The sequence below is a fragment of the Candidatus Methylacidiphilales bacterium genome (assembly GCA_028713655.1).
Lineage (GTDB): Bacteria > Verrucomicrobiota > Verrucomicrobiia > Methylacidiphilales > JAAUTS01 > JAQTNW01.
On the sequence record JAQTNW010000006.1, the window covers coordinates 1 to 57,671 of the forward strand.

At 54.8% G+C, this 57,671-nt stretch carries 47 protein-coding genes; 21 read left to right on the forward strand and 26 right to left on the reverse strand.

Annotation, left to right across the window (positions count from 1 at the left end; all coding sequences use genetic code 11):
* A partial coding sequence (locus PHD76_03110) for a rod shape-determining protein (protein MDD5260816.1) occupies window positions 1–109 on the reverse strand: 109 nt, incomplete at its 3' end.
* Between the two features lie 101 nt (window positions 110–210).
* On the opposite strand from PHD76_03110, the gene PHD76_03115 reads away from it, so the two are divergent.
* From PHD76_03115 to PHD76_03145, 7 genes are all read left to right on the forward strand, one after another.
* On the forward strand, window positions 211–822 hold the full coding sequence (locus tag PHD76_03115; protein MDD5260817.1) for an LON peptidase substrate-binding domain-containing protein: 612 nt from the start codon (window positions 211–213) through the stop codon (window positions 820–822).
* Window positions 823–903: 81 nt separating this feature from the next.
* Window positions 904–2,337: a DUF1266 domain-containing protein gene (locus PHD76_03120; protein ID MDD5260818.1), complete on the forward strand. Its 1,434-nt coding sequence runs from the start codon at window positions 904–906 to the stop codon at window positions 2,335–2,337.
* Between the two features lie 73 nt (window positions 2,338–2,410).
* Window positions 2,411–4,495, forward strand: a complete 2,085-nt coding sequence (ftsH, locus tag PHD76_03125) for an ATP-dependent zinc metalloprotease FtsH (protein ID MDD5260819.1) — start codon at window positions 2,411–2,413, stop codon at window positions 4,493–4,495.
* Between the two features lie 209 nt (window positions 4,496–4,704).
* The gene (gene folP, locus PHD76_03130) at window positions 4,705–5,547 is read left to right on the forward strand and encodes a dihydropteroate synthase (GenBank protein ID MDD5260820.1); all 843 of its coding nucleotides are present in this window, start codon (window positions 4,705–4,707) and stop codon (window positions 5,545–5,547) included.
* 261 nt (window positions 5,548–5,808) lie between these two features.
* Window positions 5,809–6,606 carry a diadenylate cyclase CdaA gene (cdaA, locus tag PHD76_03135; protein ID MDD5260821.1) on the forward strand — a complete coding sequence of 266 codons (798 nt, stop codon included), beginning with the start codon at window positions 5,809–5,811 and terminating at the stop codon, window positions 6,604–6,606.
* The gene (gene glmM, locus PHD76_03140) at window positions 6,603–7,958 is read left to right on the forward strand and encodes a phosphoglucosamine mutase (GenBank protein ID MDD5260822.1); all 1,356 of its coding nucleotides are present in this window, start codon (window positions 6,603–6,605) and stop codon (window positions 7,956–7,958) included. The genes cdaA and glmM overlap by 4 nt, the downstream gene beginning before the upstream one ends.
* A gap of 12 nt (window positions 7,959–7,970) precedes the next feature.
* Window positions 7,971–8,720 carry a glycosyltransferase gene (locus tag PHD76_03145; protein ID MDD5260823.1) on the forward strand — a complete coding sequence of 250 codons (750 nt, stop codon included), beginning with the start codon at window positions 7,971–7,973 and terminating at the stop codon, window positions 8,718–8,720.
* A gap of 92 nt (window positions 8,721–8,812) precedes the next feature.
* Here the strand turns inward: PHD76_03145 and PHD76_03150 are convergent, their stop codons facing one another.
* The 6 genes from PHD76_03150 to PHD76_03175 all read right to left on the reverse strand — a co-directional run bounded on the left by PHD76_03150 (window position 8,813) and on the right by PHD76_03175 (window position 16,495).
* The gene (locus tag PHD76_03150) at window positions 8,813–9,124 is read right to left on the reverse strand and encodes an SWIB/MDM2 domain-containing protein (protein MDD5260824.1); all 312 of its coding nucleotides are present in this window, start codon (window positions 9,122–9,124) and stop codon (window positions 8,813–8,815) included.
* 143 nt (window positions 9,125–9,267) lie between these two features.
* Complete coding sequence (locus tag PHD76_03155; GenBank protein MDD5260825.1) at window positions 9,268–10,014, reverse strand: NlpC/P60 family protein; 747 nt, start codon at window positions 10,012–10,014, stop codon at window positions 9,268–9,270.
* Window positions 10,015–10,058: 44 nt separating this feature from the next.
* Window positions 10,059–13,229 (reverse strand): efflux RND transporter permease subunit, encoded by a 3,171-nt coding sequence (locus PHD76_03160; protein ID MDD5260826.1) that lies wholly within the window; start codon window positions 13,227–13,229, stop codon window positions 10,059–10,061.
* A 2-nt stretch (window positions 13,230–13,231) separates the two neighbouring features.
* A complete protein-coding gene (locus tag PHD76_03165) occupies window positions 13,232–14,335 on the reverse strand; it encodes an efflux RND transporter periplasmic adaptor subunit (GenBank protein ID MDD5260827.1) in 1,104 nt (367 codons plus the stop codon).
* 31 nt (window positions 14,336–14,366) lie between these two features.
* A complete protein-coding gene (locus tag PHD76_03170) occupies window positions 14,367–15,863 on the reverse strand; it encodes a TolC family protein (protein MDD5260828.1) in 1,497 nt (498 codons plus the stop codon).
* A 5-nt stretch (window positions 15,864–15,868) separates the two neighbouring features.
* Window positions 15,869–16,495 (reverse strand): TetR/AcrR family transcriptional regulator, encoded by a 627-nt coding sequence (locus PHD76_03175; protein ID MDD5260829.1) that lies wholly within the window; start codon window positions 16,493–16,495, stop codon window positions 15,869–15,871.
* 268 nt (window positions 16,496–16,763) lie between these two features.
* Here PHD76_03175 and PHD76_03180 point away from each other — a divergent pair, with 268 nt between their 5' ends.
* Complete coding sequence (locus tag PHD76_03180) at window positions 16,764–17,438, forward strand: hypothetical protein (GenBank protein ID MDD5260830.1); 675 nt, start codon at window positions 16,764–16,766, stop codon at window positions 17,436–17,438.
* Between the two features lie 59 nt (window positions 17,439–17,497).
* Here PHD76_03180 and PHD76_03185 read toward each other — a convergent pair whose 3' ends face one another.
* The 4 genes from PHD76_03185 to PHD76_03200 all read right to left on the reverse strand — a co-directional run bounded on the left by PHD76_03185 (window position 17,498) and on the right by PHD76_03200 (window position 23,968).
* Complete coding sequence (locus tag PHD76_03185) at window positions 17,498–20,239, reverse strand: heavy metal translocating P-type ATPase (protein MDD5260831.1); 2,742 nt, start codon at window positions 20,237–20,239, stop codon at window positions 17,498–17,500.
* A gap of 2 nt (window positions 20,240–20,241) precedes the next feature.
* Window positions 20,242–21,324, reverse strand: a complete 1,083-nt coding sequence (locus PHD76_03190) for a COX15/CtaA family protein (protein MDD5260832.1) — start codon at window positions 21,322–21,324, stop codon at window positions 20,242–20,244.
* A 266-nt stretch (window positions 21,325–21,590) separates the two neighbouring features.
* Window positions 21,591–22,898 (reverse strand): UDP-N-acetylglucosamine 1-carboxyvinyltransferase, encoded by a 1,308-nt coding sequence (gene murA / locus PHD76_03195; GenBank protein MDD5260833.1) that lies wholly within the window; start codon window positions 22,896–22,898, stop codon window positions 21,591–21,593.
* A gap of 230 nt (window positions 22,899–23,128) precedes the next feature.
* Window positions 23,129–23,968, reverse strand: a complete 840-nt coding sequence (locus tag PHD76_03200) for a flagellar motor protein MotB (GenBank protein MDD5260834.1) — start codon at window positions 23,966–23,968, stop codon at window positions 23,129–23,131.
* 119 nt (window positions 23,969–24,087) lie between these two features.
* Here PHD76_03200 and PHD76_03205 point away from each other — a divergent pair, with 119 nt between their 5' ends.
* A complete protein-coding gene (locus PHD76_03205) occupies window positions 24,088–25,980 on the forward strand; it encodes a hypothetical protein (protein MDD5260835.1) in 1,893 nt (630 codons plus the stop codon).
* 23 nt (window positions 25,981–26,003) lie between these two features.
* On the opposite strand, the gene galK is transcribed toward PHD76_03205, so the two are convergent.
* From galK to PHD76_03230, 5 genes are all read right to left on the reverse strand, one after another.
* Window positions 26,004–27,086 (reverse strand): galactokinase, encoded by a 1,083-nt coding sequence (gene galK, locus PHD76_03210; GenBank protein MDD5260836.1) that lies wholly within the window; start codon window positions 27,084–27,086, stop codon window positions 26,004–26,006.
* Window positions 27,083–28,231: a radical SAM family heme chaperone HemW gene (hemW, locus tag PHD76_03215; protein ID MDD5260837.1), complete on the reverse strand. Its 1,149-nt coding sequence runs from the start codon at window positions 28,229–28,231 to the stop codon at window positions 27,083–27,085. The genes galK and hemW overlap by 4 nt, the downstream gene beginning before the upstream one ends.
* Window positions 28,232–28,248: 17 nt before the next feature.
* Window positions 28,249–28,680, reverse strand: a complete 432-nt coding sequence (locus PHD76_03220; GenBank protein ID MDD5260838.1) for an SUF system NifU family Fe-S cluster assembly protein — start codon at window positions 28,678–28,680, stop codon at window positions 28,249–28,251.
* 31 nt (window positions 28,681–28,711) lie between these two features.
* On the reverse strand, window positions 28,712–29,938 hold the full coding sequence (locus PHD76_03225) for a cysteine desulfurase (protein ID MDD5260839.1): 1,227 nt from the start codon (window positions 29,936–29,938) through the stop codon (window positions 28,712–28,714).
* An 89-nt stretch (window positions 29,939–30,027) separates the two neighbouring features.
* Window positions 30,028–30,591 carry an ORF6N domain-containing protein gene (locus PHD76_03230; protein ID MDD5260840.1) on the reverse strand — a complete coding sequence of 188 codons (564 nt, stop codon included), beginning with the start codon at window positions 30,589–30,591 and terminating at the stop codon, window positions 30,028–30,030.
* A 489-nt stretch (window positions 30,592–31,080) separates the two neighbouring features.
* On the opposite strand from PHD76_03230, the gene PHD76_03235 reads away from it, so the two are divergent.
* From PHD76_03235 to PHD76_03250, 4 genes are all read left to right on the forward strand, one after another.
* Complete coding sequence (locus PHD76_03235) at window positions 31,081–32,445, forward strand: cytochrome ubiquinol oxidase subunit I (protein ID MDD5260841.1); 1,365 nt, start codon at window positions 31,081–31,083, stop codon at window positions 32,443–32,445.
* Entirely contained in the window at window positions 32,442–33,491 is a 1,050-nt protein-coding gene (cydB, locus tag PHD76_03240) for a cytochrome d ubiquinol oxidase subunit II (GenBank protein MDD5260842.1), read from the forward strand. The genes PHD76_03235 and cydB overlap by 4 nt, the downstream gene beginning before the upstream one ends.
* Before the next feature lie 378 nt (window positions 33,492–33,869).
* Window positions 33,870–34,397 (forward strand): hypothetical protein, encoded by a 528-nt coding sequence (locus tag PHD76_03245; protein ID MDD5260843.1) that lies wholly within the window; start codon window positions 33,870–33,872, stop codon window positions 34,395–34,397.
* A 37-nt stretch (window positions 34,398–34,434) separates the two neighbouring features.
* Window positions 34,435–34,803 carry a metallopeptidase family protein gene (locus PHD76_03250; protein ID MDD5260844.1) on the forward strand — a complete coding sequence of 123 codons (369 nt, stop codon included), beginning with the start codon at window positions 34,435–34,437 and terminating at the stop codon, window positions 34,801–34,803.
* Window positions 34,804–35,767: 964 nt separating this feature from the next.
* Here PHD76_03250 and PHD76_03255 read toward each other — a convergent pair.
* The 5 genes from PHD76_03255 to PHD76_03275 form a co-directional block, all read right to left on the reverse strand.
* Window positions 35,768–36,127, reverse strand: coding sequence for a hypothetical protein (locus PHD76_03255; GenBank protein ID MDD5260845.1), 360 nt, complete (start codon window positions 36,125–36,127; stop codon window positions 35,768–35,770).
* A 280-nt stretch (window positions 36,128–36,407) separates the two neighbouring features.
* Entirely contained in the window at window positions 36,408–37,739 is a 1,332-nt protein-coding gene (gene trmFO, locus PHD76_03260) for a methylenetetrahydrofolate--tRNA-(uracil(54)-C(5))-methyltransferase (FADH(2)-oxidizing) TrmFO (protein MDD5260846.1), read from the reverse strand.
* Window positions 37,740–37,757: 18 nt separating this feature from the next.
* Window positions 37,758–38,528 carry a hypothetical protein gene (locus PHD76_03265; protein MDD5260847.1) on the reverse strand — a complete coding sequence of 257 codons (771 nt, stop codon included), beginning with the start codon at window positions 38,526–38,528 and terminating at the stop codon, window positions 37,758–37,760.
* 1 nt (window position 38,529) lies between these two features.
* On the reverse strand, window positions 38,530–39,501 hold the full coding sequence (locus PHD76_03270) for a FecR family protein (protein MDD5260848.1): 972 nt from the start codon (window positions 39,499–39,501) through the stop codon (window positions 38,530–38,532).
* A gap of 185 nt (window positions 39,502–39,686) precedes the next feature.
* On the reverse strand, window positions 39,687–42,164 hold the full coding sequence (locus PHD76_03275; protein ID MDD5260849.1) for an adenylate/guanylate cyclase domain-containing protein: 2,478 nt from the start codon (window positions 42,162–42,164) through the stop codon (window positions 39,687–39,689).
* A gap of 118 nt (window positions 42,165–42,282) precedes the next feature.
* On the opposite strand from PHD76_03275, the gene msrA reads away from it, so the two are divergent.
* The 3 genes from msrA to PHD76_03290 all read left to right on the forward strand — a co-directional run bounded on the left by msrA (window position 42,283) and on the right by PHD76_03290 (window position 45,993).
* On the forward strand, window positions 42,283–42,819 hold the full coding sequence (gene msrA, locus PHD76_03280) for a peptide-methionine (S)-S-oxide reductase MsrA (GenBank protein MDD5260850.1): 537 nt from the start codon (window positions 42,283–42,285) through the stop codon (window positions 42,817–42,819).
* Between the two features lie 402 nt (window positions 42,820–43,221).
* Complete coding sequence (locus PHD76_03285) at window positions 43,222–45,486, forward strand: response regulator (protein ID MDD5260851.1); 2,265 nt, start codon at window positions 43,222–43,224, stop codon at window positions 45,484–45,486.
* 228 nt (window positions 45,487–45,714) lie between these two features.
* Entirely contained in the window at window positions 45,715–45,993 is a 279-nt protein-coding gene (locus tag PHD76_03290) for a hypothetical protein (GenBank protein ID MDD5260852.1), read from the forward strand.
* 495 nt (window positions 45,994–46,488) lie between these two features.
* Here PHD76_03290 and PHD76_03295 read toward each other — a convergent pair whose 3' ends face one another.
* A complete protein-coding gene (locus PHD76_03295) occupies window positions 46,489–46,770 on the reverse strand; it encodes an HU family DNA-binding protein (protein ID MDD5260853.1) in 282 nt (93 codons plus the stop codon).
* A gap of 503 nt (window positions 46,771–47,273) precedes the next feature.
* Between PHD76_03295 and PHD76_03300 the strand changes: the two genes are divergently transcribed.
* The 3 genes from PHD76_03300 to PHD76_03310 all read left to right on the forward strand — a co-directional run bounded on the left by PHD76_03300 (window position 47,274) and on the right by PHD76_03310 (window position 51,259).
* A complete protein-coding gene (locus tag PHD76_03300) occupies window positions 47,274–49,484 on the forward strand; it encodes an AMP-binding protein (protein ID MDD5260854.1) in 2,211 nt (736 codons plus the stop codon).
* Between the two features lie 226 nt (window positions 49,485–49,710).
* On the forward strand, window positions 49,711–50,763 hold the full coding sequence (locus tag PHD76_03305; protein ID MDD5260855.1) for a hypothetical protein: 1,053 nt from the start codon (window positions 49,711–49,713) through the stop codon (window positions 50,761–50,763).
* Window positions 50,764–50,839: 76 nt separating this feature from the next.
* A complete protein-coding gene (locus PHD76_03310) occupies window positions 50,840–51,259 on the forward strand; it encodes a hypothetical protein (GenBank protein ID MDD5260856.1) in 420 nt (139 codons plus the stop codon).
* A gap of 1,044 nt (window positions 51,260–52,303) precedes the next feature.
* On the opposite strand, the gene PHD76_03315 is transcribed toward PHD76_03310, so the two are convergent.
* Window positions 52,304–53,323 carry a LysM peptidoglycan-binding domain-containing protein gene (locus PHD76_03315; protein ID MDD5260857.1) on the reverse strand — a complete coding sequence of 340 codons (1,020 nt, stop codon included), beginning with the start codon at window positions 53,321–53,323 and terminating at the stop codon, window positions 52,304–52,306.
* Window positions 53,324–53,377: 54 nt separating this feature from the next.
* Here PHD76_03315 and folE2 point away from each other — a divergent pair, with 54 nt between their 5' ends.
* Together folE2 and PHD76_03325 are read left to right on the forward strand one after the other, a co-directional pair.
* Window positions 53,378–54,166, forward strand: a complete 789-nt coding sequence (gene folE2, locus PHD76_03320) for a GTP cyclohydrolase FolE2 (GenBank protein ID MDD5260858.1) — start codon at window positions 53,378–53,380, stop codon at window positions 54,164–54,166.
* A 15-nt stretch (window positions 54,167–54,181) separates the two neighbouring features.
* Window positions 54,182–54,709: a GNAT family N-acetyltransferase gene (locus tag PHD76_03325; GenBank protein ID MDD5260859.1), complete on the forward strand. Its 528-nt coding sequence runs from the start codon at window positions 54,182–54,184 to the stop codon at window positions 54,707–54,709.
* Between the two features lie 150 nt (window positions 54,710–54,859).
* Here the strand turns inward: PHD76_03325 and PHD76_03330 are convergent, their stop codons facing one another.
* Genes PHD76_03330 through pstB form a run of 3 tightly spaced genes read right to left on the reverse strand, consistent with a single transcriptional unit; the run spans window position 54,860 to window position 57,616 of the window.
* The gene (locus PHD76_03330) at window positions 54,860–56,062 is read right to left on the reverse strand and encodes a DUF4861 family protein (GenBank protein MDD5260860.1); all 1,203 of its coding nucleotides are present in this window, start codon (window positions 56,060–56,062) and stop codon (window positions 54,860–54,862) included.
* A 43-nt stretch (window positions 56,063–56,105) separates the two neighbouring features.
* Complete coding sequence (gene phoU / locus PHD76_03335) at window positions 56,106–56,801, reverse strand: phosphate signaling complex protein PhoU (protein MDD5260861.1); 696 nt, start codon at window positions 56,799–56,801, stop codon at window positions 56,106–56,108.
* A 53-nt stretch (window positions 56,802–56,854) separates the two neighbouring features.
* Window positions 56,855–57,616 carry a phosphate ABC transporter ATP-binding protein PstB gene (gene pstB / locus PHD76_03340; protein MDD5260862.1) on the reverse strand — a complete coding sequence of 254 codons (762 nt, stop codon included), beginning with the start codon at window positions 57,614–57,616 and terminating at the stop codon, window positions 56,855–56,857.
* Window positions 57,617–57,671 lie beyond the last annotated feature (55 nt).

Consider the following 57,671-nt stretch of genomic DNA (forward strand, 5'->3'; position numbering starts at 1 on the left):
AGGGCTCGCGCAAAACAATCCCGCGATCCTTGACATAAATCAAAGTATTCGCCGTTCCTAAATCAATTCCGATGTCGCTGGAAAACAGTCCTAATAATCTATTAATCATGATGTTATAAAAAAATTCTATGAGCCGACCTTTGCACGCGTAAACCTTAAAGCAAAATCGGTGCCGATTGCAAGTGTCAACAAGCTGCATTAAGTTATGTCATGCAACTTCCCGATGAGGTCGGAATCATGGTCCTGCCCAGGATCGTCTTTTTTCCCCATAGCCTCATCCCCCTTCATATTTTCGAACCCCGCTACCGGGTTATGCTCCAACAGGCCCTCGCCGGCCAGCGCATGTTCGCCCTTTGCCAGGCTGTTCCTGCCGATTATGAACAAAACCGGCCCATTCCCGCCCATACAGGCGGAATTGGACTGATCCGAGCCTGCGTCCAAAACAAGGACGGCACCTCCAACTTGATCCTCCAAGGCATCCACCGCGTCCATTTCCCAACCTTTACTCGAACCCAGCCTTATTATACAGGACGCCCAATACCGGTCTGCTCCGATGGCCCTCTCAACCTGCGCCAGGCAAAGGCCCTCGCCGAACGGGTGCTGAAAACCGTCCATGATTCTCCCCAATACCGCGAAAGGCTGCCCGAGGAGCTTTTTAACTTCCTCTCCAGCCTGCAGGATTACAATACCTTGGTGGACGTCGTGGCCGGCAGCTTTATCCATTGTACCCAGCGCAAACAAAGAATCATTGAATCCAACGACGTGGAACAGCGCCTCGGCATTCTGGCCGATTCCCTGCAGGCCGAACAAAGCCGACCTTAATACTTAACCCGCCCAACTCACTTTCCGCAACGGTTCCCTCCGGTTCACCCCTCTTTCCCCATTGCCTGTTGGATTTAATTTGTGAATGATCGGGACGTTATGCGTCTTGCCTCATGGATCGCTTCAATCCTGGCCTGCATCTGCCTGTCCGGCTTGCCGCTGCGTGCGGCACAGACCGGCGTCAACGAAGAAAAGTCAAATTCCCTGAACGAAAATCTCGTGGAGTATTGCCGCAAGGGTGATTTGCCGGCTGTGGAGATGTCACTTTCCCAGGGGGCTTCCTTGACATACCGCAACAGCTATACCGAGACCGCTCTGATGAATGCGGCCGACACCGGGCAAACCGATGTCGTTCGCTTTTTGCTGGCAAAAGGGGCGGACCCTGCAGTCAGCAACAAGGACAACAGGACGGCCTTGACCTTCGCCTTGATCGGCAGGCACCAGGCAAGCGCATTGCTTTTATTGGATGCCATGCAGGATTCGAACAGCCTGAAAGCCTCAGACAAATTTGGGGACAATTACCTGACATGGGCGGCAGGATACGATGGCAGGGAGGCCGTTCGCAGGCTCATGGAACGAAAGGTTCCCGTTGATCTGCCCGGACGGGATGGGGAAACTGCGTTATCCTACGCCGCGGAAAACGATTTGCCTGAAATGATGGAAATCCTCCTTTCCTACAAAGCCAATCCCAATCTGCCCGACAAAGAGGGGAAAACGCCCTATGCCCATGCAGCCGAATGGGCGCACGTGGAACTCATGAACCGGCTCGTAAAGGCGGGTGCGATCGCGAAAAAGACCTGTTTAAAACTTCCTAACATATCTTCCAACACCAAACTCGTCACAAACCGCCACTGGTGCCTGTCGGCTGCAGCCCTGCTGACCTTTAGCAATTATGAAAGCTGCGAATGGCTTGGAGGCTATCCTCCTGGGAAAAATGTCGAAAGCAACCGGCGCAGGCTTGACTACTGGTGGGGCGTAAAGGACAGGAAAGCCGCCATCAAGGAATTAAAGTGGCTGGAAAAGGACGGGCACCGGGTGAATTACCGCAAATACCTTGAGGAAATACAAAATTCAAAGCCGGAATCCCAACCTCCGGAAGGATTGGCTCGGGCCTGGATTATTATTCAGGAATATCTGCTCAGCAGAGGGAAACGTTCCCTGCATGGCCGGTTTACTGCAGAGGAAATCGCCACGATCCGGCAGGAATCAACCCGGCACAAGGCCAAAAATTTGCTGGCCTGGGATTATTGCCGGATCATCAATTTGGCCGGCTGGTGCCATCATGCCGGTTACATTTCCGAAGAGGAGGCCTGGCAGCATATTTTCCCGGCAGCCCGCAAGCTGCAATCGACCTATTGCTCATGGAAAGAGATGTCGGATGATTATATTCTGGGCAGGGTCATTTGGCAGAAGGAACCCCAGGACAGAATGTCCTATTTGCAGGAAAGATTGCTCGATCCCTCTGAACCGGCCAGCCCCTGGGCCAAACTACCCTGGCAAACACCGCTTCAGTAGCAGGCCATTTATTGTTTGCTCCTGATGCTCTGCCGGTTGCAAAAGCAAACCTACTGTGGTAGCCTGATACATAATGTCGTCACAAAACCAGCCGCCGCGCCCGCCCAAGCTTCCCAAGGCCCCCATTCGAAAAAATGGAGACAATGGAAACGCCCCGCAACCCTCCAACTGGAGAGGGTTGGTATTGATGCTGGTTGCCTCTTCAGTCCTGCTCCTGGCCTTCTACGCACGACAGGGCAAAATGGATGGCTCCGAAAAGGAATATAATTTCCAGGAATTTTCCCAACTATTGAACGATAAAAAAATCGAAACCGTCACTTTGGTGACGGAACCTTCCTTTTCACCCACTGCCGTCTATTTAAAAGGCAAACTCAAATCCAATTCCGGCCAGCCGGTTGCCAAGGGAAGCCCCGCGCCGGAACGCTACCGCGTTTCAGTCAACCTGAACTTCCAAAAAGATCTGCTGGATGTCCTGAAAAATGCCGGCTTTGACAAGGTCCCCCAGATCAATGTCGATAACACCATCTGGCAAACCATTCTCGGCATGCTCCCCTTCGTTCTTTTCATCGTGGTGATGTATCTGCTCTTCCGGCAACAGCTCCGGATGGCGGGAAAATCAGCCTTCAATTTCGGGCGCAGCAAGGCAAAGATCCTGAACAAGGACAAAAACCGCATCACATTCAAGGACGTCGCCGGTGTGGACGAGGCCAAGGAGGAAGTGAAGGAAATTGTCGAATTTCTCAAGGACCCGAAAAAATTCCAGCGCCTCGGCGGCCGGATTCCCAAAGGCGTCCTCATGGTGGGACCTCCCGGCACGGGAAAAACCCTGCTGGCCAAAGCCATTGCGGGCGAGGCCGACGTGCCGTTCTACGGCATCAGCGGCTCCGACTTTGTGGAAATGTTCGTCGGCGTCGGCGCTTCCCGCGTGCGCGACATGTTCGAGCAGGGCCGCAAATCCGCTCCGTGCCTGGTCTTCATCGACGAAATCGACGCCGTTGGGCGCAGCCGCGGCCATGGCCTCGGCGGCGGACATGACGAACGCGAACAAACCCTTAACGCTTTGCTGGTGGAAATGGACGGCATCGACACCCAGGAGGGCGTCATCATCATCGCCGCCACCAACCGCAAGGACGTGCTCGACCCCGCTCTACTCCGCCCAGGCCGTTTCGACCGCGAGGTCAACGTAAGCCTGCCGGATGTCAAGGGACGCGAGCAAATCCTCCAGGTGCATTCGGGCAAAGTCAAAGTTTCAGACAAGGTGAACTGGGCGGTCATCGCCCGTGGAACACCCGGCTTCTCGGGAGCCGAACTGGCCAATCTGATCAACGAAGCCGCCCTGCTGGCCGCCCGACGCAATGCGGAAGCCATCGAACAACCCGATCTGGAAGAGGCCCGGGACAAGGTCCGCTGGGGCCGTGAACGCCGCAGCCTCGCCATGAGCGAAGCCGAGAAACGGAACACCGCCTATCATGAAGCCGGCCACGCCATCCTCAGCATTTTATTGGAACATACCGATCCCCTGCACAAAGTCACGATCATCCCGCGCGGCCCGTCGCTCGGCGTGACCATGTCGCTCCCCGAAGGCGATGTCTGGAGCTATTACCGCCGTAAATTGCGCGACATCATGTGCATGACCATGGGAGGCCGCGTGGCCGAGGAGGTGTTGCTGGGCGATGTGTGCAGCGGCGCCGCCATGGACATCCGCCAGGTCACCGCCATCGCGCGCAAGATGGTTTGCGAATGGGGCATGAGCGAAAAATTGGGCATGGTCGAATACGGCACACACCAGGATTATGTTTTCCTGGGCCGCGACATTTCGCGCCCGCGCGATTACAGCGAAGCCACCGCCGAGGAAATCGACCGGGAAGTTCTGAGCCTGGTTAACGAAGCCCATGACCGCGCCAAAACGATCATCACCGAAAACAAGGACAAAGTCGAAGCCATCGCCAAGGCGCTGATCGAATATGAGACGCTCGACGGCAAACAGGTCGATGACATCGTCAAGCTGGGCCGCATGCAGGAGCCGCCTCACAAAACATTGACGCCTCCCTCGCAGCCCAATCCGCAGGAACCGTTGGGGGGCGGAAAGCCCGTCAAGGACCCCAAGGACAACGACGGCCTCCTGCCCGGCCTCCAAGGCGCCCCCGCCGGCGTCTGATTCGACCATGAAAGGGGTCTGTCAACTATTCTTGACAAATTTCCTTTCGTTTGTGGGCACATTTCCCCGGGCCATGACGTGGTAGGAAGCCCCGCCATATTCAATCCGGAGTTGTCGCGCCATCGGCTTATCTTGCCATCCGCTCAGCTTCTGTCAAGAATAGTTGACAGACCCCTTCTCCTGTACGGATAAACCCGCACGTAACTTATATGATGCTTTGGCAACATGCCCACGGATCATTGGAGATCGGCAACAGACCGGTTCTGATGGGTATCCTGAATATCACGCCCGATTCCTTTTCGGACGGCGGCTCGCATTTCCGCTTGGGCGACGCACTCGCGCGGGCGGAGGAAATGGCGACTGCGGGAGCCCATATCCTGGACGTCGGGGGAGAGTCCACGCGTCCAGGCGCAACACCCGTGGAGGAAGAGGAGGAACTGCGGCGGGTGATTCCGGTCATCGAGGCAATACACAGACGCCTGCCTCACATGTTGATTTCAGTTGATACCTACAAGGCGCGGGTGGCGCTTGAAGCCCTGAAAGCCGGGGCGGCGATTGTGAACGACGTCAGCGCCGGGCGCTGGAGTCCGGGCATGTTGGAAGTGCTGAGCAACTCGCAGGCCGGTTATGTGGCCATGCACAGCCTCGACCGTCCGGATCGGATGCAACTCAACGTAAAATATGCGGATGTGGTGGCCGAGGTTTATGATTTTCTGGCCGGACTTCAAACGCGGCTCGAGTCTGCGGGAATCAATTCCGACAGGCTGGTCTTCGACGCCGGCATCGGATTTGGAAAATCTCCGGAGCATAACCTTAAGCTGATCGCCGCACACGAAACATGGGGGAAGCTTGGCAGGCCGATCCTGTGGGGCATTTCCAGAAAATCCTTTATTTCCAAGATTTTAAATGTTGAGCCAGATGATAGGCTTACAGGATCGCTTTCCCTTCACGCTCGTTTGCTGGAATCGGGCCTGCCGCAAATCTGGCGGGTACATGAAGTGGAGGAATACGCGAAATTTCTCGATATGTGGTTCCGGCTTGATCTGCACTAACCCGGATGTTTCACACGTTTTTCAAAACCTCAGCAAAGTGTCCAGCGCCAAAACGGAACAGTAACAGGAGCCAGCGACATCCGGGTTAATGGCAAAACCGTCTGAATGAGGATTTTTTAACGGAACTTCTTTATTTTGAGGCGGTTTTGCCATAGTTTGTATGTTCGTGGCACCTGCGTTCCCATCCATGGGAAGGCAGGCTAAGTTCGCGAACATCATGAAATCAAGGACAGGGCCTGACCTGCCCAATACATAAGTTCTATGGACTGGTTGCAATTATTGGCCGGCATTTCCCTCTTGGGAGCCGTATTTTTGTATTTCCGAAACGCTTCCCGCGTCACGCGGGGCGTACGGGTCTTACTGGGCTTCCTTTTCGTCCTGGGCCTTGCCCTGCTGGCTGCAGGGCTGCATGTAAACCTCATCGCTACGATTTTGAACACCTCTTATGCCATTGTGATCCTGGCTTTGGCTGTTGTTTTTCAACCGGAATTGCGCCGTTTTCTTTTTGAGGTGGCCCGGCTTTTTTCCAAAAAACATAATTCCAACCAGCAGTTGCTGATCGAAAGCGTCGTACGCTCCATCTCCGAACTTCAGGAAAAGGAGCTCGGCGCCATTATTGCCGTCGAGAGGTCGATGAGCAACACCCAGACACGCGAGAGCGGGGTGCTGATTGATGGCAAAGTATCCGAGGAATTATTGACCACCCTGTTTTTTGACAAAACCCCGTTGCACGATGGCGGCGTGATCATCAGGGGCGACAGGCTGGTTGCAGCCGGCTGTATCTTCCCTTTGACGCAGCGCCAGGATTTGGACCGCAACTTGGGACTGCGCCACCGCGCAGGACTTGGCATTACCGAGGAGAGCGATGCCGTTGCCGTCATCTTGTCCGAGGAGCGGCGTGAAATTTCAATCGCATTGAACGGAAAACTGGAACGCCGCCTGACACCGGACGAACTCAGGCAACGCCTGACGGAATTGCTGGTCGGGCAAACCTCCTCCAGGTCTTCCATCGTCAAGAAGCCCCACACGCGCAGAAAAAAGCAGGGGAAAGCGGCTTGAAACGAAAGTGGTTTGGCACCGACGGCATTCGCGGCGAGTTCGGACGCGAACCCATGACGCCGGGATTTGTTTACCGCTGCGGGCTTGCGGCAGCAAAACATTTCGGCGCCTCGCTTGCCGCGCCGTTGTTTGTCGTCGGACGCGACACACGCAAATCCGGCCCTGTATTGGAGTCTGCGTTATGTCAGGGATTGGTAGACGGCGGCGCACAAACGCGCCGGATCGGCGTCCTGCCGACAGCGGCTGTCTCGATGCTCACCGTCAAGCTTGGGGCCTCCGCAGGGGTCATGATCAGCGCCTCCCACAATCCCTATGAGGACAACGGCATCAAATTTTTCGGGCCGGACGGTTTCAAACTGCCGGACGAGGAGGAGGAAAAGCTGGAGGCCGCAATCGATGCCGCGCAGGAAGCCCCCCATTCATTCAGCAGCCCGAAACCCGATTTTGAAGCCGATCCCGCCAGCTTGCAGGCTTACCGGGAAACCCTGAAACAAAGCCTTCCCCAGTCATTTTCGCTCGCGGGTTTGCGGATTTGTGTGGATACCGCGCATGGCGCCGCCTGGAAAAGTACGCCCTGGATTTTGACCGGGCTCGGCGCGCAGGTAAGCGAATCCGCATCCCGACCCAACGGTGAAAATATCAATCTAAACTGCGGGAGCCTGCATCCGGAGGCGTTGCAATCCGATTTAAAAAAATATCCCGGCGCCATTGGCATCTGCCATGACGGTGACGCTGACCGGGTTGTAATTCTCGACGAGGATGCCGATCCCCTTGACGGCGACGAACTGTTGGCAATCGCGGGTCTTCACGCAATCTCCAGAGGCGCCTTGCGGAAAAGCACCGTTGTTGCGACTGTGATGAGCAATCTCGGGCTGGATGAGGCGCTTCGCAAAGCCGGCGGTCGTCTGGAGCGGACGGCGGTCGGCGACCGCTATGTGCTCGAAGCCATGCGTGCGGGAGGTTATGCCATTGGCGGGGAACAATCGGGGCACATGTTGTTTCTGGATTATCTGCCGACGGGCGACGGATTGCTCAGCGCGCTGCAGATTTTGAAAGTGCTGGTGGAATCCGGACGGCCCTTGAAGGAATTGCGCCGCGCCATGCGAAAATATCCACAGAAGCTTTATAATCTCAAGGTTCGTGAAAAAAAGCCACTGGAACAATTGCCCAAGGTGCGGGCGGCGATTGCCGAAGTTGAAAATGAAATGGCCGGCAAGGGCCGCGTGCTGGTACGTTATTCGGGTACTGAAAACAAAATCCGCATCCTGCTGGAAAAATCCGAAACAGAGGGAATGGAAAGCCAGGCGCGGCGGATTCTGGCGGCCCTGGAGAACTCTCCCGGCCTGCTTTAAGAAAGTAAAAATATGCCACGACCCGTTGTCAGTTTCATCATGCCGGTCTGGGAAGACAACCGGATGGCAGCCAGTTTGGTGAAAGGCTTTCCGCTTCAGCCGGATTCGGCGGAATGGATAGTTGCCGCGGTGGACCCTTCGGAGGAACTTGTTCAATTGGCGCGGCGCGGGAAAATGCGACTGGTGCGATGCGCCCATCCTTCGCGCGGCGCCCAAATGAATGCGGGAGCGGCAGTGGCCCGTGGATCGTTGCTTTGCTTTCACCATGCGGATTCGGAATTCCGCAGAAAGCATCTCAAGGCCTTGCTCGAAATCGCAGGGAATAAGGACATAACAGGCGGCGCCTTTCACAGGCATTTTGACAAGCGCCGTCCGTGGATGCGGCGTTGGGAACCTCTGCTGCGATTTTTGAATTCCGCCGCCGGACCGCTGCTGGGGGATCAATCCATTTTTGTGAAGGCCTGGATATTTCAAAAAATGGGGGGGTTCGCTGACATTCCGTTGATGGAAGATCTTGAATTTTCCGGCCGCTTGCGAAGCTTGGGGAAAGTCGTCCTCCTCGATCCCCCGTTGACTTCATCGGGTCTTCGTTTCAACGGCATGGGAAGCCGGCATGCCCTGGTGCTGAATGGGTTGTTTGCCGCCCTGTTTTATATGGGGCTCAACCCGGCGATCCTGCACCACTGGTATTACCGGGCCCGGCTGAAAGCTCCGAGCCGCCCGCGCAGGAAAAAATCCGCCAAGCGGAAGCGGCTCCATTGACCACAAAGCCGCAATAGCGGGCGACCCTTCAGCAAAAAAATGGCGGGGGCGCGCCCGTAAGACACGCCCCCGCCAGACAGGTTGAAGTCAGATTATTTTACGTGGCCGGAAACCAGCTTTGTCATTTCAAACATGCTGACCGTCTTCTTGCCGTTGAAAACTGCTTTCAGTTTGTCATCGGCATTGATGTTGGTCCGGACTTTTGCGTCCTGCAGTTTGTTTTTCTTGATGTAGTCCCAGAGCTTTTTGGTGAGCTCGGTTCTTGGCAGCGGTTTGGAGCCAACGACTGCTGCCAGAAGTGCGTCGGGCTGGACCGCTTTCATAAACGCCGCATTGGGTTTGCGGGCGGATTTTTTAGCGGTTGATTTCTTTGCTTTTACTTTGCTTTTCTTTTTGGTTGCCATCGAAAAAGTGTGCCACGGAACCGACACATGGCAAGCCATGAAGTTGATTTATGCACTGGCCCCGGAATCTCCCGGTTTCCCCGCCCCTGCCGCGCTGCAAACAGGCTTGCCAATTCCAAGACGCCGGACGCGCTCCACGACCCTTACTGCAACCCCAAAATATGGGCATAGCCGATAAACCGGGCGGCCGTGCCGGACTTTTCGGGCTTCGGAAGGTCAAAGTCAAATACTCCCACACCGGACTTCCGTTCATGGCCATACGGGCGGTTCTCGCTGGCACCAAACATCAATTTCCGCCCCGTGCCCTCCTCCTCGCCCAGGTAAAGCATGACATGCGAGACCGGCGGGTCGCGCTTGACATCATAAGTACCGGTCCAGAACAGCAGGTCGCCCGGACGCAAATGTTTCCATTCGAAGGAGTCAAATCCCGCTGCGTTGACGGCAAAAAAGAGTCCCGCCTCCCATGCCTGCCGATAAAAGCCATCGGCCTGCCGCGGCACATCCTTGAATCCCGCCTGTTGCAAAAGATAAAATATCGTGCCCGAACAATCCATGGCCCCGTTTTTTGGATCGGCTGATCCATAAACATATCCCAATTTCAGCGCATCCAATTCGAAACATTTGCGGATCAACGCCTGGATGGCCGGCGGGTTTTTTGTAAAAAATCTCAAAGCTACCGGCGGCGGGCTGTCGGGCTGAAGCTCCGGACGGGGCTCCGGCAACGTGGGCGTCAACGGGGCTGGTGTTGGGACGATTGCATCCTGCGCCTGCAAATACGGAACCAGCCAACAAAGCAATATAACAGCAGCCGTTCGCATCATATAGGATGACACAATACGCCATGTTTCAAAATACTCAATCATGACGCCTGTAATGAAAAACGGCGGCATGCCACAGAATCAAATTCTGGCGCTCTACCCCCGTATTCTCTATTTTAATTCTCCCCGCCCAAGGGAGCGGGACTGTGCGGCACCACAACACATGTCTTGCGATGGGTGCGCAGAAAGGCGAAGCGATCCAGCACATTTTCCTGGAATTCCTCAAGATACAGAAACAGCGCAGGCGTTACGAACAGCGTAATGAGTTGAGAAACCACGAGCCCCCCGGCAATGATCAATCCAAGCGGCTGGCGCGTCTTGCCGTCGGCCCCATGTCCGAACGCAAGTGGCAGCGAGCCCATGAGCGCGGCAAACGTCGTCATCATGATAGGCCGGAACCGTTCGACACAAGCCTCATGCACGGCTGCGGTACGGTCAAGCCCCTGGGCCATGCGCTGGAGGGCAAAATCAATCATCATGATACCGTTCTTTTTTACAATGCCCACGAGCAGGAACAAGCCGACATCCGCATAGAGCGAAAGCTCCTGGCCAAAGATTAGCAATGTCGCAAGACCACCGACCATTGCGACAGGCAGCGACGAGAGAACGGTGATGGGATGGACATAACTTTCGTAAAGGATACCCAGAATCACATACATGCAGAAAATGGCCAAAAGGAAGAGAATGGCCAGACTGTTGATCGTTTCCTTGAAAACCTGCGCTTCGCCCTGCAAGCTGCCTGTCACGGTCAGTGGAAGGGTTTCAGCGGCTGTTTTTTCAAGATATTTTGTCGCATCACCGATGACCGCGTCCGGTCCAAGGTTGAAAAAAATCGTCACGGACGGGAACTGGTTGATGTGGTTGATCGACTGGGGTCCGAGCACTTCATGCCACTTCGCAACGGCTTTAATCGGCACGAGTGCTCCAGTTCCGGAACGAATGTAAAGTTTTTGGAGGTCATCCGGCCTCCCTCGTTCCTTGTCATCAATCTCAATGATGACCTGGTATTGGTCCGTCACCTTCTTGATAAGATAAATATAGTTCTGGGAATAGGCAGTCCGCAGCGCATTCAGGATGGCCTGCGCGGTGACTCCATAGCTTGACGCCTGATCCCTCAGGATATCGATCTCCAGATTCGGCGTGTTCATCTTTAAATCGGAATTGACAAATCCGCCATTCGCAATGCCTGGATAGGCTCGCAGTTTTGCAACGATATCCTCTGAAGCCTTGTAAACTTCATCCGGATTGATGCCTGTCAACGAGTATGTGAATTTCCCCTGGGTTGTCGCAGTGGCTCCAGTGCTGATTTGCAACGTTGGGTTCGCCTGCAAGTACGGCAATATCCCGGGAATCTGCGCGATCTTCTGCGACAATCGCGCCATCACAATTTGGATCGGTGGCCGCTCATCGCGAGGCTTTAGAAAGCCGAGTGTGAAAGCCTGTGAGGGCGCCGCCAGACCGGTTCGTCCGGCAACCGTGATGCCAATATCAACTGCGTCGTCATTTTTTAATATTTCATCCACCTGCTTTTGGTAGGCGTGCATTTGCTCGGGAGAACTTCCTTCCTGCGCTTGAAAGATGCCTCGGATAAAACCGCTATCGCCGACTGGCAACAAGGACTTCGGCACGGCTTGAAACAATAAAATCGTACCGATCATGCAAACAACCCAGGCGAGTGCGGAAATCCATTTGTGATTGAGAAAGAAATGCAGGGAGCCGCCGTAACCTTTGATCACCCGTCCGATGGTTTTATTGGAAATTGTTTCCATCCATGTCTTTTTCCCCTTTTCATGCTTCACCAGCATCCTTGAGCACATCAGCGGCGTCAGCGAAAGAGAGACGATACCCGAGGCAAGAATTGAAATAATAATCGTGACGGCAAACTCCTGCAACTGCCGGCCCAAAAGCCCGGGCATGAAAACCAGCGGAATAAACACCGCAGCCAGTGACAGGGTCATGGATAGAATGGTAAAGCTGATTTCCTTTGCCCCGTTCAAGGACGCTTCCAAAGCCCCCTCGCCGGCTTCCATTCGCCGCACCGCATTTTCCAAAAATACAATTGCGTCATCGACAAGGAACCCGATGGACAGCGTAAGCGCAAGAAGCGAAAGGTTGTCGATGCTGTACTTAAGTATGTACATGATCAGAAAAGTCAGCAACATCGACAGCGGGAGCGCGACAACCGGGATGAGCGTATCGCTGGCGCGTCCTAGAAAAACGAAAATGACTATCACCACAAGCGAAAATGCCAGGAGCAGGGTTTGTTTCACGTCATTGACGGAATTTTGAACCGTAATGGAGCGGTCATAGACAGGAATAAGCTGGATTGAGCCGGGCAGTTCCCGTTTAAACAGTGGAAGCAGATTTCTGACTGACTGCGAGATGGCCACCGCATTGCTTCCCGCCTGGCGCGAAACAGCGAGCACCACGTTCACCGCCGGGATAGGATGGCCGCGTACAAAGAAATGCCGTTCCTGGCGTTCGTCCTGGAGCGAGTCCACCACACCGGCCACATCGCGCAGGTAAATCGGCGCGCCCGTTTTCCCTCCGATGATCAGGTTTTCATAGCCGGTCGCGTTGTCGAGTTGGCCCTGTGGCTGCAGCAAAAAGGTGCGATGCGCACCGTCAAACTGCCCCGCGCCCTGGTAGCTCGTCCCAGCCTGGATTGCCTGGGCAAGATCATCCAGCGTTAGCCCGCGTATCGCAAGCTTCGCCGGATCCGCCTTGATGCGCACGGCGGACTTCGAGCCGAAAACATCCACCCTCGAAACGCCGGGAAGAATACTGATACGTTGCGCCACCTGGCTTGTGGCATAATCGTAAAGCTGCCCGCCCGTCAGCGAGTCGCTTGTCAGTGTAAGATACATGACGGGCTGGTCATTCGGGTTGTGCTTCGCGAGCGTGGGGGGTGATGGCATATCCACCGGGAGGCTGCCCGTGGTTTGGCTGATGGCCGCCTGCACGTCCGTGGCCGCGGCATCCACACTCTTATTCAATGCAAATTGCAGAGTCAGTGCGGTGTTGCCCTGCGTGCTGTTGGATGTGATCAACTGCAGGCCGGGAATTTGCAGAAACTGCTTCTCCAACGGAGTGGCCACGTTGTTCGCCATCGTTTTTGGGGTTGCCCCCGGGTAGCTCGCCGTGACGCTGATGACCGGGAAATCAACCGCCGGCAGATCGTTGACCGGGAGCTTGAGATAGCAAAGCACACCGAAAAGAATCACCGACGCCGTGAGGAGCATGGTCATCACGGGACGGCGGACAAAGGGTTCGGATAGGCTGGCCATTTTTATTTCGTCGCCGCTGAGGGCATGACCTTGGCTCCGGGGGCGAGGGAAAGCTGGCCGGTCACAACCACCATTTCACCCTGCTTGATTCCATCGCTGACCACAATCTGATCGCCCTGGCGTTGCCCGGGTTTCACGAATCGCAATTCAACCGTGTTATCCCCTTTGACAATAAAGGCAAATGGCCCGTTGTTCCCTACCTGCACCGCCTCATACGGCACCAGCACTGCATTCTGGATGGTGTCGAGCAGGAGGCGAACATTCACAAACTGGCCAGGCCAAAAGAAATGGTCTTCGTTGTGCAATATGGCCCTGAGTTTGACCGTACCGGAACCTGTTTGCACTGCGTTATCCAAAAAGAACAGTTCGCCGCTGCGCTTTTTTTGTTCCGCCTCCGGATAATAAACTTCCACCTTAAGCGCGCCGGTTTTGAAATAATTGCGGACTTGCGGCAGATCCGTTTCCGCGACTACAAAATCCACGTACAGCGGATCCAGCCTCTGGATGGACACCAGTGGAGTGTTGCTGTAAGCTGTCACAACTGCGCCAATATCAACCTGATGTATTCCCGCCTTGCCATCGATGGGCGAATTCATCGTACAGTACTCGAGGTTGATCTGTGCGGTTTTCAGAGCTGCACGGTCCCCCTGTACAACCGCTTCGCTGGTGGCCACGGTTGTTTTAAGATTCTCCAGGTCCTGTGCGGAGATGTAGTTTCCCTGTGCCAGTTCCTGGCTTCGCTTGAGCTGGGCTCTATTGAGCTCAAGAGTGGCTTGATCCGACAGAAGTGTGGCCTCAGCTTTATCACGAGCCGCCTCGAACAAACGTGGATCGATCGTAAAAAGCGGGTCTCCCTGCTTCAATTCGGCCCCGTCCTCGAAGTGGATTTTCGCTATGGCGCCCGACACTTGCGGCAGGATTGAAACGCTTTGAAGCGCAACACAGGTCCCGATTTCATCAATATACAGCGGAACGGGCTTGGAGACAGCCAATGCCGTCGAGACATTGACCGGGAGGCGTGGAGGCGGTACATCCGCCTTGCGTTCACAGGCCAGGGGCAACAAGGCAAACAGCAACCCCGCGGTTCCGAAGTAAATTCCACGCACTAACATTTTTGATGGAAACTTTGTCATCATTTTATCGGGCCGGATCTGCGGCGGTACCTGTGCTTGCGCTTTGCTGAACGGACGCCGTTGTCATGACGGAACCCGTCGCGTTGGCCAGGTTCGCAGACGCGGTAAACAGCCCTGATCGGGCTTGGGAAAGGCTGGATTGAGCCAATGCGAGGTTGCTTTGCGCCGTCAGCAGATCGATGAGGTTTTTCAATCCGCTCCGATAGCTGATCTGGATTGAATCATAACTCTTTTGCGAGGCCTCGAGCAGCGCTTGCGCCGCGTCAACCTGCTTCGCCGAGGTTTTAAAGGCGACAAAATTGCTTACGACATCCGAAATGACTCCCAACTCGCTGGCCGCCAGATCGGCCTTTGCCGCTTCAGCGGCATGCCTGGCGGCTTTAACCTGATAGTCCCTGCCGCCTCCGTCAAACAATCCAAAACCGAACGTCAGATTCACAGAAGCGCCGTCATCATGTCCGGAACCGTTGAAGTTTTTGTTCCCGCCGCTGACGTCTGCCTGGTAATAAGAACGCTGCAGATTGGCGCCAACCGTCAAAGCGGGCCAGCGGTTCGCTTCCGCCTGGTCCACAGCCGCCAGCTTCGACCGCCAGGCATTGTATTTGGAAGCCAGATCCGGACGCTGCTTGAAGGCCAGATCAATCAGCTTGTCAACTTCCTCTTCCAGCACCGCCAACGAGGGGGCATTGGACGGCGGCGCCACCTCCAACTTCGTGTTGCCGGGAAGCCCCAGGCTGCCTGCCATTTGGATTTCAGCCGTGCTCAAAGCCCCGCGCGCGCTTTCCAAATTAAACTTGCTTTGCTCGACGCTCTGCTTCGCCTGCGCTTCATCCGTGCTCGTGCCCAGCCCGGCCTTCAACTTGATTTCAGTCGAACGCAGGCTTGCCTCGCTCAGGGCCAGCGCGCTTTCGGCATTTTTCACCGCGGCCTTTGCCCCATCCAGATTGTAGTAGGCGCTCATGACCGCCAGCGTCACCGCCTGGAGCGACTTGTTGAATGTGAAATTCTGGCTGAGAAGATTAAACCGGTTTTGCTCCACGTTTGCCTTGCGCGCGCCAAAATCCAGCAACAGGTATTGGATCTGCAACTGCGGCGTCACGCTGATTTGGTTGTTCTCCTGCGTACCCGGATAGTTTGGGGTTCCGGTATGTGAGGCCACGCCGGCCACAGCCAAATCAACTGTCGGCCAATAAGCCGCTTTTGCAACGCCAACCTGCGCGGCTGCCACATTGGCCTGCTCCCACGCCTGGGTCGTGGCGGGATTGTGTTTCAATGCTTCATCCAGCAGTTCCGGCAAGGTCCAGACTTTGGCCGGGTCTTCAAAATCTTTTGGCGCCGGGGCCGGACGCTCGGAGGACGGCAGGCCCGCGCCTTCACCCGAATACGGTTCGTTGGCGTTGGTTGGCGGTTTGCCGGCATCCCCTTTTTCAGACGCCAGCGCCGCAGCCGGCCCGATGCAGGCGGCGTAAGCCCAAAATATCAATATACAACCTCTGTGCATGGAGTTCAGGCGGTTTGAAGTTTTGCTTTGGAGGTTTTTTTTGAGGCCCTGGGATTTGCGCGGTTCGCTGATGCCGGCAGACCCAGCAGCTTTTGCAGTTCACGCTTCAGCGCCTGTTCCTGCATGGGATTGAGCGCGTAGGTGCCAAAAATATGCGACCACCAGATGCCGTCCAAAGCCGTCAACATTACAAGGGAACTCCCGACATTTTCCCCTTCCTCCTCGAATTCCTTTAAAAAACCCGCATACGTCTGGCGCGGAATGTCCATGAGACTGGGTTGATGGGTTTTGGCCGCAGCCAGGGCCACGAACAGGCGTTGCCTCCGCCGCCGGCTTTCGGGCACGTTGCTGAAATAACTGTTATAAATGGCGCGTGCTTTCCGGCAGGGACCGGGGGGAAGCGTGGCGGCATGGGCTTCGACCCGGCTCACCCACAAATTCACGATTCGGCGCATGAGCGCCTCCAGCAAGGCGGCCTTGCTGGGGAAATGATAAAGCAATCCTCCCTTGCTCAGCTTCGAAGCCTTGGCGACCGAGTCGAGCGTGAGATGGATGGCCCCCTGTTCAAGGACGACATCCTCGGCGGCATCCAAAATTTTTTCCCGGGCTGATGGGTACACACGCTTGCTCATGGGCCATACATACTATACCGACTGGTCGGTATAGTCAAATACGTAACGTCATTAAATATTGCCAACGCGGACATCCTCCGCGCGAACCGCCAGGAAGAACTGGCTCGACTTGGAGTCACGCTGGAATAAAGTCCCCAATAAGGAGCCTGCAGCGCAGGGAATCTATCACCGGGATGGTCGGAAATTTTCCAGGAAAACTGGATTCTGCTGGAAAACAGGCAATAAAACGGGTGCAACTAAAGCTTATTACCGGGGTTTAATCACATCTATGAAAAGCAAATCAAATGCTCTGCTTCTATTGGGGATCGTTGTGTGGATGATCGGGTGTTCCAGTTCCGTGCGGGCCAATACATCCTATTCAGCGGATTATTATTTGACCACACCCGACGCGTTCCAAGGCCAAATGGTCACGCTGGATGTCGTGAACTTGAAACCGGTGAATTTCAAGAGTCCCATCCCCGAACTTGCCTTTTTTCACATGATGACGTGGGACCGCTCCAAAGGCATTCCAGGCGGTGAAATCATGCTGGTGGCGCCCGCAACGGACGCCCGTAACCTCATGAAAAAATATGGCGGTAAAATGCCCCGACCTGGCATGGGACCTCCTGATGTGGAAAAGTTGAAGGGGGTTTTCACACTGTCCCCAGGCGGACCCCGCCGCGGTGAAAAGCCCGGCGATGAATCATCCGGCAACAAACAGGGCCAAGCGGGCAATGACGCGGCGTCAAAGTCCACCGGCATTGAAAAGACCGGCGGAGAACCAGGCGATGACTCCAAAGGACAGCGCCCTGGCAACTGGCATGGCCCCATGCACCCGCAAATCTGGATGATTGATTATGAGGGCAAAAGCCGGGAAATCATCGAGGCGCACAAGGAAGAAATGAAGAATTTGAAAGGGGAGCAGGACGAACCCCCTTCCGACACGGAAAAGGGAAAGCCGTAAGCTGGCGCTGCTTCACATCAAAAGGTGGCCTCTGAAAAGCGCCGGTTCTACCGGCGCTTTTATGTACGCGGGGTTCTGTGCCTTAATTCTGCCTTCTGAATTCTACATTCTTCATTTTGCCCCAGCAGCCACCTGAAATAAGCCTGGCAGAATAAAATCATCCCGATGAACATCCCGGCCGTCATCGAGGCAAGCATCAACAAATAATGCCGGACCGGATCGGCCACGGCGACCCAGTTCATCACAATCCCGGAGGCCTGCATGCCCACTAACATGCCGCCCAGGCAAAACACCGCATGCAGCCACGGATGATTAAAAAACTTCCGCCGTACCCGGCGAGGCGACACATCAATCCCAAACAACAAAGGTATGCTCGCCAGCACCATCCCGGTTTGCATCCAGTTCCAATGCAAGGAAAGGCCGAACGCGGCATGTGGCCCGGCACAACAGGATGAGCAAAAACCGTCCCGCACCACAGGAACAAACCCGGAGTCGGCATACCAGCCGGCCAGCATCCCCAGATTGCCAACCGCCAGCATCCCGGCATACAAAACCCAAACCGGACGTCTGGCCCATGACTTCGCCGCGAACACGAGAAAAATCCCCGCGCCGAGAAAGAGCAGGTCTGTCGTTAAAGCCCATTTGAAGCGCAACGCGCCGAGATAGGAAATGGAAAGTCCCTGGGCAGTCATCGCCAATCCTAAAATCAAACCTGTCACTGAAATCCTTTCAACAAGCTCGTTCCAAATCAGTCCACCGATGTTGCTCAAACGCGTGAACAAGGATGCCCCATTTTCACCGACTTCCGTTTCCTCAGCTCCATCCGCTTCTTCCTGCAGGCGTTCCCCAAATCGCAACGCGCGCCAGGTCACGGTCACGCTCGAAACCAGCATCAAGACTGCCGCCGCTACGGGGTGTAAAGTTCCCGACGCCGCCAGTGAAATGCCTATCACATTGTAAAAAATGGAAATCCACAGATTCTGCCGTATGCCCCGCATGACACGGACGGCCTGCCGCCGCGCCCACGGAATCGCCCTCAAATCCGATCCAAAGAGTTGTCCGTCCGCCACCTCGCGCGTCAAGTCGGCACCCGATGCCAGGGCAATCGATGTGGTCGCGCAGGACATGGCCGCCGAATCGTTCACGCCATCGCCCACGAACAAGACCCGTTTCCCGACTGCTTCCATGTCCTCCACAAGCCGCCGTTTTTCTTCCGGCGTAAGATCGGCCCTGGCTCCCTGCAGCCCCAGCTCTTCCAGCCGTTCCATGCGGTCCCCGCTCATGACCTCAACGCGAAGGTCCATGCCTCTCAGTTCCTCCATGATCTTCTTCGAGCCAGCCCGTAAATTTTCCCGAAGCAGCGCCACGGCGGCAGCTTTGCCATCCACCGTAACATGGATTTCCATCAAGGAGCCGCCTTTAGCCCTCAAATTTTTCAAAAGCTTCGATGGACGCGCCTCTTTTTGAGCCAGGACGGAGATGTTCCCAATAGCAAGCCGGTAAGAAATACTCTTTTCCATTACAACACCACGCACTCCCGCACCCGGGATCACTTCAATCTTCTTCGCCTTTATTCCTGCTGGAATCCCAGGAGCCCAATCTTTAAACGCGCGTGCAATCGGATGCGCAGACCCGGCCTGAATGGCGCCGATCCAGCGCCTCAGTTTTTCACGCTCAAAACCGGGTTCCACGGCAAACTCAACCAATTGCAATGTGTCTTCACTGAGCGTGCCGGTTTTGTCAAAGACCACCGTATTGATCCGGGCCAGCGCCTCGATCAAATCACCGGAACACGCCACCAAGCCGCGCCGGGCAAAGGCATTGAGCGCGCTCATGATGCCAATCGGCGTCGCCATCCCCATCGCGCAGGGGCACGCCACGACGAGTACGGCCAGACCGTTGAACAAGCCGACCACCCAACCTCGGGCCAGCGTCCAACCTATGAAAGTCGCAATGCTGATGAACAGCACTGACGGCAGGAACCAGGTTATCAAGCGGTCCGCTTCCTTTTGGATCGAAGACGGCAATTGCCGCGCTTGATCAATCCGCGCCAGCAAAAGATCCAATTTTCTGCTTTTGCCCGAGCTCGCAGCCTCGATTACCAGCTTCTCATCCAACACAACGCTCCCGGCAAGAACCGGGTCACCGGCTTTTCGCACGACCGGGAACGGCTCGCCCGTCATCGCGGTTTCGCGGATAAAAGCTGTTCCTTCGGCAATTCTTCCGTCAACGGGAATCCCGGAGCCGGGATAAACAACAATTTGGTCGCCGGGCCGGACATCTTCGACTGCGCACTCCGAGGCTACGCCCTCGTTGTTTAGTCTGAAGCACCGGTCGTATTGCCGCCGCAGGGATTCGGAGGACTCAAGCGCTGCCTCGCGGCGGTTCCGGCTCACCAGAGTCCCTAACGTATAAATAGCCAGCAATATGGCCACCACCTCGTAATAGATCGCGCCCTCGCCCGTGAGGCTCGAGTGCAGCGAGGCTCCGTACGCGCCTGCGATGCCGAGCAGAAACATTTGCTCGATGACAATCCGTCCCGCCCTCAATTGCCTCCAGGCCTCGGCGGCCAATGGAAGACCGATCAGCAAAAAGACGAGCAGGGCGGAACCGGCAAGGATCGAGTGCAAAATGGTCCGCTCCATTCCCTGCGGCGGAGAGTCGTTGATCCCGAGGCTGAAGGTCATGGTCTGGCCCGCAATCAGCGCGGCAAAACCCAAACGGACCCAACCCAGAGCCCGTGCGGCATCAGTCTTGACATCGCATCCTTCTGCGGACGGATTGGAACAACAGGAGGACATGTTTAAGCTCTGTGGCCCGTCGCCCGACGCGCCTGGTGCAACAGCAGTATCACCGTGGCGAGCAGCGCCACGCCACAGGCTTGGTGCAAGACTCCGAACGCGACTGGTATATGCCCGAGTGAGTTTTTTACCGTCCAGACTCCCAGTTGAAACTGGATCAGCGCACAGACCAGTAGCAGGTGTCGTCCAAGATGATAGGCCCGGGACCCTTGCACTTTCCAGGTGGCCAGCCAATACGCTGTCGCACCAAACGCCAGCAAAGCCCCCAACAAACGGTGAACGAACTGCACTGTGGCGGGATTCTCAAAAAAATTCACCCACCAGGGGCTCCGACTCATGATGCCCAGCGGCACCCACTCTCCGTTCATGGTCGGGAAGGTGGGATAACTCAGAGCGGCATGCAGGCCCGCCATGAAGCCTCCAAAGAAAGTTTGCGCAAGCAGCAAGAGCAGCAGACCCAGTGTTACCGGAAATAGCCAGCAAGGTGGGTTTTTAATCGCGTCACGTTTGGAGGTATCGTTTTCAAACCAAAGATTCAAGGCCTGCCACAGCACATAGCCAAAGAGAGTCAGCGCCAGCAGCAAGTGAGCTGTCAGTCGGTACGGGCTGACCCAGGGTTTGTCAACCAGGCCGCTTTTGACCATAAACCATCCCATCGCGCCCTGCGCGGCTCCAAGCGCAAAAATACCCAGCAACTTCGGCAGTAATTTTTTGGAAACACACCCCTTCATCCAAAAATATAAGAGGGGGATCAGAAAAACGAGTCCGATAGCCCGACCCCAGAGACGGTGCAGATATTCCCAGATATAAATGGATTTGAAACCCGCCAGGTCCATGTCCGGATTTAGCATGTGGTATTGGGGATATTGCTTGTAAAGATCGAAAGCCTTTTCCCATTCCTGCTCCGTCAATGGAGGAATGGCGCCGAGAATGGGTTTCCATTCCGTGATCGACAATCCGGAACCGGTCAGGCGCGTCGCGCCACCAATGACCACCATGATCCAGATCGCCGCAGCCAGGGCAAACAGCCAAAGCGCAAGCGCGCGGGTTCTGGAACGTGAGATTTCAGGGTTTGTGGTGCTCATCGGTATTGGTATTTGTGTTTACTGGAGCGCGGGCGTCCCGCCTGCTCTGCTGGTTATCCTATCGGGCAGTCCTGCATCTACAAGATTTCTGAAGAAACTTTAAAAACAACCGATATCCTGAGAAGCGCCGAAGGTGCGCTCAAACGTATGTCAAACCTTGGGCCGCTCCTTCAGAGCTCGATAAATTTTTTATACTTCACACCCAGTGTGTTACCTTGGGCTGATATCGGACGGGCCTTCAACCCTCATAAAAGGCCTTCGGTCCATCACTCCAACCGCTCGATCCTGGCACCAAGGCTGCGCAGCCGCTGGTCGATGTTCGAGAAACCGCGGTCGATCTGGATGATGTTCTGGATTTCCGATTCGCCTTCCGCGCAAAGCGCCGCAATCAGCATCGCCATGCCGGCGCGGATGTCGGGACTGACCAGCCTCGACCCCCGCAGGCGTTCGGGCCCGATGACGACCGCGCGGTGCGGGTCGCAAAGCACGATGCGCGCGCCCATGCTGATCAGCGGATCGGTGAAATAAAGGCGCGACTCGAACATTTTTTCGTGGATCAGCACCGTGCCCTTGCACTGGGTGGCGGTCACGAGCGCAACCGACGTCATGTCGGCCGGAAACGCGGGCCAGGGCGCGTCCTCGATGCGCGGGATCGCTTTCCCGAGGTCGGAAACAATGCGCAACTTCTGTTTGCCGGGAATGAGCAGATTCTTTCCGTCCTCGACGGTTTTGATTCCCAGCCGGGAAAACACCATGCGGATCATCCGCAGGTTCGGAATATCCGCGTCCTCGATCAACACTTCGCCGCGGGTGACGGCAGCCAGTGCAATAAAACTGCCGACTTCCAGATAATCCGGGCCGATGCGGTGCCGCGCGCCGTGAAGTTTTTTTACACCTTGAATGTAAAGGGTGTTGGAACCGATCCCGCAAATTTTTGCGCCCATCTTGTTCAATAAAATGCAAAGGCCCTGGACATGCGGCTCGCTGGCGGCATTGCGCAGCGTGCTTTCGCCGCGCGCGAGCACAGCGGCGCATATCGCATTCTCGGTTGCGGTGACCGAGGCTTCGTCCAGCAAGATGTCAGCGCCGACGAGTGTGCGTGCCGTCAACTCAAAACCATTCTTGTCCTCCCGGATTTTTGCGCCGAGGGCCTGGAGCGCCAGCATGTGTGTGTCGATACGGCGGCGGCCAATACGGTCGCCGCCTGGGCGCGGGAGAAAGACCTTGCCGCAACGGGCCAAAAGCGGGCCGGCAAGGGTGACGGCCCCTCTCAACTTGCTTGAGAGTTCGATTGGAAGCTGGCTGGATGGCTTCAACGCGGCGCGGATGACTGCGGTCTCGGAAAACTCATCCGTTTGAAGTTCGATTTTGACACCCAGTTGGGTTACAATTTCCCGCATCACCCTCACATCCTCGATGAGCGGAAGGTTTTCGAGCGTCACCGGTTCGTCGGTCAGGCAGCAGGCGGCCAGGAGCGGCATGGCCTCGTTTTTATTGCCCTGCGGGCGGATCGTACCCGAAAGGGGGTATCGACCCTGGACTCGAAAATAGGAGCGGCTGCTGAATTCCTGCATTTTTGGAAAATAAGGCCCTGGCCAAAGGGGGCAAGTTCCAAATTACAACGACATTTCTACAGGGAGGCCGCGAAGAACTCAGAGGAAATGCAGAATTCTGAAACCTGAAAGTCGATAGCTGAAGACTGAACACTTTAAACCAAGTTTCACCTTGTTTGGGTGATGCAAGCGGGCGGGTTCGTCGAGGGGTGCTTGTTCTCACACCGCAACAACGGCATCAGACAAGCAGGTTATGGTTTCGGTACCGCAGCAGGCGGGGTTTGAGCGGGCGGCGGGAGGATGTCCTTATTATTCAGGTTGATCACAATATCAATCCTCCGGTTCCTAGCCTTGTTCTCGGGTGTGTCATTTTCAGCCACCGGTTCGGTGTCGGCCCGGCCCACCGCCATCAGCCGCCTTGGATCCACATTCCCCTGCTCCGAAAGAAAAACCACAGCCGTGCTCGCGCGGGCCGCGGACAACTCCCAATTGGACGGATATCTTTGTTTTAAAACCTGGCCGATGGGAACGTTGTCCGTATGGCCCTCGACCCGTATCTCGTAGTCTTTCAATTCATTATTCAACAAGTCCGCGATGTTTTTTAATATCGTCTGCCCTGCTGCCATGATGTCCGATTGCCCCGGATCAAACAGGATTTTGTCCGCCAGCCGGATGGTCAATTCGTGGTCGTTCAGAAATACGGCCCCCTGATCGGCCGACATTTGCTTGAGTACTTTTTCCCGGGCCGAGAGCAAAAAATCCTGGCGCTGCTTTTCCTGATCCAGGCGTTCCTGTTGCTGCTGTAAAATTTCATGGCGCAGATCATCCGCGCGAGTGAGAAGTTCATCCTTGGTTTTCAACTGGTTGGAATTCTCGTCAAAATCCTTTTTCAACCGCTCGATCTGTCCGCCGAGCCTGTCGATTTTTTCCCTCAATGTGCGGTTGTCCTCGCTCAGGAAGGACAATTGATGTTGTTCCCGGCTCAGACGGAGTGCGGATCCCACAGCCAGCCCCAGACAGAGAAGGCATATGATCCCGGCGATTCCCAGGACTATCCACAGCCGCTTGTTGCGCGGTAAGATTTCGGCCATGCGTACTCTCATAGCCGGAGGCCCCTGATGCGGCAATCAAGGAATGTTCTTTCCACTTGGCAATTTCACCCCATAAACTTTCATGACCGGAATGGATTATGCGAATCTCGGGCTTAATCATGGACATCGTTGCGGTGTTGATGAATATGGGATTGGTTTTTGGGCAATCCGTTCCTCCAGACAGTGCTTGGCAGAAGATTCATAGCCAGCAACCCAATGGTGTTCAAGTGAAGCTCGTCCTCGCCAAGACGCATTTTGTCCAAGGCGAACGGATTGATGCCATGCTTTATTTTTCCAATTCGACGGAAGTCGTTTACACAGTTGAAGCTGGCGCAGGAGAACCTGGCGCGATTTTTCATGCCCATAACGCAAATGGTCAATTTTTGAACGATCCCTTGAAGTGGTTTTACGACTGGAACGGCGTAACAAGCATGGGAATTGTTGCGTTGCATCCTATCAAGAATTACACTCTCCAATTGACCGTTAATGAGCGGCTCAACTTTGACAAGCCGGGTATTTACACTCTTTACGCCGAGATTTCTTTACACCACGGCACGGAGTTCAATTCTTCCCCAGATATTGCCGTTGTTTCGCAAAAGGTCGAAGTGACAATCGACCAACTGACGCCTCAAAAGGAACAGGCAATCATCGCGCAAGCCCGCCAAAAGATTGCTATGGGTGGAGATGCTGCCAATGAAGCAGTTGTTGATTTGCGCTGTTTGAGAACACAGGCGGCTTACGCTGAGATGATACCACTTCTTGCGCGGGCTCCGCTGTATCACAAATTGTATTGGGCGTTCATAGCATCTCCCAATCCCGCCGAATTGGCGGCAGACATCCTGGCCAGAGTCAAGCAAGGCGGATTGATTTTAGACGAAGAAGGCGTTGACCTTTACTCCCGACTTAAGAGTTCAGCGATATGTTTTGGACTTTCTCCACAAAAACTTTCAGAAGCCGATATATCGAGAATTAGTCAAGAATTGCGGTCGAAGAATAATACCGCCAGGGCTGAAATCCTTGCCGCACAAATTGCTTCAGCAGGGAACGGCAAAGAGGCTATCGAAGCGATGTGGGTTTCATTTCAAGATAACGCCATCAACAAAAATCCCGGCGAAAAGGACAGGGACGGAGGAACCGCTCGGGCTATGATGGTCACGCATCAACTGGAACTGCCGCAACAGCATGTGAACCGGCTTCTTGACAGTTGGCAATATTGGGGGAGCGCTGATTTTCTGCCTTTAGTAAGGCAGCAGGCAAGCCCTCCAATTTGCAATCCCAAAGCTTTGGCAGCTTTGGCGCAACTTGAACCGGATGAGGCCATGCCTCTGATTTGTAAGGATGTTCTCAGCAAAGACCCTAAATATTTTGTGGATAGTGATCCCGTTCGTTGGGTCAAACTACCACCAGAGATACTTCCTAAATTGACCCAATTTTTGCAAAATGCCCTGCAAGAAAAGCAAATCAACCTCTCAAGAATCCTCGATTTTGCAGAACGGTATGGCACGAAGTCACTCGTTCCAAACATGGCTGCACTCTATTACAGAACGGATTGGGGCCAATCGCGTGAGACCTATGGAATCAAGTATCGCGTGTTGCGCTTTTGGATTCATTGGGAGCCGGAGAAAGGGGTGCAGGCTCTGGCCGAGGCATTGCCTAAACATGAATACTTCGACGGGTATCAATCCCTTGTGGAAGTTCTTATCGATAACTGGATGCCCGAGGCTATACCTCTTGTTTTGAAGGAATTACAAAGCGCTAATATTTCCGTCGTTAATTCAGCCGCCTTTCTCCTTGTGAATCATGCTGACGAAAAATACGCCGAACAAGTCGTGACCGCATTGGAACGAATTGCGCAGAGTCCGAAAGGCGAAGATATTGGATATGCCAGTTGGAGAAGAGGTGAAGAAGCCTACAGGGCAAAATATGTTCTAGGAAATAAGCGATGGCATTTTACCGAAGGGCAACAAAAGCGTCTTCAAGTGATTATTACTGCTTCTCCAAAACAGAATTAAGACCTGACATATGTCACCGGATTTTAGAATGCCCCGTCGCAGGCATCGGTCGGCAGAATCATCGGCTCGCTGCCATGGTGTTTCCGGTACGCTTCCGCCAGCTTCGCGCAAAATTCCTTCAAGCAATCCCGGCGTACCAGATTCAGGGTCGCCCCGCCAAAGCCGCCTCCGCTCAAACGGGCGCCCAGGCAGCCTTTCAGCCCCTTGGCCGTCGCAACCAAAAAGTCCAGTTCCTCACAACTGTTTTCAAAATAGCGAATGGAACTTTCATGCGACTCATACATCAGCTTTCCAAACTCTTCCATGCGGCCCGCTTCCAGATATCCCTTCGCGCGCGTAACACGGTCAATTTCCCCAACGACATGCTTCGCCCGCATGTATGCGTGTTCCGGCAACTTTTCACGCGCCAGCTCCAATTCTGCAGGAGTGACATCGCGAAGCGCCGCTTTGCCGAGCAATCGCGCCGCGTTTTCGCACGACTCACGCCGCTCGTTGTATTCGCCCCCCACCAGCGCATGTTTGACGCCGGAATGGACGATTACAAATTCATAGGCCGGATCCAGCGGCAAATGCCCGATCTCGAAACTGCGGCAATCGATCGAAGTTGCATGCCCCTTGCGGCTCAATGCCACTGAAATCTGGTCGAGCAAACCGCATTTCACCCCCGCATACGTGTGCTCGGCCGCCTGCCCGACGCGCGCGAGGTCCAGCCTGCCCATTTCAAACGGGTACAGCTTTTGCATCGAGAGCGCGGTTGCGATTTCCAATGCCGCGCTGCTGCTCAACCCGGCGCCGATGGGAATGTTGCTCGAAATTTCCAATTCCGCGCCGCCCAGCCGGGTCCCGCGTTTGCCCAGTTGATCCAGAACGCCTAACACATAATTGGCCCAGCTTTCCGTTTTCTGGGGCTCGATCCGGGACAGATCGCCCGACCATTCCCGCTTCAGATCCAGCGAGCGCAACACCAGCTTGTTGTCCGGAAGCGGCTTCGCCCGCATGGTTGTGCCGAATGAAATGGCCAGCGACAACACAAGTCCGTCATTGTAATCGGTGTGGTTGCCAAGGAGTTCCGCCCGGCCCGGCGCATAGGTTTGTACAGTTGTCATATAAATAGTTCCGTCACACTGTCGGCCACCAACCGCCCCTCCCGGGTCAACGCCACGCGGCCACACAGAACCTCAATCAAACCCGCTTCCGCAAGATTCGTCAAAAGCTCTTTTTGGGCGCCCAGTTCCTCCGCCGGGACCCCTTCCCGCACCCGCAAACCCAACAGGATCCGCTCCGCCCTTTTGGTTGCCAGGCTCAGCTCCTCAAACTTGCGCTGCGGTTCGCCGCTTTCAAGCAGGGCTTTCGAATACAAACGCGTGTCCGGCACATTCTGCCATCGGAGCAGGCCCACCGTGGAGCAGGCGCTTGGACCCAGTCCGATGTAATCGCTGCCATTCCAATAGGCGCGATTATGAAGGGAGGCATGCCCGGGCTTCGCCAGATTCGAGATTTCATAATGCTCAAACCCCCCGGCCTCCAGGAGATCCATGCCGCGATGAAAAAATTCCCGCTCCCGCCCCTCGTCGATCCTCAAAACACCGGCTTGCAGCTTTTCAAAAAATTCCGTGTCCTCCTCATAATTGAGGTTGTACGCCGAGATGTGTTCGGGCTCCAATTCCAGCGCGGAACGGACCGATGCCAGCCATTGCTCCAAAGTCTGGCCCGGAAGCGCAAACATCAGGTCCAGATTGATGTTTTCAAAGCCGGTTTCCCGCAAAATTTGTACGCTTTTGCGAATGTCTTCCGCCCGGTGCGTGCGCCCGAGAATTTTCAGCGACGGCTCGTCAAACGCCTGGGCCCCGAGGCTGACACGGTTGATTCCCGCGCTCTTCAATAATTGCGCCTTGGCGGGTGAAATCGTCAGCGGGTTGGCTTCCATCGTGAACTCAACCGCATGCTTCCAGGGCCAGGCTTCAAACAAGTCTTCCAATTGCCCGATGCTGAGAGCGGAAGGCGTACCGCCGCCGAAAAAGACCGTTTCCGGGCGCAAATCAAATTCCGAACGCGCCCATTCGATTTCGCGTTTCAATGCCGGCAGAAAGGCCTTCATGTCGGGCAATGTATTCCGAGTCTTGTAAAATGAGCAGTATGGGCAGATATGCGTGCAAAACGGGATATGCACATACAGATGCCGGATCTCCGGGGCTTGATTACCGGCGGCTTCGATCTTTTTGTGGGAACTTCCGTTGGGATTGAGGCTCATTTTAAGAGACCTGCGGGCTAAGAGGTCTCTAACAAAGCCTGCTTCAACGCGTTCCAACCCAGGGTGGCGCATTTGACACGTTGGGGAAATTTCCGGACGCCCTCAAAAATCTGAAGGTCGCCAAAACCCTTGGGCGGAGCGGGAGGGACGGGCGCGGTGAGCATCTGGTGGAAGGCCTCGTTCAATTGCATGGCCTCGTCCCGGGTCTTGCCCTTGGTCTTGACGGTCATGAGCGAGGTGGAAGCCTGGCTGATCGCACAGCCCGAACCGGTAAATTTGATTTCCTCGATCCTGCCCTCGGGCGAAAGCTTGAGGTACACGGTGATTTCATCGCCGCAGGTCGGATTGTCGCCCTGGACAAAAATGGTGGCCTGCGGCAGCTCGCCGTAATTGCGGGGGCGCTGGGCGTGGTCGAGCACAACAGTCTGATAAAGTTCGTCGAGGTCCATGGGGAATAGTGGGATTGTCTGATAGTGGGGACTAGGTTCGCAAGAAATAAGCGTGTATCTTTTCCAGCGCTTCGGCGAGTTTATCCACTTCCTCGCGCGTGTTGTAGAGATAAAAGCTGGCTCGGGCGGTGGAAGGCGTACCCAGTTTTTTCATGAGCGGCTGGTTGCAGTGATGCCCGCCGCGCAACGCGATTCCGAATGTGTTGGCCATTTCCACCACGTCATGCGCATGAATGCGGTCCATGACAAAGGTCACCAGCCCCGCCCTGCCGGTTTCCGGGCCGAGGATTTTCAAAAAGCGCAGGGCGGACAATTTTTCAAACGCATAGGCCGCCAGCTCCATGTCGTGCCGGCTGATTTCCTCCCGGCCAACCGCATCCAGGTAATCCATGGCGGCGTGCAGCCCGATGGCGTCGGCAATGTTGGGAGTACCGGCTTCGAATTTGTGCGGCGCGGGTTTGTATTTTGCGGCTTCATAGGTAACGGACGAGATCATTTCTCCACCACCTTGATAAGGTTGCATCGCCTCCAGCAAGTCCAGTCGGCCGTAGAGGACGCCGATCCCCGTCGGCCCCGCCATTTTATGGCCGGAAAACGCAAGAAAATCGCAGCCCATATCCTGCACATCCACCGATCGGTGTCCCGCGCTTTGGGCGGCATCCACCAGGGTGAGAATCCCGCGGCTCCTGGCCTTTGCGCAAAATTCCTTCACCGGGTTGACCAGCCCGAGCGTGTTCGAGATGTGGGTGAAGGCGAACAATTTGACCGGCGTTTGAAGCAGTTTGTCCAGGGCTTCCATATCCAGGGAAGCGCCGTTTTCCGTCACCGGCACATAGCGCAACTGGGCGCCCGTACGTTGGGCCAAAAGCTGCCAGGGCACCATATTGCTGTGATGCTCCATCTCCGTGAGCAGGATGGCGTCGCCGGGCTTCAGCTGTTCCGAGCCCCAGGCGTTTGCGACAAGATTGATGCTTTCGGTCGTGCCGCGTGTAAAAATAATCTCATCCGCCGACCGGGCATTCACAAAGGCGGCCGCGCGGGTCCGGGCGGCTTCATAGGCGGCGGTGGCGCGATTGCTGAGTTCATGCAGCCCGCGGTGGACATTGCTGTTTTCGAATTTGTAGTAGTGATCGAGCCGTTCGATGACCGGATTGGGCTTTTGGGTCGTGGCAGCGTTGTCGAGATAGAGCAACGGATGGCCGTTCACCTGCTGGTCCAGCACAGGGAAATCAGCGCGTAGTTTTGAAAAATCGGTCATGGTTAAGAAGAACATACTAATCCGAAACCTGCCGGGAGGCAAACCGAACTGTCTCAACAGGGTTGGCCCCGTGGAAGTCAGGAGGGGGATTACCCTCCGGACTGAAACCCGATTTTTGGTTTGGGAGGCAGCGGTGGCGGAGAAAGTAGAGGTAGAAGTTTATGATAGACATCGCACAAGGCCCTGTCATGGATCAACAAAGTTTTATCAATTTCTGCCAGGCGTTTTAGGATAGCGGCATTGGCGGTTAAAATTTCACGTTGTTTGATAAAAGCGCGAATAATAAAGACACTCATTTTGACCGCAGCCGGGCTGTTAAGCACGTTGGCCGCCATCAAGGCGCCATGCTCGGTGAAAGCATAGGGCCGGTAAACTGCCCCGCGACGACTGGAGGAACTGGTCGCAAATTGCGACCAGTTCAACGCATCTTCTTGTGAATCAGTAGCTTGTAAACTTATAGTTGCGGTTTGTGACCTCAGGTTGGCGCGTTCTTTTGCTGTAATTTGAAATACAAAATCCTTCGGAAAACGTTCCGCGTTTCGTTTTATTTGTTCGTTCAACCGCTTGGTTGTAACGCCGTAAAGCCGGGCAAGATCGGCATCTATCAAAACTGGTTGACCGCGAAGTACGAGTAAAGGAATGGGCGAGCTCATGGCTCAAAAATCCAGTTGCATGATCTAAAAATAGAGCGCGATTCGCATTCTTCTTGCTGGTTAGCCTGCATATTTCATACTCTTTTCAATGGTCAACCTGTTAGCGCCGGGACGTAACAGCGGAAAGACACGCGCCGGGCATATGCAGGCTCTTGCAAAACCGCCTCCAAATAAGGCAGTACCAATTCGAAAATCAAAACAAAATACCCATTCAGGCGGTTTTGCTTGTAACCCGGATGTTCCTGCACCCCAGTTCCCGCCAGACTTTGGAGCAGGACACTTTGCTGAGGTTTTCAGAAGCGTGTGAAACATCCGGGTTAGGCTCAGCCTGGCAGAAAAATCAGATTTCTAAAAAGCTGCTTTTAATGTCATCGCAAGTGTGTGATTAGGCCGGACTCGTATGGCGCAGAAGCGCCGACTTGGTTTAAAAAGTGTAAAAATTAAAAAAGAGTACTCGAACTATCTGGAGCAGCGCTGCTAAAAATGGGCATGAGCGTCGAGCTTCTGGCCCGCATCCAATTCGCCTTTACCGTGGCGTTTCACTATATATATCCGCCCCTGAGCATCGGACTCGGCGTTCTCCTGGTACTGATCGAAGGCGCCTGGCTCAAAACCCGAAACCCGCTCTATCACAGGATGGCCAAATTTTGGACCAGGGTTTTTGCCCTCACTTTTGCCATCGGCGTGGCCACCGGCATCGTGATGGAATTTGAGTTCGGCACCAACTGGGCCACCTATTCCCGCTATGTGGGGGACATTTTCGGCAGCGCCCTGGCCGCCGAGGGAATTTTCGCCTTTTTCCTGGAATCCGGGTTTCTGGCCATACTCTTGTTCGGCTGGGACAAGGTGGGGCCGAAGCTGCACTTTTTTTCCACGTTGATGGTCTGCCTGGGCGCGCACTTCAGCGCGGTCTGGATCGTTGTCGCCAATTCCTGGCAGCAAACGCCGGCCGGCTATCATATCATCGGCGAGGGCCTGAACGCCCGGGCTGAGATAACCAATTTTTGGGCCATGGTGTTCAACCCCTCGTCGATGGACCGGCTGAGCCATGTCGTCATGGGCGCCTGGCAGGCGGGCGCGTTCCTGGCGATCAGTGTTAGTGCGTTTTATTTGTTAAATAAGAGGCACGTCAGGTTCGCCCGGGCCTCGCTCAAGACCGGTCTCCTGGTGGCCGGCTTTGCCTCCGTCATGCAGTTGGTGACGGGGCATTCCAGCGCCGTGGGCGTAAGCCGGAACCAGCCCGCCAAACTGGCGGCAATGGAAGCCCATTATGCGGAATCCGCCCCTGCGGATTTATATTTGTTCGGCTGGGTGAACAACAAGGGTGAAACCGTGAACTGCGGCGTCCGGCTGCCGGGCATGCTGAGTTACCTCGTCCATGGCGATTCCAAGGCGCCAATTCAGGGATTGAACGCCTTCAAGGCAAATGAGCGCCCGCCGGTAAATTTTGTTTTCCAGACCTATCATCTGATGGTCGCCGTCGGGATGTCCTTGATCGGGCTCAGTTTCCTGGGCCTTTTTCTCTGGTGGCGGGGAACGTTGTTCACCTGCCGGCCCGTGCTTTGGGTGATGGTCTTTTCCGTGTTAGGCCCGCAGATTGCAAACCAGGCGGGCTGGTTCACCGCCGAAGTGGGACGGCAGCCCTGGATTGTTTATAACCTGCTGAAAACCTCCGATGCGCTTTCGAAGGTCGTGACGGCGAATGAAGTGCTGGCTTCATTGATTATGTTCACCCTGATTTATATCCTGCTCTTTGCCGTGTTTATTTTCCTGCTCGACAACAAAATCCGCAGCGGCCCCGATGCGCATGAAGAATTGCCCGGGGAACCGCTCGCCCACCTTCCACGCGCATGAATGATTTCTTTCAATACCTGCTTCAACATCTGGATTTGAACGCCATCTGGTTTGTGTTGATCGGTGTTTTGTTCACCGGCTATGCGGCGCTCGACGGTTTCGATCTGGGCGTGGGCGCGCTGCATTTGTTTACCAAAACGGACAAGGAACGCAGGCTGATGCTGAATTCCATCGGCCCGGTCTGGGATGGAAATGAAGTCTGGCTCGTCACGGGCGGCGGAGCTCTCTTCGCCGCGTTCCCGGAGGTTTATGCCACGGTCTTTTCCGGATTTTATCTGGCCTTCATGCTGCTGCTGTGTTCCCTGATTTTTCGCGCAGTGGCCATTGAGTTCCGCAGCAAGCAGCCCATGCTTTGGTGGCGCCGGATGTGGGACATCTGTTTCGCGCTCGGCAGCATCCTCTCAGCTTTTTTGATCGGGGTCGCCCTCGGCAACATTGCGTGGGGCATTCCGCTGGACAAGGACTTTGAATTCTCGGGCAGCTTCCTGGGACTGTTGCATCCCTACGCCCTCCTGATGGGAGTGACAACCGTGGCGCTGTTTATGATGCACGGTTGCATTTATGCCACGATGAAGACCGAAGGCCCATTGCACGAAAAACTGCGCGGCTGGATCAACAATACGATCATTTTCTTCATCATCTGCTACGCCACCGCCACTGTGGCAACACTGGTTTACCTGCCTCACATGTCGGAAAAGCTCAAACAAACGCCGTGGTTTTTTGTGCTTGCGATCCTGAACATGCTGGCCATCGCCAACATCCCGCGCGAGGTCCATCATAAGCGCGACCTGATGGCCTTTGCTTCGTCCTGCGCCGCCATGGTCACGTTGATGGGACTGTTCGGCCTCGGCATGTTCCCCAATCTCGTGCTGTCCAATCCCAATCCGGAACACAGCATGAACATCATCAACTCCGCATCCTCTCACAAAACGCTCGGGATCATGCTCGTCATCGCGATTCTCGGCGTACCGGTCGTGCTGGCTTATACCGCGAGCATCTATTGGATATTCCGCGGCAAAGTGAAGCTGGACCCCCACAGTTACTGATTGCCAACACAGGTCCTCGCGTCCGCCAAATACGCGAAAAATTAACCACGGATTACACGTATAATCCGGATATAAAATCTTACTCTTACTCCATCTCGATCTCTTGGGATGCAGCACATTTTTAACCGCTGATAAACGCAGATTCACGCAGATAAAGACGAGAGAACCCATTGCACCGCAAAGACACAGAGAGAAAACTAAAAACCGGATTTAGCCGCGAAAAAGCGCAAAGGCCGCAAAAGGTTGGTACCAGGCTATTATAAATGGTGGGCTTAAAACTTGGAACTTGATCCCTCAAACTTGAATATCCCCCTGACAAGGGGGAAGTAAAGGGGGTTTAATCTTCACCTTTCGGACAAATTCTGTTATCAAACCCGGATGAGCCATTACCTCGTCATGACCGTGATCGGGCCTGATCGCCCGGGCCTCGTTGACAGCCTCGCTTCCATCATTCTCAAACAAGAAGGCAACTGGCTCGAAAGCCGCATGTGCCACCTCGGCGGCCAGTTTGCCGGCATCCTGCGCATCCAGGTTGCTCCGGAGCATGAACAGGCCTTGATCGAACAATTGCAATCCCTCTCAGCCCAGGGCCTCGCGGTCGTCGCCTACCCGGAGAACAACAACCCTCCCGCGCCTGACGATCAATTGGTGACCATTGAGCTGGTGGGTCAGGACCGGCCCGGCATTGTCAGTCAGATTTCCGCCATCCTCGCGCAGTACTCTGTCAATGTGGAAGATCTTAAAACCGAATGCAGCAGCGCCCCCATGTCGGGCGAAACCCTCTTCCAGGCCACCGCTATTTTGCGCCTGCCGAGGGGATGCGACTTGAAGGCCCTGCGGAGCGATCTGGAAAAAATCACCTCCAACCTGATGGTTGATATGATCTTCGGGAAACCCCTGCCTTAACTTCTTGACCGCTTGAGCTTCGGTCACATCCCAACCCTTGAAACCGCCCGATCTTGAAAGAATCGCCCTTGAGGTGGTGGAAGCGGAAAAGAGAAAGTTGCCCGCCGATATTGTCCGTTCGCTCGCTCCCGTACAGTTGCGCATGATGTTCCGGCCCGACCGGGAAATGATCGAGGAAGGATTGGACGATTTGCTGGGCCTGTTTGAGGGCAACAGCCTGCTCGATGGCGATCCCGGCACACCCGATGACTTCCCGCGTATCACCCTGTTTCTGGAAAATTTATGGGACGAAGCGGAGGAAGATGAGGGCTTGTTTCGCAAGGAAGTCCGCACGACCTGGCTGCACGAGATCGGCCACTACCTAGGCTGGGGCGAGGAAGAAGTCGAAGCCCGCGGGCTGGGTTAAAAGCAACACCGGTTCTCGCGCAAAGCCGCGAAGACGCAAAGGAAAACAAAAATCCATTCTTTGGTTAAAACGAGCTCTTCCTCAATTTTTCTTATTCACGCCATCCAATGGATCGAATTAGCGCACCTCCAAAAATCAGGGTAAAAGTCACTACCACACCCGTAAAGATAAAGCGCGCCACCGGTCTTATCGGTTTTAAGTCGGCATCGGGATGTAAGTGAGAATGCATGGACCATTTGATCCCCACAAACAACTCCAGAAAAACAACTAAAACTATCAGTGCCGCCATGCTAAGTGCTGTAACATTAAACTTCATTTAATCAACGTCCCCGATCACCTGCCCTGGACCGTTGGTGCGACAGCGGGTAAGGGTTAGGCGCATCGGCTCGTTTGGCTTATTTTTTGTTCTTGATCTCATCTGCAATCCGCCCTGGGAATGCCCTTCCTTTAGTGGTTGCTCTCGTCAAGCGAAAAACAGCAAGGTCCGCCTTCTTGGAAATTAGCCGCTCAATACCCTCCTTTGTCATATTGGGTTTGCTTCTAAAGAAAAGCTCGCATCCGTCTTCAATTGGTTCGTGGACGACGTTGAGTTCTCGAATCCCGTGGAATCGACAAGAGACCTGCTCTCCGCATGTGTTTTTGTATCTTGTATTTCCGTTCTTACCAATCCGAAGCGCCTTCTTGAAGGCCGCCTCCGGTGAATCCGCCTTTACTTTATTAAGACGGTATTGACGTAGATGGTCTGCCGCTTCCTGCCCGCGACGTGGATCTCTTCGACCAGATCAGCCACATACCATTCAGCGTCTGGTGGAATGAAGGTCATATTTTTACGTCGGCGTTCAGCGATCCCCTATAGCTCGTGAGGATCAGCATGGGGCGTGACAGCTCTGCTGGCATGATCCCGTGCGACACTACCACAAAAGTCTGGTGTTGTAGGGGATTCGCTGGAACGCATGGTTAGGCCTCAGTTTAAGTTAAGATACTTCAACAAAGCTTGAGTTACCACTGCCGTGGCAATGCCAAGTAGCCACACTAAAAATAGAAGACCCCACTTTTTAAATTTCCCCTTCGGACTGGCTTCCCCATGTTTTTGTTCTAGTTGATCGGCGTATTCACGACCTCTCAAGGTGATCCTATCTACACAGGCATTGCAGGGGATTCCCCTTTCGTCCTCTACATGTTCTCCCGAGAGGTATCCATCATCAATTAGTTGAGAGACGAGTTTAATTTCGTCCAGGTAAGAGTTTTCGGCGAATGAGATTGGCTCATCGGAGGAAGCTACCCTGTTTAGAATACCGATGACGGTTGGTCTGATGGAATCCATATTTATTTCTGCCTAACAGTATATTAGATTGAATTCAATCTATCCGAGATAGGTGGAATTCAACCTATCTCGGGGATTGAAGCGAGTTTGTTTCGGAAGCGCCATGCGCATGCCACCAGCATGCAGAAATTTGGCCTGTGGGCAAGCCGGGATTGGAGGGAAGCCGTTCTTGGTTTCGGGTTCTTCGTTCTTTGTGGGTTAAGTTTTAAGCCCACCATTTATAATGGCATGGTTCCAACCTTTTGCGTCTTTTGCGCTTTTTCGCGGCTAAATCCGGTTTTTAGATTTCTCTCTGCGTCTGCGTTAAAGACAAAAAATCTCTCTGCGCCCGGGCGGCATAGTTCGCATAACGCTCGCGCTTGTTACGCGGCGGACTCTCCAACGGCGGCATCAGCCCGAAATTCGCCTTCATCGGCTGGAACTGTTTGGCTTCCGCATGGGTCACATACCAGCACAAAGCCCCCAGCATCGTCGTCTTCGGCAATTCCAGCAACGGCTCCCCCCGCAGATGCCGGACGGCGTTCAGCCCGGCCAAAAGACCCGTCGCCGCATTGCCCATGTAACCCTCCACACCGGTGATCTGCCCGCCAAAATACAGGCCCGGCCTTTGCTTGAATTCCAACGTTGCCTTCAGCAAGGAAGGCGAGTTAATAAATGTGTTGCGGTGCATCTGGCCCAGCCGGACAAATTCGGCGTTCTCCAAACCCGGAATCAGCCGCAGCACGCGCTCCTGCTCACCCCATTTGATATTGGTCTGAAAACCGACCATATTATACAGCGACCCCGCCGCGTTGTCCTGTCTGAGCTGCACCACCGCATAAGGCCAGCGCCCCGTGCGCGGATCGTCCAGACCCACCGGTGTCATCGGTCCGTAAGCAAGCGCCCGGCGCTCGCGCGACGCAAGGATTTCAACAGGCAGGCAGCCTTCAAAAAAGCATTCGTCTTCCTTTTCAAAATCGCGCAACGGCATCCGCTCAGCCGCCAACAAGGCATCGATGAAGCGGTTGTATTCCGCCTCGTTCAGCGGGCAATTCAGGTAATCGCCATCCTCCCCTCCGCGTCCGTGCCGCGAGGCCTTGAAACAAATTTCGCGATTGATCGATTCCGCTTCCACGATGGGCGCCAGCGCATCGTAAAAATACAGATGATCGGACCCCGCCAATTTGCGGATTGATTCCGCAAGGGCGGGACTGGTCAGCGGACCGGACGCCACAACCACAATTCCGTTCCCGGGAATTTCCCGGATTTCTTCGCGCCGGATTTCCACCAGCGGATGATTTTCCAACCGGCGCGTCACTTCCCTGGAAAAATTTTCACGGTCCACCGCCAGCGCCGCTCCTGCAGGCACCGCCGTTTCACGGGCAACGTCCAGGATCAGGGAATGGAATTGTTCCATCTCCCATTTCAACTGGCCCGCCGCGCGATCCGGCAAGGCGGAGCCAAACGAATTGCTGCAAACCAATTCCGCAAAATGAGACGTGGCGTGCGCGGGCGTGGGGACAACCGGCCTCATTTCAATCAGCACAACGGGGACGCCCTGCGAGGCGATCTGCCATGCCGCCTCCGAGCCCGCCAATCCGGCGCCGATGACAGTTATTTTTTTCGTCTCCATGAATTCAATGAGCGGGGTTCATTCCGAAAAATAAAACACCGGGGTTGATGCCAGCTTGGAAGCGCGCTTGGCGCGGAATTCCGCCGCTGCGGTTTGGATTTTCCCAAAAAAGTTCCGCCAATCCTGCATGCTTTTCGGCGCGCTCGGCGTCTGCAAAAAGGCGCGGATCCACATCAGCCCAAGAAAGGTGATCCTGCCGTTCCATTTTTCAGGCAAACGCTGTTTCAGCCAGGCAACTTCTTCGGGGTAGCGCGCCTCAAATTCCACAGGCCGCCGGGTAAATAGTTCCAACTCGAATGTTTCCTCGCCCGCCTTTCCGGCCATCAAACAGTTGGGCGCAAAAACCTTCCAGCCTGGCAACTGCCCGACACTCTCCGCAAAACAGGCGTCCAGGATGACGATTCTATTTTTATCCGGAACAACATTTGCCGGGAGCAGTTCGCCGAGGTTCACCAGTTTTTTTTGCGTGAAATCCCAGTCGGCCACGGGAGACTGGTGGGATGCCAGGTAAACCAATGCGCCGGCAGGCAGGTTCTTGAGAAATGAGCCCATTTGTTCCGGGGTCCCATTTTCCAGCATCACAGGCGCAGCCGAAGCGCCCTTCCACTGATTAAGAGTTGCCTGGATCGCCAACGCGGTGCTGCGCGCGCCCTGCAGAGGCTTGCGATGATGATAGTCCCAATTGACAAAGGCCGATAGCTGTCCGGTGGCGACAACCTGGCCTGCAGCGGGGTTTGTCCACAAGGCCGGCGCCAGCATGCAGGCCATGAGCCTCATCCATCCGCTCATGTCACGGGTGCGTCTGGCGGATGACGTCTCTGGCCGTTTCTTTTGCGGTGTCGCGGATGACGTTGCGCTGGAAAAGCCGTTTTCTCAACTCCGTCGCCTTTGCGGCTGCGGCATTCAACTGCTGGTCCAGCGATGCGGGAACCGGGCGGCCCGATGCCACCAGGGTTTCACGGCGTACATTCAGGCTGCCTTCTTCCTTCGCCGCACTGAGGTAGGCCGCATGAGTGGAAGCGATCCGGCTGTCCACGGGCTGGAGCCTTCCGCCTTCCATAATATAACTGCCGGAACCGGCGCCGCCCAACGATCCGCCGTTCACCTGCACCGCCGCCTGGCCCTCGCCGCCCCTGGCTTTGGCCACCTCGAAGCTGGCGTTCGTGGCGTTGTATTCCTTCCCGTTGACCAGAAAGGCGCCGCTGATCTGGCCGTCGGAATAGGCGTTTTCTTTTCCGGGATTGATCGCAAAGTGTCCGCCCGCGCTTTCGGCCTCGAAGGTCGAATCACCCTTGGCCTTGGCGTAAATCCGCCCCTTGGGCACGTCAAATTGGCCGGTTTCACTGTCCACGCTGAACTGCGTCCCCACCGCGCCGCAAACGGCCGTGGGCGTTTCCACTTCCACTTTGCTGCCGCTGAGCTTGGGCAGGTCAAAATCCACCTTGCCGGCCTTCAGCTCCACGATGCGGCGGAATTTGGTATTGGCCGCTCCGGTCCCATTGACCTGGACCTCGCTGTTGGGCAGCAGCCTGAAAATATTTTCCGGGCTGAACTCGATTTTTAAAACGCCCTCCGCGGTGCGGGCCCACCAGCCGAGGGCGTAGTCGGCATTTGCCTTGGCGGGTTGATAGCTTTTGGCGTCTTTGCCCACATCACCGCCGCCGGACAAAACCTTGAAGGTCTGGGCCTGAAGGCCCGCCGTGGTCAGGATGAGGATGCATGTTAAAACTACGGTGTGAAACGATTTAAGTTGAGGGGTCATGGTGTTCCTTTTCTTTTTCAGATTGTTTTCCACCCGGTTCAATCGCAAGTGATAATCCCCAAAGATTGCCCACCCCGCGCGAATTTCCAAGCATTTAACCCGGATGCTTCACACGCTTCTGAAAACCCCCTGCAAAGTGTCCTGCCAAAAGGCCGGGCAGAATCAGGGACGAATTCACATCCGGGTTAATCCTTGGATTGCCTTGCGAACGCGCCGTTCCAACCCTCCGGCGGCGGGCTAACTTTGTACTGATCCACGCGCTCCAGCATCAGCCGCACCGCCGGATCTTGCGGCCGGACTTTCCGGCATTCGCCAAACGCCGCCCCGGCCTCAGCCCATTTTTTCTCCCACAACCGTTGAAGCCCCTGCTCATAGAACTTGATCCAGTCCGGCCGACCGGGGCCGCGTCCCACCAGTTCGTAAATCAACACCGGTTCGGTCTTGCCCTTGACCACCACCTTGTCCAGCAGACGGGTCACCCATCCGCCTTCCGGCAAAAGTTTCCGGGTGTTTTCTCCAATGATAATATGCGTGCCGTAATCCTTGTTGATCGGCTCCAACCGGGCCGCCAGGTTCACGGCATCGCCCATCACGGTGTATTGTTGCTTTTTGGCGGAACCCATGTTGCCGGCTGAAACGATTCCCGAATTGATTCCCATGCGGACATCGATCCGGATGCCGGTGTCGTTTTCGATCTCGCGTTCGAGCGATTTCAAGCGTTCCAGTTGGTCGAGCGCGGCGCCGCAGGCTTTTGCGGCATGCTCTTTTTCGGGCAACGGCACGCCCCAGACCGCCATGATCGCGTCCCCCTGGTATTTGTCAATGTAACCGTCTGACGCTAAAATAATATCGCTCATCGGGGTCAAATAACGGTTCAGCAGGGCGGACAATTCCTGCGGGGCCAGTTTTTCGGCAATCGTGGTGAATCCCGCGATATCGGAAAAAAAGACGCTCGTCTCGGCCTTTTCGCCCTGGAGGGAAAATCGTTCCGGGTTGGCTTCCAGCAACTCGAGAACCCGCGGGGATACTGCCGCGGAAAACGCCTTCCGCAAAACGCCGCGCCGCCTCGATTCCAAAATGTAATGAAAAATGGAATTGGCGGCAAAAAGCGCCAGCAACATCAGGCTCGGCGTCAAAAACGGCTCCAACCGGCCCAGCCAAAGCGCGCTGGCGGCCGCCGCCGCCGGATAAACAACGCAAAGCAGGCCCATGCCAACGGCAACCGCTGTGAACTTCCGGAAAAAAACATGCAGCAGACATGTCGCTGCCGCTAGCAACGCGAGCAAAATCACCGCCTGCCGAGGGGTCCAATAGCGCAAATAATCGCCCCGTAAAATGTTATCCATGGCATAAAGGTGCGCCAGAGCGTTCGGCACATTGTCCTCCAATGCGAAACTGCCGATATCACCGCTCGCGGTGAAAGCCTGGCCGATCACCGCGATCTTCCCCTGCAACCTGGGTAAAATCGTGTCGCGGCCCAGCGCGATTTTTTCCCGGCGTTGCGCGGGGTCCCGGATCAAATATCCAAGGTCCGCATCCAGGGCCAACCCGCACTCGGTCACATCCACATAGGATAAACTGGGCAGCACCCGGTCCCGGTAACCGCATTCCGTGTTGAGAAAAAGGCGGAATTGTTCATCCACCGGAATCCTGCGGGTCCAATCCTTGGTTTGGATGACAATGGAATCGCCGGCGACGGCATGAAAGGCAGGAGTACCCCCGCCCATTTTTTTAAGTTGCGCGGGATTGATGTCCCAATAAGCCATCAAGGCGTTCAACGCAAAGGACGGGACATGGCGGATGTGCCGGGTCTGCGGATCTTGTACCGCGTAAAGCAGCGGCACGCGCCGCACCACACCCCCTGCGTCACGCTGGACATTGATGGGCCCAAACCATGCCGGGGTGGACTCGGCCATCAGTTGGTCGATCAGCGGAATGGCGGCCTGCATGGGTGATTCAACGCCTCCTTCCACCAACCCCTCCGGAATGGCGGAAGCCAGGTATCTTTTAAAAACAGATTCCTGTTTTCCGCTGTCGCCAGCCAACCGGGCCGACAGCGCGGCATCATCGGGAAAATAATAGGCAAACAAGGGCCGGGGCGCGGGCTTTCCCTGCTGGCTCAGGTCGTCGAACGTAAACAAAAGATTCAACAGGCTGTCGTTGCCTTCGGACTCGGCCTCTTCGTACAATTTTCGCGCCTTGGAAAGCGCGGCGGCGGATTGCTCCTTATTTTCCAGACGGCTGGAAATTGAGGATTCCATAACCTTCCCGCCCGGACGAAAAATAATATCATAGGCCAAAACTTTGGGGTGGTAGATGCCGGCATGGGTTTGAAGCTGGAATGTGTACGCCTCGCGGGTCACCCAACTGTCCCGGCCCCACAAGCTGCTGAAAGCGGAATAGCTGGGGTCCACCGATTTGTCATCAATTCCGATAAAGGCCAGGTCGGGCGCGCAGACGGGGCCGGTCAGCTTGTAACGGAACAGTTGGAAATAATCCACCGCCTTGCCCTCCAGGCCCTGCCCCGCGTCGGAAAAGAAGAATACCATTGCCAGGCCGCAGGCAAGCAGGCTGAAACTAAACGGCAGGATATGTTCAGCGGAAGCATGTCCCCGGGCGATCTTGCCTGCGGCGTTCACAGCCGACTTATTGCCATGAATCACCGGGCACCGCAATTCAAAGTGAATAAATCGTCCGACAGGCTATCTTATCCGCATGAGAGCCTTGTTTGCCTGCCTGCTCGGTTTGATTGCTTTTAACCTCCATGGAGAACCCCCCACTATGAAGACCCAAACTCACGACCTCGAACTGGCCTCCTTTGGCGGCGGCTGCTTTTGGTGTATCGACGCTGTTTTTGAGCGGCTCGACGGCGTTAAAAAAGTCACCAGCGGCTATGCCGGAGGCACCCATGCCCGCCCGACTTATGAAGAAGTTTGCAGCGGCAGCACCGGCCACGCCGAAGTCGTGCAAATCTCCTTCGATCCGGCAAAAATTTCATACGAAAAACTGCTGGAAGTTTTCTGGCAGGCGCACGACCCCACCACCCTGAACCGGCAGGGCCCGGATTTCGGAACCCAATACCGTTCCATCATTTTGTATCAGAACGAAAAACAAAAGGCCGCCGCGGAAAAATCCAAGGCTGAAGCCGCGAAAAAATTCTCCAGCCCGATCGTGACCGAGATCGTTCCCTTGAAAGAGTTTTACCCGGCGGAAAATTACCACCAGGATTACTTCCGCTTGAACGGGCATGCCCCCTATTGCCGGTTTGTGATCGCTCCCAAAGTTGAAAAGCTGCAAAAGGAAAAAGTCATCCCATAGCGCGGATGTCCCCTGCTCATTCCGGGAAATGACGGGTTGAAATAGTTTAGCCGGATTTATGATCGACATCTGTCATAAATATGGACAAGTTAACGAGCAACCGCGCCTATCAGAGGGTGATGGATGCGAATGGAGCCGGGGAGGGTAGTATCACGCAATAATCCGCTCATCCTGTCGATGATTGGAATCTGAACTTGCGGGTCTTGTTGTCTTAATAGCGCGCGTATAAGTGCGCCACGCTTCCAATACTTATATCCATGACAAAATTGAATGCCCGCCGGGGTTGCTTTTCCTGGGAAAACAACTTTAATCCCAGCAGCATTTTAAATTAACTTGATGGCCAACACGATGTCTTTGCCCAGTTTTGATACACAGTCTAACCGACCGCTGAAGGTACTCCATGTGGAAGACAACTCCCACGACAGGGAACATATTTCCGGCATCCTGAACCGGGAGTTTTCAAACATCCACGTCACCCACATTCATGACGAGGCGATCCTGCATTCCACGCTTAAATCATTCCATCCGGATGTGGTGCTGACCGATTACAATCTCGGGTGGAGCAACGGCATTTCCATTCTGCGCATCGTGCGCGAAATCCATCCGGATTGCCCTGTCATCATGGTGACCGGAACGGGCAGCGAATCCGTGGCGGTGGACGGGCTGAAGCACGGTCTGGACGATTATTTCATTAAAACCCCCGGCCACCTGACCCGGCTCGGGGCCTCCGTCCGCAAATGCGTCGAGCAAACACGGCACAAACGCCTGTTGCGCATCCAACAGCGCGCGCTGTCCTCCATCTCGGAAGGCGTCGTCATCACCGACCCCAGCCTCCCTGACAACCCGATCATCTATGTCAATGACGCTTTCGAACGCATCAGCGGTTATCCAGCTCCCGAAGTCATCGGAAAAAACTGCCGTTTTCTCCAGGGACCGGGTTCCGATCCTGAAATGCTGTCCCGGATGCGCGAATCCATCAAGGCGCGCAGGCATTTTTCGGGCGAAATTTTAAATTACAGCAAGCAGGGCGTGCCGTATTGGAACCGTTTGTCCTTTTCGCCGGTCAAGGATGAGGCGGGCAATACCACCCACTTCGTCGGCGTCGCTTCGGACATCTCCACCCGCAAACAGGCGGAGGAAAATCTCCTCGAACAAAAGGCCGTGCTCAACCTCATTCTCGACAGCCTCAATGAGGCGGTTATCGCCATGGATATGGCAGGTCGCGTCGTCCTCCTGAACCCCTGGGCAAAGACCTTTTTTGGGACCGGCGGCGACTCGGCGGAATGCCCCGAATGGCTGCAGGACTGGGAATTTTTCGATCCAACGGATAATTCACCCCTCTCGGCGCTCCGGCATCCCATGGTCAGGGCCATGAGCGGTGAAACATTTCACAATCTGGAAATCATCACCCGCCACGGCGCCTCGTCCCGCGAACACCGGCTTTCAATCGACGGCGGTGCCCTGCGGGACAAGGACGGTTCCATTCGCGGCTGCGTCCTCGTCTGCCGGGACATCTCCGCCGAGCGCCAGATGGAGGAACATCTCAGGCAGTCACAGAAAATGGAAACCATCGGCCAGCTCGCCGGCGGCGTCGCCCACGATTTCAACAATATCCTGGTCGCAATTCTGGGATATTCCGAACTGCTGCTCAATGAAACCACGTCCGGGGATCCGAGGCACAAGTTGGTCGAGGAAATTTACAAGGCCGCGGGACGGGCCGCTACCCTGACACGCCAATTGCTGACATTCAGCCGCAAACACGTTCTCGAGATGCGGCCTCTTTCGTTGAACAAGATCGCCACCGAGATGGAGGACATGCTCCGCCGTTTGATCGGCGAACGGATCCGCTTTGTCTTCACCCTGTGCCGGAATCCGGACCCGGTATTGGCGGATGCGGGGCAGATTGAGCAGATCATCATGAATCTGGTCGTCAACGCGCGGGATGCCATGCCCTCCGGAGGAACCCTTGAAATCCTCACCCGTAACGTAACCATTGAGCCCGCCAATAGCGATGAAATCCCCGCCGGCAATTATGTCTGCCTCTCTGTTTCCGACACAGGCATGGGCATGACGCCGGATGTCAAAGAACAGATCTTCGAACCCTTTTTTACAACCAAGGGCCAGACCGGAACCGGCCTCGGACTTTCCACCTGCCGGAGCATCATCAGGCAAATGCAGGGCCAGATCCGCGTTTATACCGAAGTCGGAAAGGGCAGTATTTTCCGCATCTACCTGCCGGCCACACGCCTCGCGCCGCAACAGGAACAGGACGCGCCTTTGATCCAGCCCGCCATCCCGCGCGGCACCGAAACGGTGCTCCTGGTTGACGATGAAGCATCCCTGCGGCTGATTCTGGCTACAATTCTGAAACAAGCGGGCTATCAAGCCGTGGTTGCCGCCAATGGCCGGGAAGCCCTGGATTATCTCCGGGAAAATCCGGAAGTTCATGTGGTTGTTACCGACGTCATGCTGCCCGACATGCCCGGCACCGAACTGGCTTCCAAAGTCAAGGAACTCAACCCGTCCGCCCATTTGATCTTCACCTCAGGCTATGCCAGCGAGGATTTGCCCACCGGACGCTTCCCCTCTTCCGTCTTTATTCAAAAACCGTTCACACCCACTTCCTTCATGAAAAAACTCCGGCAAACTCTCGACACCACAGGGTGAGCGGGAAATTTTGGAATGCGTCGGCAGAGCATAGCCACGACGGCGCTTTTTCAGGAAACCCAAAGCGGTGTCGCGTCCGGCGGCTGCCAGACTTGCCACCGCACCATACTGTTCATTCGGCGACCGCTTCGGGGGGTGCGCTCTTCTGGGCCGTGGCCTCCCAATGGCCCCCAAAATCCTTGAATCAAATCCCGGCTCCTGGCGTCGAACCGGTAAGAGGAAAATACTATGAAAACTAAACTTCTGATTCTGGGTGCCTGTGCGTTGTTCGGCGGACTGATGGGCTTGGCTCCGAAAGCGGAAGCTGGCGTCGGCTTTTCGGTCAACTTCGGCCCTTCGTATTGCGACCCTGGCCCCTACTACGTCGTACGCCGCCCATGCTACCCCTATGGGCATTACTATTATCCGCGGCCTTACTATTACTCACCCTATTATTCACCCGGCGTGACGTTTTATTTCGGGGGTGGAGGCCGCCATGATGGCGGATGGCATCACCACAGACATTAACAAACAGCGCGCCTTAAAAACCCGGCCCTGTTAAAGAACGGCCGGGTTTTTTGCGTTTGGAGCGGAAATGAATCTGGGTTTTCCAAAGAAGCAGCCGAAGCTGCGCCCCATCCCAGCCTGGGGCATCGCCCCAGGAATCCGAATAATACAAAACCTCAAGCCCTGTAGGGGCGCACTAACGTAGATCGCTCCTTCAGAGTTCGATAAATTTTTTATGCGCCATACCCAGGGTTTCGCACTGGGCTGGTATAGGGCGGGCCTTCGGCCCTTATGAAGAGTCGCGAAACCTCTAACACTCCATGTTTTAAAACCTGGATCACCACGTCGTCCGGCTCCGGCGGACTCCTCGTGATGACGCACGGACGGTGCAACACCGTAAGGAAACCGGCAAGGCCGTTTCGTCCTTCAGCCCAGAGGCTCGAAAAACGAAACAAAAAGAATCCCCATTCGGCGTGGTTTCACGCCGAAACAAGTAAAGCTATCGTTGCGATAGCTTTACAGGCCCTTTTTAAAATCCGCCCCGGGCGAAAACTTCACGCTCTTGGAAGCGGCGATCTTGATCTTTTCTCCGGTCTTGGGATTCACGCCGATGCGGGCGGCGCGGTTCACCACCTTGAAAGTTCCGAAGCCGATCAACTGGACCGCCTTGGATTTCGTGACGGACGACTTGATGCTTTCTATCACGGCGCTGAGGGCGCGTTCCGCCGCGGCCTTGCTGGTTTCACCGCCGAGTTCTTTTTGGATCTTTTCTACGAGTTGGGCGCGATTGACGCTCATGGGTTTCCTTTGTTTAATTTGTTCTTGTTTGCAATAGGCTTCCTTGGGCGTCAATCCAAAATTGACAGAATCAAAGAGTAATTGGCCCCAAAAGATCACAAAGGATCACAAAAGAGGTTTTATAAATAGCTGTTTCTCGCGCCAAGTTCGCCAAGCCCGCAAAGTTTTAAATTCTTGCCTGCTGTATTAAATATTTTTCTTTGTGTTTTTTGAGTTCTCTTGCGGCCCCAAAAATGGGCTATCTGCGCAATCTGCGGATAAACCTGTTCTCGTTTATCCGTATAAATCAGTGGTTAAAATTTCGCTACTCTGTGTTCTCCGCGGCTCCGTGAGAGAAATATTCTTTGCCTTCCTTTCGTGATTTTCGAGTGTTTCATGGTTCAAACTGGGTTTTAAGTCTTAAGATTCTCTGCGTCTTGGCGTCTTGTGCCCTCTGCGTTAAAGTGTCTTGCTGTCGTTGGGCTTTACGTTCCCGCCCGCCGCGCTAGGCTCCTTTTCAACGCATGCAAACCAACCCGGAATCCTTTCCAGCGGCCCCACTGGGCTTTGGACGCGCCTGTGCGTTGCGCTTCCTGCGCCTGATCTGCGAGGTCCGAAAAGTCAGCGCCGCGCAATCCTGGGAACCCGGACGACAACTGCTCGCCGCCTCTCGCCTTTCCTTCGGCGAAGCTCTCGCGCTCCAGACCGATTCTTCCCTGCCGATTTGTTTTTTGGTTTATGCCAGACCTTCGCATGTCGGGTTTTGGGCGCACTGGAGCGGGTTGTTGTCCCTGCGGATCGTCTCGTCGGACTGCGCGCAGGGACTGGCCGAACATATTGAAACCTGCCGCCGCAAAGGGTATTGGGTTTGTTTGCTGACGGAAGGGATTCCTGCCGCCGATTTGGAGAAAGCCATCCGACTTTCGCACTCCAATGTCATCCCCATGGCCGCGTTGGATTATTCCCGGCTGAAACTCACCCGGAATTTCCGGCACCTCGCCTGGCGGGGACTGAGCCGCCTCCTGGGCGTGTGTTATGGACCGGAGATCAAAGCCGCCGACTTCACCGCCGTCCGCTTCCGGCGCGACTTGTTGGAGGTGAATTCCCGCGTCGTGGAATCGCACCCTGCGCTGAAAATCCATCTGGCCGAAGCCTGTGTGCGCGGACTGAAACGGAGACAGTTCAGGGCCATCGTCATCGACACCTATGCGCACGGGCGAAAGTTCAACGGCGGCATGTTGCTGGCCGCCGCGTGGCTGCTGACGGATTGGATACGCGCAAATGCCCGCGAAGAAAGAATCGGAATCGTATTGCCGCCCGGCATCGCCGCCATGGTGGCCAACCTCGCCTGCGTCCTTTGCGGCAAGACGCCGGTGAACCTGAATTTTACTGCGGGCCGCGCCGCAAATGAATATGCCATCCGGCTCGCGGGCGTCCGGCGGATTTTGACAACCGAAATGGTTGTCAAACGGCTGGCCGATTTCCCGTGGACCGACGACCGCTTCGATGTCGTGGACTGGCTGCTGGAAATGCCCAAGTCAAAACTGCTGGGCCGTTTTCTGCGCGTTGTTCTTACGCCGTCGAAATGGCTTCTGGAGGAACTTGATGTGCCGGAAAAGGGCGACCAGCGCGAAGCTGGCATCTTGTTTACCAGCGGCAGCTCAGGCGCTCCGAAGGGCGTCGTGCTCAGCCATCGCAACATCATCGGCAACGTGTCGCAGCTCGAAGCCGTTTTGCCTCACAAAATGGTGCCGTCACTACTCGGAAGCCTGCCGGTGTTTCACAGCTTCGGCTTCACCGTCATGCTCTGGTGGCCGTTGATGTCAGGCCCCAGGACCGTGACCTGCGTTTCGCCATTGGAAGTGGCGAAGATTCTGGAAGTGGTTGAAAAGTACAAAGTGGCCCTCATGGTGACAACCCCAACCTTCCTGAGGAGCTATCTGAAAAAGGCGAAGCCGGAGCAACTGGTGTCGCTGCGCATGATCGTGACCGGCGCGGAAAAATTGCCGGTTCCGCTCATGCAGGAATTCGAGGACCGGATGAAGATCATGGTGGGCGAGGGCTACGGCATGACCGAGGGCTCGCCGGCGATAGCCGTCAACCTGCCGGATTGGAGCATCGTGGGAAACGGCATCGAGGAGGCCAAGGGCCGTGTGGTCGGCAGTGTGGGTCGCGTGGTGCCGGGCGTTGCCGTGCGCGTGTGGTCGCCCGGGACCGAGGATGAGCTCCCGATCTCCAGCAGCGGAATGCTTTTGTACCGGGGCGTCAATATTTTCGGCGGGTATCTCGATGCGCCTGAAAAATCAGCCGAGGTGTTGAAGGACGGCTGGTATGTCTCCGGCGACATCGGCCGGATGGACGAGGACGGATTTTTATATATTGAAGGGCGCCTGAGCCGATTTTCAAAGATTGGCGGCGAAATGGTTCCGCACGGGACGGTGGAGCATTACCTGGTCGAGGCGTTGCGGCGTGAGCAGGGCGAGGACTTCAACCTTGTGATCATGGGCGCCTCCGATGCGAAAAAGGGCGAATCACTCGTGGCGATTGTGAACCATCCCGTGGAGAAGGAAGCGCTGCGCCGGATTTTGTCCGAGCAAGGCCTGCCGAACCTCTGGGTGCCGAAGGCTGTTAAAGTCGCGCCCGTGATCCCCCACCTCGCCAGCGGCAAACTGGATTTACAGGCTTGCCAGGCGCTTGCTAATGAAGCAGCCAGAGATACGGCTCCGCCAGTTTAAAGCAGGAGCCGTCAACATTCAGCGTTCGGCTCTCAGCTTTGTACCCGGTTTCCGTTCTGCCCGACTTTCTGAATTCATAATTTCCTCCATTTTCATGGGTGACTTTTTGAGTTATTATGCGATAACTTCTCTCCACTGGGGGTTATTAAGGCATTACTAGTTTAGGGAAATACGGAAAAGAGGGCATCCGAACTGGATCAAGCTGAAAGGCTCAACTACATTCGATATGAATACACGAAGCATCGCATTACTGTGTGTCAGCCTTATTATTTGCACTTACATTGTGTCCAGCTTTTTTGCAAAGACGGCAATTAAAGCCGCTGAAACTGGAACTTCCGTCATAAAAGAGCCAATTCAGGATATAACAAAACTACCAAGTGAAGTCCTCGATTCCATAAAAGTGGGGATCAAGGCAGTCTGGAACGACAAACTAGCTGACCAGCAACGCGAAATTGATAGACTCAACATCGAAAGATCTAATTTAGATTCGGAAATTAATAGACTAAGGTCTCAAAGCGTAAAGATAACTGATATTCAAACGCAATTAACCCTGAATGTTATTTCCTGTGATGAGTCAATTTGGGATTGTAAAAAAATAGCGATTCAAAACGACACCTACCCATGGTTCGATCCTAATCCTATGCATAGAGACTATACTCTTGAGTACGTTGGAGTTATGGAATTAAAATACAAAAAAAATATCGGAATAGATTTGGAAAAACTGCGATTCAAGCTGGATAGGAATTCAAGAACCATCCTCATTGACGGATTCGACCGTGCCGTTAAGACCTCAATCGATAAAATACCAGTTGAGGAATGGAAGATGTCGGAAATACGAAAGCTTGAAAAGCCATCAAAATTATACCCGTATCAAACATCATCTATTATAAGTGATCCCAGCATAGAAAACCAAAAAGCCGCCCAAAAGCAAGAAGTAGTGGATAGAACTAACACTGCTCCTGTCCCAGAGTATTTGCAAATGCTAGCAAAGCAATTAACGTGCAAGTGGCTCACAGCATTATTTAGTCTTGCTGATTATCGCGTTGAAGTTGGATCAGTTGGCACCAATGAGGGCTTTACTTCGAGTAATATTTGCACTCAACTTCACGAGAATGTTGATAACGAAATACAAGTCAAAAGCAAAGCAATCGAGAAAAATGATGCATTACTTCGAAATACAAAGTTGGAGTACAACAAGGCCTTTGAAAAAGCTGTAGACGAGCAGATCGATAATGCAAAGAAACTAAGTAACCAGACTAATGAATCCACTAAGCAATGAATATAACTGCGGGTCGCGGCTTGACATGAACGAAATGATCCGCGCTCGCTAGCGCCTAATTACAAACTATGAGCTTATGAATCTCCATCCTAAAGAAAAGTACAAGCTGGAATACGCGGAAGTGGGCCGCCTGCGGCAACATTACAGCACTATCAGATCAAGCTTGACTACATTTGCCATGACATCTTCTTTGGCGGCATTCGCCAAATTCTTATCAGAAGCGCCAAGGCCATTGTATCTGGCTTTAATTGGATGGTTTATGTTCGTCGTTGCATTCATTGCTTGTTTTGTGTTTTCATATCGAACTGAAAAAGCTAATCTTTACGCAGAAATTCTTTGGCGCTGGTTCAAGTCAGAAAAGCAAAGCGAGCCTCCAAGTTTCTTGCAGTACAAAGAGAAAAGATGTGATGTGGTTTGTCAGATGTTGAGAGATGAAATGAATTGGTTTATGCTGGTAGCTCTTCTATTGATTGTAGTAGCGGCCTTTTATTTCTGACTGATACTGATTGGGGTCGCGGCTTGACATTGACAAAATCACAAATCGAGATGAACCTCGTCGTGCTGCCGGGAGCGGCATGGGATGGATCGACACGTTCTGCGGTTGCCGGACTCGCGATGACGAATCACTTGAGTTTGTCCCCGCTGGTATAGAGACCGACGCACCGCGTCATTGCGAGGAGAACGGCGGAGTCGGCCCTGTTCATCCTGTCAAAAATGTGTTTCCCTTTTGCGTTTTTTTGCGTTGTTTCGCGGGCAACATAAACCCCCTTGTCAGGGGGATGGAAACTGAGGAAACAGAAGGTGAACAAAATTCTCCGTTTACTCTGCCTGCTCGCGATGCCTATCGGAGTTAGCTCCTGTTAGAGCATATTGTATTTATTCTGCCGCACGTTCATGCGTTCTGCGGCGGCGGACGAGGAGCGCAGCGACGCGGCAATCCGGAAACCAGCTTATGGGTATGGAGTGGATCGTCACGGCCCAACTCCGACATGCGTCGCGAGTGGAATAACCACACACCCCGAAGCGGTCGCCGCGGCGACCTTTCCGCCCCTCTTGATAGAGGGGACTTTTAAAGCAGGAGCTCATAGCCATCCCAGCTTTCAACATCCATTTTTATTCGTGGTTAAGTTTTTCCTCCATTTTTGTGATTTTTGCGCCTTTTCGCGGCCAAACGGTTTTAAATTTTCGCGTTGTTTCGCGGGCAACACAAACCCCCTTGTCAGGGGGATGGAAACTGAGGAAACAGAGGGTGAACAAAATTCTCCGTTTACTCTGCCTGCTCGCGATGCCTATCTGAGTTAGCTCCTGTTAGAGAAAAGTGGAAAACATCCGCCGGACAGGATGTCCGCCGGGTGCGGGCAAGATGCCCGCGCTCCTGTAAGACACAAAACAATTTCATGCGGGGATTGGGGTCGCGGCGGACGCACTTTAAAAATGTATTCCTGCGTCTTCGCGTGTGCCGCAGGCGCATGGCGACTCTGGGTTAAAGTCATACACACTCCAAAGCTTATGGAGAAGCCCTTCGCAGGGTGGAAAGGCTTTACTCACCCGTCCATGGCCCGAACAACTTATACATGGCCTCGGCGGGAAAATATTTGCCCGGGCATGCCGTCGGCCGGATGTTGATGTCGCGGTGCACCACAAACCGCGGCTTGATATGTTCCACGTTTTGAACCCTGTCCTGCAGATACGTGATCAACTCGATCAGCGCCGCCATTTGTTTGCGCGTCGGCCGGGTGGTGTTGAAATCCCCGACCAGGCAGATTCCGATCGCCACCTCGTCCTGCTCCTCACTGCGGAGATGTCCGCCCTGCAACTGCTTGAGCCAGCGATTGCCCACTTCAATCTCTCCGTCGCCGGTGTCGGTCCCGTTCCCGATGACAAAATGATAGGCCATGCCGTTTTCCATTCCCCTGACATTCCGGTGATAATATTCAAAAATGCGAGCGCTGCCGTTGGGCGTGCCGCTGTGATGCACGACAATATAACGCCAGATGCGTGAGCCAATCCTCGGCTCGTCGATCTTGTCCTTGGCCCTTGAAACAAACAGGTAGCGTGGCGCCACCCTGGGCGGTTTCGGAGCCGGACTGTTCTCGATCCGGGCAACCGGCACCGCACGGAGCGGAGATCCTGTCTTCAAGAGCAACTTTTGCCCAACCCGGATCTGTCCGTTGCGCAATCCATTGAGGCGCATGATTTCCGCCGGAGAGACTCCAGATTGCCGCGAAATACTGGATAGGGTATCCCCCTTTTTTACAACATAAAATTCCGGCTCGCCTGAGTCTTCCTGCGATTTATCCTTCCCGGGCTTTTCCAATGCAGAATTCCCGCCAGACCCGGCACCAGGGATTTGGACCGCATCTCCGGGCTTGAGGGAACGGCTGTCGATTCCGGGGTTGGCCGCCACAATCTCACTCACCGACACGCCATAGTTGTGGCTCAGGCTGTAGAGTGTCTCTCCCTTTTTTACCGTGTGGGTGGCCGCGTCAGCAACCTGCAACAGCAGCAGGAAAATGACTCCGCACGCCGAAAGAAACCGTTTGCACATAATCGGGCTCATTCTGGAAAATTAGCCTTTTGTGCCGCCCGATTCGGTTTTATCATGATCCAAGGCATGCAACATCCTTCCAAAGTCCTTCACGACAAGCAAAGCGAAAGAGACACGCGCAAGCTCCGCATCGACAAGGTGGGGGTCAAGGGACTGAAACATCCCATTGAAATCGCCGACAAGGCCCACCATCGCCAGAACACCGTTGCGACCATCGCCTTGACGGTGGATCTGCCCCACCATTTCAAGGGCACCCACATGAGCCGTTTTGTCGAGGCTTTGAATTCACACGGACGCCTGATCCAGGTTGAGAGCATCCCCAGGATTCTCAAAAGCCTGCAAGCACGCCTGGAAGCCAAGACCGCCCATCTGGAAATGGAGTTTCCCTTCTTTCTGGAAAAGAAGGCGCCGGCCACATCTGCGGTTGGGCTGCTCGATTACATGGTACGCTTTGACGCCCAGGCGAACGGCAAACGCACGGAGTTCAGGGTCACCGTGGTGGTGCCGGTCACGACCCTTTGCCCCTGCAGCAAGGCCATCAGCGCCCGCGGCGCGCACAACCAACGGGGCCACGTCACGCTTGCGGTCGAGTTTAAAAAAATCGTCTGGATCGAGGACTTGATCTCACTGGTCGAGCAATCGGCCAGTTGCGAATTGTATTCACTGCTGAAACGCCCGGATGAAAAGTACGTCACGGAAAAGGCGTATGACAATCCCGTCTTTGTCGAGGACCTGGTCCGGAACGTCGCGCTTCGCTGCAACGCCCACCCTCACATCACCTGGTACCGGGTTGAGGCTGAAAACATGGAGAGCATTCACAATCACAACGCCTATGCGATGATTGAGAAGGGGTGACGGCGGAGGAACGACATGAAAGCCCTGCCCCGGATCGTAAAGTTGCATGGCGGCCAATACCTGCTGCGCGCCCTTGGCCCGCCCGACATGGAGCAGCTCAGGACCTTTTTTTATTCCCACACGCCCGAGACCATTCACCTCCGCTATGGGTATATGATCAAGGACATGACGCCGGAACGCGCCGCCCTCCTCGTCGGAGTGGACCAAACCCGCGATTTTGCGCTTGGGATTTTCGAGGATTCACCAAAGGGACAAATCCTCGACGCGGTGGGGCGCTATTGCCTGGATGACACCGGCGCATCAGCCGAGATGGCTTTTGTTGTCCGTGAAAGCAAACGCGGGTTGGGCATGGCAAGCTTGCTGCTTCAAACCCTGGTTGACGCCGCGCAAAGCCGGCATTTGATGGAAGCGTGGGCCAGCGTTGCGCCCGACAATCACACAATGCTGCATTTGTTGCACAAGGCGGGATTCAAAACCGGCAAGCCCTCATCCGACGGCAATCTGGTGTGGAGACTCGGTCTTTCAAAAAAGCCAGCCAGATGATCTAACAATCGAAAAAGCTAAATTTTTAACAGGAAGATCGCAAAAAACGTTTTTGCAAAGCGAGCGTGGAAATGGGAAAAGTCAAAAGTGTGAATTAGAAAACCCTCTGCGTTCACGGCGACTGCGGTGAAAGCGCTTTGTTTGATCCGTTTAATGCGAGACCCAATATTCCAGCGGGTTGTTCATGCGCTCCGCCAGTTCCGCCGTGTAGCCCTGCCATTCGGCCGCGGATGTAAACCGTCCGTCCCTGTCCCAGGCGTGCAGATAATAGACGAGCACCGGGAAATCCGGTTTCCGCAAATACACCAAATGGTCGCCGATTGTGTCCACCCCCGGCGGGCTTTCAATGAAATCACGGGGGCGAAAAATAAGCGCCGATGCCAGAAAGGCGGAGACCGGCTTCGCAGGGTCCTCCACGATGACAGAACCTTGCGAGGTAAGGACAAGCCGGTTGTCGAATAGTTGCAACCTCTCCTGTCCGGGCAAGGAAGTTATGCCGGCGCCAAATTTCAAGGGGATGGAATTGTCGGGCCAATGCACCGCATGAAATTCAACCTTGAGAAAGCGCTGGCCTGCGTCGATTTCGATCCGTTCGGAAAGTTCGACATTCCCGGCCTGTGTTTGCCAGTTTTTGATGCTGAGGTCCACAATTCCGCGCAAGGGGCCGGAAGCAACAAGCCCGTATGTGGTTTGGGCCTGATTATCAAATGGCCGTTCGTTTCCCGCCGAGCCGGGCCCGCAATTCAAAAACACCGAACCGGCACCCATACCCGCACCCGGACGCAGATAATTCGAGGCCACCGGTGCGGTTCCTACTTTTCCCCTCATGAAAATTGTTTTGGCGCCGAGGAGAGCCGGATTCGTCTTTCCATAGACATTCAAGCTCTGCGCGTCGAAACAGGCGTAGGCCAGCCACTCGGATTCCCATACGGCGCCCTGCAGACCCGGAACGACCTGATTTAAAAGATGGGCATCCGCCCGTTTCAAAAACGCATGCCGCGACATTTCTCCCGGGTAACACAAGCATGAGATGCTTTCATACGGGCCCAATGAAACCTCAAAAAAAAGTTCATCCGGCCTGCCATCTCCGTCAAGGTCGTCGATTTGAAATGGAATATCCCGGCCTGCCGAATCCCTCAGCGCCATTCCATTCCTACGTACGGAGGACGGAAGTTTCCCCAACGGAATGGAAATGCCTTCATCATTCCGGATCAACCCCGTGGGATTGCTGACCGTAATGCAAATCGGCTGGTTGCCCCTGGAACAGCCCGCTGCCAGAACCGACAGCAGACTCAGAACAAAGACGGCAAAAAAACGGTTCCGCGCCTGCCTGGTGGACTTCGAAACTGCCATGGAAAAGGAGCATGGCCGAATCCCCCCTATTGTTCAAGCCGGGCTATAGATTTTCCACCGCAGCGCGATCGTGGCGGATGTCGTGCGCGGTGTACAAATAATGCACCTCTTCCGCGATGGCTTTGGCATAATCCGCGCAACGCTCGAGGCTCCTTGAAATAAACAGGATGTGGATGAAGGCCGGTATGTTCTTGGGATTTTTTGCCATGGCTTTGTTAAGGGCAATTTCATTTTCCTTGTTGATCTCGTCCACCTCGCGGTCGGCCAGCACAATCGGCGCAGCCTTGTCCGGCTCGACTTCCACAAACGCATTGATGGCATCACGCATCATGCCGATCACCAGTTTCCCCATCAAGCGGATATCGACTTCAGTGGGCACCTCAGGCAACGCATTCAAATGGCGCGCGCGCCGGGCAATGGTGACCGCCTGGTCCGCCATTCCCTCCAAAGCCTGTGAAATTTTTGACGCGCAAAAGGCCACGCGGCAGGCGGTGGCGGTCGGGCCGTGGGTTGCAAAATAGGTCACCACCAGTTCATCAATGTTGATTTCCAGTTTGTCGATCACCGTGTCTTCCGACTCCACGACCCTGGACTTTTCGTCGTTTCGCTCAAAATAGGCCGCCAGCGCCAGGTTGAGATTCCGGTCGGTCAAACTGGACATCATCAAAAGCGTGTCTTTCAAATTCAGAAGATGGCCGCGGAATATGCCGCGCATGTGTTCAAGTCGTTCCTGTTCCATAGAATAAAATCTCCGTGCTTGTTGTTTCCCTGTCGGGCGGTTTCGCCATTCAATCATCCAAATCGTCCGGAGATGTAATCTTCCGTCTGTTGTTTTGCCGGATTGGTGAATATTTTCTCCGTGCGGTCGAACTCGATCAATTTGCCCAGGTAAAAGAATGCCGTAAAGTCCGAACACCGGCCCGCCTGTTGCATGTTGTGCGTCACAATGACAATCGTATAGCTCTTTTTTAATTCCTCGATGAGTTCCTCCACCTTCATCGTGGCGATGGGGTCCAGAGCGGAGCAGGGTTCGTCCATGAGAATGATTTCGGGCTCAACCGCTATGGCCCGGGCAATGCAAAGGCGCTGCATCTGCCCGCCAGATAATCCGGTCGCCGGATCACTCAGTCGGTCTTTGACCTCGTCCCAAAGCGCGGCGCCGCGCAGGCTTTTTTCAACCACCTCATCCAGAATGCTTTTGTTCCGGATGCCCTGCAGGCGGAGGCCATAGACGATGTTTTCGTAGATCGACTTGGGGAAAGGGTTGGACTTCTGGAAAACCATGCCCACGCGTTTGCGCAGCTCGATGACATCGACATCCTTCGAGTAAATATCCACGCCGTTGATTTTGATTCCACCCCTGTCTCCGATGCGGGTGAAGTCGATCAGGTCGTTCATCCGGTTGAAACAGCGCAGCAGCGTTGATTTCCCGCAACCGGAAGGCCCGATGAACGCCGTGACCATTCCCTTTGGGACATCCAGATTGATTTCATGCAGGGCATGGCTGTTGCCGTAATAAAAGTCCAGATTCCGGACTTCGATGCAGGCGTCCAGGGGCCGTCCGTCCATGCTCAGGACGTTCGGATTGGTTTCTGTTTTACGTTCTGCT

Excerpts from the sequence above, each read along its gene's own strand:
- PHD76_03115 (MDD5260817.1), top strand. The coding sequence starts at position 211 with ATGCAACTTCCCGATGAGGTCGGAATCATGGTCCTGCCCAGGATCGTC.
- ftsH (MDD5260819.1), top strand. The coding sequence starts at position 2,411 with ATGTCGTCACAAAACCAGCCGCCGCGCCCGCCCAAGCTTCCCAAGGCC.
- folP (MDD5260820.1), top strand. The coding sequence starts at position 4,705 with ATGATGCTTTGGCAACATGCCCACGGATCATTGGAGATCGGCAACAGA.
- cdaA (MDD5260821.1), top strand. The coding sequence starts at position 5,809 with ATGGACTGGTTGCAATTATTGGCCGGCATTTCCCTCTTGGGAGCCGTA.
- PHD76_03145 (MDD5260823.1), top strand. The coding sequence starts at position 7,971 with ATGCCACGACCCGTTGTCAGTTTCATCATGCCGGTCTGGGAAGACAAC.
- PHD76_03150 (MDD5260824.1), bottom strand. The coding sequence starts at position 9,124 with ATGGCAACCAAAAAGAAAAGCAAAGTAAAAGCAAAGAAATCAACCGCT.
- PHD76_03155 (MDD5260825.1), bottom strand. The coding sequence starts at position 10,014 with ATGCCGCCGTTTTTCATTACAGGCGTCATGATTGAGTATTTTGAAACA.
- PHD76_03160 (MDD5260826.1), bottom strand. The coding sequence starts at position 13,229 with ATGGCCAGCCTATCCGAACCCTTTGTCCGCCGTCCCGTGATGACCATG.
- PHD76_03170 (MDD5260828.1), bottom strand. The coding sequence starts at position 15,863 with ATGCACAGAGGTTGTATATTGATATTTTGGGCTTACGCCGCCTGCATC.
- PHD76_03175 (MDD5260829.1), bottom strand. The coding sequence starts at position 16,495 with ATGAGCAAGCGTGTGTACCCATCAGCCCGGGAAAAAATTTTGGATGCC.
- PHD76_03180 (MDD5260830.1), top strand. The coding sequence starts at position 16,764 with ATGAAAAGCAAATCAAATGCTCTGCTTCTATTGGGGATCGTTGTGTGG.
- PHD76_03185 (MDD5260831.1), bottom strand. The coding sequence starts at position 20,239 with ATGTCCTCCTGTTGTTCCAATCCGTCCGCAGAAGGATGCGATGTCAAG.
- PHD76_03190 (MDD5260832.1), bottom strand. The coding sequence starts at position 21,324 with ATGAGCACCACAAACCCTGAAATCTCACGTTCCAGAACCCGCGCGCTT.
- murA (MDD5260833.1), bottom strand. The coding sequence starts at position 22,898 with ATGCAGGAATTCAGCAGCCGCTCCTATTTTCGAGTCCAGGGTCGATAC.
- PHD76_03200 (MDD5260834.1), bottom strand. The coding sequence starts at position 23,968 with ATGGCCGAAATCTTACCGCGCAACAAGCGGCTGTGGATAGTCCTGGGA.
- PHD76_03205 (MDD5260835.1), top strand. The coding sequence starts at position 24,088 with ATGGACATCGTTGCGGTGTTGATGAATATGGGATTGGTTTTTGGGCAA.
- galK (MDD5260836.1), bottom strand. The coding sequence starts at position 27,086 with ATGACAACTGTACAAACCTATGCGCCGGGCCGGGCGGAACTCCTTGGC.
- hemW (MDD5260837.1), bottom strand. The coding sequence starts at position 28,231 with ATGAGCCTCAATCCCAACGGAAGTTCCCACAAAAAGATCGAAGCCGCC.
- PHD76_03220 (MDD5260838.1), bottom strand. The coding sequence starts at position 28,680 with ATGGACCTCGACGAACTTTATCAGACTGTTGTGCTCGACCACGCCCAG.
- PHD76_03225 (MDD5260839.1), bottom strand. The coding sequence starts at position 29,938 with ATGACCGATTTTTCAAAACTACGCGCTGATTTCCCTGTGCTGGACCAG.
- PHD76_03230 (MDD5260840.1), bottom strand. The coding sequence starts at position 30,591 with ATGAGCTCGCCCATTCCTTTACTCGTACTTCGCGGTCAACCAGTTTTG.
- PHD76_03235 (MDD5260841.1), top strand. The coding sequence starts at position 31,081 with ATGAGCGTCGAGCTTCTGGCCCGCATCCAATTCGCCTTTACCGTGGCG.
- cydB (MDD5260842.1), top strand. The coding sequence starts at position 32,442 with ATGAATGATTTCTTTCAATACCTGCTTCAACATCTGGATTTGAACGCC.
- PHD76_03245 (MDD5260843.1), top strand. The coding sequence starts at position 33,870 with ATGAGCCATTACCTCGTCATGACCGTGATCGGGCCTGATCGCCCGGGC.
- PHD76_03255 (MDD5260845.1), bottom strand. The coding sequence starts at position 36,127 with ATGGATTCCATCAGACCAACCGTCATCGGTATTCTAAACAGGGTAGCT.
- trmFO (MDD5260846.1), bottom strand. The coding sequence starts at position 37,739 with ATGGAGACGAAAAAAATAACTGTCATCGGCGCCGGATTGGCGGGCTCG.
- PHD76_03265 (MDD5260847.1), bottom strand. The coding sequence starts at position 38,528 with ATGAGCGGATGGATGAGGCTCATGGCCTGCATGCTGGCGCCGGCCTTG.
- PHD76_03270 (MDD5260848.1), bottom strand. The coding sequence starts at position 39,501 with ATGACCCCTCAACTTAAATCGTTTCACACCGTAGTTTTAACATGCATC.
- msrA (MDD5260850.1), top strand. The coding sequence starts at position 42,283 with ATGAAGACCCAAACTCACGACCTCGAACTGGCCTCCTTTGGCGGCGGC.
- PHD76_03290 (MDD5260852.1), top strand. The coding sequence starts at position 45,715 with ATGAAAACTAAACTTCTGATTCTGGGTGCCTGTGCGTTGTTCGGCGGA.
- PHD76_03295 (MDD5260853.1), bottom strand. The coding sequence starts at position 46,770 with ATGAGCGTCAATCGCGCCCAACTCGTAGAAAAGATCCAAAAAGAACTC.
- PHD76_03300 (MDD5260854.1), top strand. The coding sequence starts at position 47,274 with ATGCAAACCAACCCGGAATCCTTTCCAGCGGCCCCACTGGGCTTTGGA.
- PHD76_03305 (MDD5260855.1), top strand. The coding sequence starts at position 49,711 with ATGAATACACGAAGCATCGCATTACTGTGTGTCAGCCTTATTATTTGC.
- PHD76_03310 (MDD5260856.1), top strand. The coding sequence starts at position 50,840 with ATGAATCTCCATCCTAAAGAAAAGTACAAGCTGGAATACGCGGAAGTG.
- PHD76_03315 (MDD5260857.1), bottom strand. The coding sequence starts at position 53,323 with ATGAGCCCGATTATGTGCAAACGGTTTCTTTCGGCGTGCGGAGTCATT.
- folE2 (MDD5260858.1), top strand. The coding sequence starts at position 53,378 with ATGCAACATCCTTCCAAAGTCCTTCACGACAAGCAAAGCGAAAGAGAC.
- PHD76_03325 (MDD5260859.1), top strand. The coding sequence starts at position 54,182 with ATGAAAGCCCTGCCCCGGATCGTAAAGTTGCATGGCGGCCAATACCTG.
- PHD76_03330 (MDD5260860.1), bottom strand. The coding sequence starts at position 56,062 with ATGGCAGTTTCGAAGTCCACCAGGCAGGCGCGGAACCGTTTTTTTGCC.
- phoU (MDD5260861.1), bottom strand. The coding sequence starts at position 56,801 with ATGGAACAGGAACGACTTGAACACATGCGCGGCATATTCCGCGGCCAT.